Raw genomic sequence first — 55,359 nt, 5'->3', positions numbered from 1 at the left:
GTCGCCGCTCACCTTGATCGCCGGGTGCGGGTCCTGCCACTCCGCCGGCCCCTCCCAGGGCTTCACGACCGGGAACTCGTCGGTGATCTTCCCGGTCGCGGGGTCCAGGACGTGGATCGAGCCGTCGGTCGCGAGGATGTAGGCGAGGTCCTCCGGGCCGCGCGCCACGTCGCGGAAGGTGTACTCGACGCCCTCGGGCAGCGCGACCGGCTTGAACGTGCTCTTCTCGGTGTCGATGAGCGTGACCGTGTCGAGCAGGTAGCCCTCGGCGTCGGGGTCGGTGTTGTAGTCACCGACGACGATCGGGCTGGTCTCCGAGACGTAGGCGTTGCCCATCCGGCCGTACTCGTCGGGGGCCTGGAGCTTCTCGAACTCGCCGTCGCGGTAGAGCAGGGCGCCGTCCTCGCAGCCGAAGACCACCGCCTCGTCGGCCGCGGTGCCCTCACCGTGGATGCCGGGGCAGGTGTCGTTGGCGGCGACCTGCTCGAAGCTGCTTCCCTCGGGCGTCAGGGCGATCGCGCCCGAGCGGCTCTCCTCGGTGCCCACGGTGGTCAGCAGGGTGCCGTCCTCGAGCACGATCGAGACGCCGTGGTGGGCATCGGGAGCCGTCCAGGTGGTGGTCTCCGGAAGCTTGCCGGCGTCGTTCAGCGCGCCGGTCTCGAAGATGGTCGTCTCGCCGCTGCCGTCGGCGAAGAGGACCGTGTTGTCGCCGTGGTGGACGACGTGCCCGCCGGTGTCCGCCGGGAAGACGAGGTCGGTCAGCTCGGGGGTCCGGGTGTCGAGCACCTGGAAGCCCTCACTGGTGGTGACCGCGAGGTTGCGACCGTCGCCGAACGGGTTGAGGCGTACGAACTCCTCGGTCTCGAACTCCTCGACGACATCGAGGGACTCGGCATCCAGGACGGCGATCCCGTTGGTGTAGGTCACCGCGAGGCGGCCGCCCTCCTCGGCCTTCGGGGCGGTCGACTCGTCGCCTTCGGCGGTGGATCCGCACGCCGAGAGCGCCAGCGATACGCCGGCCACCGCCGTGACGGCCCGGAGGGCACGGTTCTGTGGGGTTGTCATGGTGTCCCTTTCAATCGGTGGGCCCTGGTGAGAGCCCGCTGGTGATGCGCTCGGTGTTGGCGCGCATCATGGTGAGATAGGTGTCGGCGCCCTGGCCCTTCTCGGTCAGGGACTCCGTGAACAGCTCGCTGACCTCGACGTCGACGCCCGCCTCGTCGGCGAGCACCTGGATGAGGCGGTCCGGCTGGGAGGACTCGGCGAAGATCGTCCGTACGCCGGCCTGCTCGATCGCCTCGGTCAGGTCGCGCAGGTCCGCGGCGCTGGGCGCGGCCAGGGTCGTCCCGCCCGGGATCACCGCACCGACGACGCGGAACCCGAACCGGTCGGCCAGGTAGCCGAAGACGTGGTGGTTGGTGACCAGGCTGCGGTGCGCCTGCGGGATGCTCGCGAAGGAGTCGGTCATCTCCCGGTCGAGGCTCTCGAGCTCGATCTTGTACGCCGCCGCAGCCCGCTCCACGGCCGGCTCGTCGATGCCGTCGATGTCCGTCACCGCCGCTTCGAGGCCGTCGACGACGTCGAGCATCCGCGCCGGGTCGGTCCAGAAGTGCGGGTCCGGGGCGCCTTCGGCCTCGCCGTCGGAGTAGTCGAGGACATCGATCTGCTCGCCGGCGACGTACGTCTCGACACCGGCGTCGGCCGCCCGGTCGAGGTGGCGCTGGAGGCCCTCCTCGAGCCCGAGCCCGTTGGAGACGATCAGGTCGGCCTCCCGCATCATCGCGGCCTCCCGGGCCGAGATCTCGAAGGAGTGCGGATCGGCGTTGGGCCGCATCAGGGTGGTGACCCGGGCGGCGTCGCCGACCGTGCTCGCGACGACGTCGCCGAGGATGTTGGTGGTCACCACGATGTGCGGGCGGTCGTCGTCGTCGGCCGTTCCGGCGCAGCCGGTGAGTGCCATCGCGACGGCCACGATCCCGATGAGGCGCCTCATCGGCCCGTCTCCGTGAAGAACGACGGAGCGGTGGGCGTCTCGAGCGTCCTCGCGATCCGCGCCTTGTCGGCGTAGTCGATCTCGTGGACGACCCCTTCGGCGGGCACGTTGAGGTAGGCCCGCTCCTGGTCCACGACCAGGTCGACTCCCCCGGCGGCGTCGCTCAGGTCGACGAGGGGCTCGGTCGTGGCGAGCTGCCTGCCGTCCCCGGCTGCGAAGACGCGTACCCGACCGGTGGTGTCGAGGGCGAGGACGTGCCCCTCCTCGTCGTCGGCGGCGACCACCTGACGCAGCGGTACACCCGCGTCGAGGTGGGTCCAGGTCCGCTCGCGGGTGTCGAGGAGCCAGATCCCGGTCGTCCCGGAGAGTGCCGCGACGGTCGGCCGGCTCTTGCGGCCCTCGAACGCGGTGGCTCGCGGGGCTTCCGTGCCCTTCGGGTAGGCGATCCGCTCGACCTCGGGCTCGCCGTCGGTCTCGGTGGCCAGCACCGCGCCGTCGGCGCAGCCGACGACCACGCCGACCTTGGTGGTGATGGTGCCGCTCGCCCGGGCACACGGGATCTCGTCGTCCACCGGGCTGCCGTCGGCGTCGTGGTAGCGGAGCCCGGTGACCTCGCCGCCCTCGGCGACCGTGACCAGAGCACCGTCGCCGATCGGGGCGACCAGCCCGGCGTGCGGCTCGGTCTCGATCCGGAACAGCTCGTGCACCTCACCGTCGGCGAGGGCCTCGTTGTCGAGCAGCACCGCCTCGCCGCTGCCCGCGAAGAACACCCCCGTCGCCCCGGCCGTCGACAGCGGTCCGGTCGCGACCGTCGCGGCGCCTGCCCCCTCGACCGTGCCGAGCAGCGTGGGCTCACCCCGGTAGTAGTGGAAGTGGTCGCCGTGGTCCCAGGTCCACATCCCGCTGTCGACGATCTCCACGCCGTCGGCGGTGGTCGCGAACAGGTAGCGGCCGTCAGAGTCGACCGCGCTCGGCTTGCCGATCCGCCCGACCTCGGCCGAGCTCCCCTCGAGGAGGTCGAGCTGGGCGACGGTGCCGGTGCCGTCGATCGTGGTCAGGTGCAGCTGCGGCTCGGCGACCTCCTGCGCGCCCTCGACGGCGCCGTGGTCCTTGCCGGAGCCGGGGTCGGCGTCCGCGTCATCAGCCGGGGCAGCGGTGCCGCATCCCGTGGCGACCAGCGTCAGCCCTGTGACGATGCCGGCGAGTGTCCTGCGGTGCATGAGGTCCTTTCGGAGGTGGGGGACGGACGTCGAAGGAGAGCGAGGGCGCTGCGGAGCAGCCCCGAGGCGACCGCGGTGAGGATGGCCGCACAGGCGATGGACGCTCCGGCGGCGGTGCCCGCGTACCAGGAAGCGGTGAGGCCGATGAAGACCGCGCCGGCGCCGAGCGCCGCGGCGCAGGCCATGGTCGTGGGGATCCGCGTGGTCCACCGACCCGCGGCCACCGCCGGCGCGAGGAGCAGCGCGATCACGAGCAGCGAGCCGACCGCCTGGTAGGAGGCGACCACGGCGAGGGTCACCAGGCCGACGAGCATCACCTGCGCCAGCTGCGGATGTAGGCCCAACGTACGGGCGATCCGGGGGTCGAAGGCCGAGGCGACGAACGCGCGATGGAAGCCGATCGCGACGGCCAGGGTGACTACCAGGGCGACCGCGAGGACGGCGAGGTCGTCGGGCCCGAGGGCGAGTACGTCGCCGAACAGCATCGCCGTCGCGTCCGTCGCGAAGCTGCGGGAGTGGGAGATGATGATGACGCCGAGCGAGAGCATCGCCACGAACAGCAGCCCGATGCTGGTGTCGTACGTCAGCCGGCCGCGGCGCTGGAGCGCTCCGATCGTCGCGCTCATCACGATCGCGCTCACCGCGCCGCCGACCATGACGGGGGCGCCGAGGACCGTCGCCAGGGCGACGCCGGGGAGCATCCCGTGCCCGATCGCCTCGCCGAGGAAGGCCATCCCGCGGATCACGACCCAGGTGCCGACGACCCCGCAGATGGCCGCCACCAGTACGCCGCCGGCCAGCGCCTGCAGCATGAAGTCGGTCCGGAACGGCTCGGTGATCGATGACACGGGGCGGGACTCTAGCGCTTAATGAGAATGGTTACCAATTGCTATAGTGGCGCACGTGCTCCCGCTCGCAACGACCGACTCCCCGCCCCTGTCCGCTCAGAGCCTCTGCTTCGGCTACGCCGGCGAGGACGTGATCCACGACGTCAGCGCATGGTTCTCGCCCGGCACGGTCACCGCCGTCGCCGGTCCGAACGGGTCAGGAAAGTCGACCTTCGTCGAGCTGCTCGCGGGCGTACGGAACCCTCGGCGCGGCTCGGTCAGCCGCCGCGGGCGGGTGGCTCTGGTCGTGCAGCGACCCTCGACACCGGACGCGCTCCCGGTGACCGTCCGTGACGTCGTCGCGATCGGCACCTGGGGCCGCAGGGCCCGGTGGGTCGACCGGCAGGGTGCGATCGCCGAGGCGATCGAGCGCGTGGGGCTGACCGGCCTCGAGCAGCGTACGTTCGGCGAGCTCTCCGGCGGACAGCGCCAGCGGGCGCTGCTGGCTCAGGGCATCGTCCAGCGCACAGAGATCCTGCTACTCGACGAGCCGGCCGCAGGGCTCGACGCCGCCAGCCGGCAGCGCACCCGCGAGATCCTCGCCGAGGAGGCCGCCCGCGGCGCCACGATCGCCTGCGTCACCCACGACGAGGAGAGCATCGCCGCCGCCGATCACGTGCTCCGGCTCGATGCCGGTCGCATCGTCGGCTGAGCCCGGAGCGACCCCGGCCCGGTTGAACGTGGCCACCCCGGCCACGATCAGGGCGAGGGCCGCAGCGAGGCCCGGGCCGATGGCCTCGCCGAAGATCGGGACCGCGAGGACGGCGGTCAGCACCGGGCTCACCGCACCCCCGACCGAGGCCGGGCCGCCACCCAGGGCCTTGACGGCGAAGGCGTAGCAGAGCGTCGACCCCAGGCCGGTCCCGATGCCCTGGAGAACGACGAGGAGCAGCACGTCGCCGAGCTCGGCAGTGCCCGCGAGCAGGTGCGACGGCATCGCGCCGGACGCCGCCAGGACGAGCACGGCCAGGCTCGAGACGGCGCAGACGGTCAGCACCATCTGCAGCAGCGTCAGGTTCGTACGCTGCAGCCCCATCGTGAACACCGCCCACGCGAACCCTCCGACGAGGAGCAGACCGACCCCACCCAGGGACGCTCCGCCGCCGACGAGGAACCCGCTCACCCCGACTCCGGCGGTGATGAGCCCCAGCGCGAGCACCCGCCGGGCCGGGATCGGGGTCCGGCCGCGCGCCATCGCGAGCAGGGTGACGAACAGCGGCACGGTGCCCGGGACCAGCATCCCGGTGAGTGCCGCACTGGTCAGCCGGGCCCCGAACGCGAAGACGAGGAAGTGCGGGAGGCCACCGACGAGCAGCAGCGCGAGGACGGCGGGCCGCTCGCGGCGTACGGCCGTGATCGTGCTCGGCAGCAGCGGAGCCAGCAGCACCACGGGCGTAGCGAACCGAAGGAAGGCCGCGTCGGCGACGGTGAGGCTGGAGCCACCGATGCCGCGCGTGCTCAGCGCGAACGACGACCAGAGCACGACCGTGGCCGCCAACGCCGACCAGCCCAGATACTTCCTCATGTCGCGCCACGATAGGGACAAGACGAGCGCACATGATTGCCGAATCTGCCGCGATCACAACACTCCGTGGCAGAATCTGCCACCATGCGCACGCTCGACGAGACCGACAAGCACATCCTCTGGGAGCTCCAGCAGAACGGCCGCCTGACCAATCAGGAGCTCGCCGACCGCGTCGGCCTCTCCCCCTCACCGTGCCTGCGCCGCGTACGCGCCCTGGAGGAGGCCGGCGTGATCAGCGGCTACCGTGCTGTCGTCGACCCGCACGCCGTCGGGATGAACATCACCGCCTTCGTACGCATCAAGATGGCCACCCACACCACCGAGGCGGTCGAGGCCGTCGAGGAGCACCTGCGCGCCATCCCCGACATCACCGAGGCGTACGTCCTGGCCGGCGACCACGACTACCTGCTGAAGATCGTGACGCCATCCTTCGAGACGTACGAGCAGTTCCTGCGCGACAACCTCCGCACCATGCCCGCCCTCGCCTCGATCGAGACCACGTTCGCGTTCGGCAACACCAAGGAGAGCGGCCCGCTCCCCCTCGGCTGACCCCTCGGGGTCAGGAACCGGCTTCGCGACAGGCTGGTGCGTCGTCGTAGAACCGCTCGAACGCGCGGGCGGCGGCGTCGATCTGGGCGGCCATGCCTCGCAGGCCCCCGCGCCCGACCGCGCGCAAGTTCTCGCTCTCGAACAATGCCCGGTCATAGGCGGGAAGCATCCCCACCAGCCGCTGCCGAGCATGTCCATCCGACCCCAGAGGTCGGACGAAGACCTCGACCAGGTCGTCCATCCAGTCCAGCTCGAACTCGACGAGGTGATGCGGCATCGTCAACCGGACCTCGGTGCGACCGACCCGGTCCACCTGCGCGTAGGTCGTCGGCGCGAAGCGGGACGCCACCGCCTCGGCGACCGCCTGGGACCGGCGCCTCAGAATGTCATTCCCAGTGCTCGACATCGCGCCTCCGCCCGAACGTGACCGATGGTCATATGACCACCGGTCACAGACTAGGGGCGCCGCCGCGGCGTGGTCAAGGGACCCGGACGAAGCACGCTACGATGCGAGCGTCCAGCCATGAGAGAGGACGGGTGGCGCCCTTGCCTACGCCGACCTGGGAGCGTCTCCCGGAGGCCAAACGCGATGCCGTGCGCCGTGCAGCGGAAGAGGAGTTCGGGGTCCGGGGCTACAACGCCGCCAGCCTCAACACGATCTGCCGCGAGGCCGGGATCTCCAAGGGCAGCCTGTTCCAGTACTTCCCCGACAAGTCCGACCTCTTCGTCCACCTGATCGCCCGCGCCAGCCACGACATCCGCGTGGCGATGGAGACGGCGAGCGCCGACTTCCCGTGGATGACCGACTACCTCGGCTCGGTCAAGATGCTCATGGACGCGTGGATCGACTACTTCTACGATCACCCACGCCACCGGCAGATGCTGGTCTCGGCCAACCTCGAGCACAACCCGAAGGCGCTCGCCGCCGTGCGCGAGGCCGTCTACGTCGACTACCTCGAGGTCATCGGCGGCATGGTCGACATCGGCATCGCCATCGGCGCCCTTCGTGAGGACACCGACCGCGACGCCCTCGTCGCCGCCATCATCATGCTGCTCCCGCACATCGCCCTCGGCCCTCACGTACGCGGCCTGGACCCGCTCCTCGGACTCGCCGGCTCCGACCGCGACCATGCCATGTCCGTCGGCCGCCGGCTGATCCAGGTGCTGATGGGCCAGTACGTCACCTGATCAGCGCGGAGGCAGCCGGATCGCGCCGTCGAGCCTGATGACCTCGCCGTTGAGATACGGGTTGTGGATCAGCTCCCAAGCGAGCGATGCGAACTCCTCTGGTGCGCCGAGCCGGCGCGGGAAGACGACGCCCTCGGCCAGCTTGGCCTTGAACGCCGCCGGGTCCGGGACCGTCTCGTAGATGGGGGTCTCGATCAGGCCGGGGGCGATGGTGTTGACCCGGACCCCGACGGCGGCGAGGTCCCGCGCCAGCGGGAGGGTCAGCCCGACGACGCCGCCCTTGGAGGCGCTGTACGCGACCTGGCCGATCTGACCGTCGAAGGCGGCCACCGAGGTGGTGTTGACGATGACGCCCTTGGCGCCGTCGGTGTCGGGTTCGTTGCGCGACATCGCCGTGGCCGCGAGCCGCACCACGTTGAACGTGCCGATCAGGTTGACCTCGACGACCTTGCGGAAGGAGCCGAGATCGTGGGCGGACTCGTACTTCCCGTCCTTGCCGACGGTGCGGGACAGGCTGGGGATCCCGGCACAGTTCACCGCCACCCGCAGGGGCCCCTGCGTCAGTGTCGCCTCGACGGCGTCGATCACCTGATCGGCATCGGCGACGTCGGCGCGGCGGAAGAGGCCGCCGATCTCGGCGGCGACCCGCTCCCCACGGTCGGCGTCGAGATCGAGCACCGTCACCGCCAGCCCTTCGGCGGCAAGCTTGCGGGCAACGGCCTCGCCGAGGCCGGAGCCACCGCCGGTCACGATCGCCGAGCTGTTGGTCAGTTCCACGTTCACTCCTACTTGGTCGTTGGTACTACTTGGTGAAGGCCCGGATCGCGCCGTCTGCCTCGGGTGAGGCGATGACCGCGACCTGGTTGGCGATCTCCGCCTCGAGCGCCTCGGCCAGCGTCTGCTGCCAGGCGTCCTCGAGCAGACGCTTCGTGCCGGCCAGCGCCACCGGAGAGGCGCTCGCCAGACGTACGGCCAACGCGGTCGTCGCCTCGCCGAGCTCCGCAGCCGGGACGACCCGGTTGATCAGGCCCCAGGCCTGTGCCTCGTCGGCGGCCACCTCGTCGCCGAGGAGGGCGAGCTCGAGGGCCCGGCGGTGCCCGACCAGCCGGGGCAGCAGCCAGCTGGCGCCGCTGTCGAGCGACAGCCCGCGCCGGATGAAGAGCTGCAGGAACCGGCTGCGGTCCGAGGCGATGACGAAGTCGCAGGCCAGGGCCAGGTTGGCGCCCGCCCCGGCGGCGACACCGTCGACCGAGGCGATCGTGGGGACCCCGAGCTCGCGCAGGGCCAGGATGCAGGCGTTCGACATCCGCATCCGCTCGGGGAGGAGCTCGGGATGACCCAGCAGGCCACCGACGTCGGACCCGGCGCAGAACGCGCCGCCGGCGCCGGTGACCACCACGACCCGGACCTCTCCCCCGCGAGCCGTGTCCAGCAGGTCACGCAGGGTCGACCACATCGGGTCGGTCATCGCGTTGAGCTTGTCGGGACGGTCGAGGGTGATGGTCAGGACGCCGTCGGTCAGGTCGTGGCGCACCCTCACGACGCGACCCCGAGGGTGCGTCCGATGATCTCCTTCATGATCTCGGTGGTGCCGCCGTAGATCGTCTGGATCCGGGTGTCGAGGTAGGCCCGGGCGATGGGGAACTCGCGCATGAACCCGTAGCCGCCGTGCAGCTGCAGGCACTGGTCGACGACCCGTTTCTGCAGCTCGGTGGCCCACCACTTGCCCTTCGCGGCGTCGACGCCGTCGATCTCACCGCGCAGGTGGCGCTCGACCAGGTCGTCGACGTACACCTGGGTGACGTCGACGGCCGTGCTGAGCTCGGCGAGCACGAACTTGGTGTTCTGGAACCCGGTCAGCGGCTGTCCGAACGCCTCCCGCTCGCGGCAGTAGTCCAGGGTCCAGTCGAGGGCGACGCGTGCCGCCGCGACGCCCGAGACCGCCAGCGAGAGCCGCTCCTGGGCGAGGTTGGCCATCAGCGTGCCGAATCCGGAGCCCGGCTCGCCCAGCAGGTTGGCGGCCGGGACGCGGGCGTCGCTGAACGACAGCTCGGCGGTGTCCTGGCTGCGCAGGCCGATCTTGTCGAGGTGGCGACCACGCTCGAAGCCCGGCGTGCCGTCCTCGACCGCCAGCAGGCTCAGGCCGCGGTGCGGCTCGGTGGGATCGGTGCGTACGACGGTCAGCACCAGGTCGCTGTTGAGGCCGTTGGTGATGAACGTCTTGGCGCCGTTGACGACGTAGTCATCGCCGTCACGGACCGCCGAGGTCCGGACCCCGGCCAGGTCCGAGCCCGCGCCGGGCTCGGTCATCGCGATCGCGCCCATGGTCTCGCCGGAGACGAACCCCGGCAGCCAGCGGCGCTTCTGCTCCTCGTCGGCGGCGCCGAGCAGGTAGGGCAGCACCACGTCGTTGTGCAGCGTGATGCACATGCCGGAGCCGATCACGTTGGCGCGCTGCAGCTCCTCGATGATCACGACGTGGAAGCGGAAGTCGTCGGCACCGAGACCGCCGTACGCCTCCGGCACCGCCATGCCCAGGAAACCCTGGTCGCCGGCGGCCCGGAACATCTCCTTGTCGACCCGGCCCGCCTCCTCCCAGCGGTCGTGGTGCGGCACGATCTCGGCGCGTACGAAGGCCCGGAAGCTCTGCCGGAAGTCATCGTGGGTCTCGTCGAACAGTCGGCGGCTCATCGTGCGGTCCACCCGCCGTCGACGGCCAGCACCTGGCCGGTGAGATAGCTGCTGCCGGCACCCGCCAGCAGCAGGAGTACGCCGTCGAGCTCGTCGCCGCGCCCGGTACGCCCCATCGGGGTGTTGCGCCGCAGCCACCGCCCTGCCGAGGCGTCGGCGAACATGTCCTCGGTCAGCTCGCTGGGGAAGAACCCCGGGGCGATCGCGTTGACCCGGACCCCGTCCCGGGCCCACTCGCAAGCGAGGTGGCGGGTGAGGGTCACGACCCCGCCCTTCGCCGCTCCGTACGCCGACTGGGTGAGCGGCGCCGAGCCGACCAGGCCGAGCACGGAGGCGATGTTGATGATCGAGCCGGCGCCACGAGGGCGCATCGAGGCGTACGCCTCCACGCTGAGGGCGAACAGCGCGGTGAGGTCGATGTCGAGCGTGCGCCGGAAGGAGTCGAGCGGCTGCTCGGCGGCGGGCAGGGCCTCGGCCCAGCCCGCGTTGTTGACCAGTACGTCGACCCCGCCGAGATCCTCGGCGCGGGCGATCAGCGCCGCCCGGTCGGCCTCGTCGGTGACGTCGCAGCGGAACGGGACCACCCGCTCCTGCTCGGCGGCGAGCTTCTCGAGGAGGTCCAGCCGGCGGGCGGCTGCGACGACCGTCGCACCCCGGGCGGCCAGGACCTCGGCGAAGCGCCGGCCCAGACCGCTGGACGCACCGGTGACGACGGCGACCTGGCCGGTCAGGTCGGTGAGGTCCGCCGATGGCGCCCGCAGCTCCTCGTTCGTCTCCTCGGTCGTCGCGGTCACGAGACCCGCTCGATGATGGTCGCGTTGGCCATGCCGCCGCCCTCGCACATCGTCTGCAGGCCGTAACGGCCGCCCGAACGCTCGAGCTCGTGGAGCAGGGTGACCATCAGCCGCGCCCCGGAGGCACCGAGCGGGTGCCCCAGGGAGATCCCGCCGCCGTTGACGTTGACCCGCTCCGGGTCGGCACCGGTCTCCCGCTGCCAGGCCAGGACGACCGGGGCGAAGGCCTCGTTGCACTCGAACAGGTCGATGTCGTCGACGGTGAGTCCGGCCCGCTTCAGCACGGCCTGGGTCGCCGGGATCGGCGCGGTGAGCATCTGCACGGGGTCGTCGCCGACCACCGACATGTGCCGGACCACGGCGCGCGGCCGCAGGCCCAGCTGCTCGGCCCGCTCCCGGCTCATCAGCAGCACGGCCGCGGCGCCGTCGACGATCTGCGACGCGTTGCCGGCGGTGACCCGGCCTTCGGGGATGAACGACGGCTTGAGGCCGGCCAGGGACTCGGCCGAGGTGGCGTCGCGGATCGGCTCGTCGACCGCGACGCTGCCGTCCTCGACGGTGACCGTGCCGGTCTCCTTGTCGCGACGCTTCACCCGGACCGGCGCGATCTCCCGCTCGAAGCGGCCCTCGTCACGGGCCGCGGCGGCGCGGCGGTGGCTGCGCAGGGCGTACGCGTCGAGCTCTTCACGGGTCAGGCCCCACCGCTCGGCGATCATCTCGACCGAGATCCCCTGAGGCACCAGCCCGGAGTAACCGAAGGCCGAGCGGTCGGCGTAGCGCTGCTGAGCCACGTCGCCGTAGACCTCCGTGATGTCCCCCGCCGGTGCGTTGGAGAACATCGGGACCGTCGACATGCACTCGATGCCACCGGCGACCACGACGTCGTTGACACCGGCCATGATCGACTGCGCGGCGAAGCTGATCGCCTGCTGCGAGGACCCGCACTGGCGGTCCATCGTGGTAGCGGGCACGCTGTCGGGCCAGCCCGCCGCGAGCACCGCGGTGCGGGCGACGTTGGTGCTCTGCGGCCCGACCTGGGTGACGCACCCGAACATCACGTCGTCGACGACGACCGGGTCGATGCCGGTGCGCTGCTGGAGCGCCTTGAGCGTCTCCGCGGCCAGCTCGGCCGGGTGCCAGCCCGACAGCGAGCCGAACCGCTTGCCGATGGGGGTGCGTACGGCCTCGACGATGACGGCCTCGGTCATGGGGTTGCTCCTTAGGTCTTGGGTACGTCGGTCAGCGGGTCGCGAAGCCGCGCTCGGCCAGCCAGGCGGTGATGGTCGTGACCGCCTCGCCCAGCGGTCCGCGCTGGTCCTTGCCGCCGTAGTAGTGGGTGGCGCCCTTCACCATGTGCAGTGCCTTGTCGGGGTGCCCGACCGCGTCGTAGAGCCGCTGGGTGTGGCTGGGCGTGCACGCGTCGTCGGCACTGTTGCCGATCACGAGCGTGGGGATCTGCAGGTCGGCGGCGCACTCGACCCCGTCGCCGTGGGCGTCGTCGTAGCTCCACTGCGACAGCCAGCTGCGCAGCGTGGTGAACCGGGCGAGACCGACGGGGCTGTTGTTCACGATCTCGGGGTCGCCGAGGTAGCAGACCCCGGGCTTGCGGTCGTTGGGGTCGACCGCCGGGTCGAGCCAGCGCGGGTCGGCCATGGTGCCGTGGACGACGAAGGCCCGCTCCTCACGCTCCCGGCCGGTCGCCCGCAGGTGCGCCAGCTGGGCCTTGACCCACGCGGTGATCCGCCGGTTGCGGGCGATCTGCGCCTCGCGGTAGCGGGCGAGGAACTCCTCGGTGTAGGGCGGCTGGTTGGGGTTGTCGGGGTTGTAGAGATCCAGCTCGGGATCGCGGATCTCGGGGTTGGTCTCGTCGAGGATGGAGGCGTCCAGCCACTCGGTCATGGTGCCGTGGCGGCTGACGTGGGCGGCGAGCAGCATCAGCGCGTCCGCGGGGATCAGGTCGAGCTGCGTGAGGTCCGGCCCGTCGCCCGACGGGCTCGAGGTGACCGTCGGCTTCTGCGCCTGCTGCTGGTAGTAGAGCGACAGCGAGCCGCCGCCGCTCCACCCGGCCAGGACGACCTTGGTGTAGCCGAGGCGCTCCTTGGCGTCGCGGATCGCGGCGCCGAGGTCCTGGACGACCTTCTCCATGAGCAGCGCGGAGTCGACGCCCCGGTATCGGCTGCCGCAGTAGATGACGTGGTGTCCGGCCTTGGCCAGCGCGTTCATCATCGGCAGGTACGCACCGCCGCCGATCGGGTGCATGAACATGATGACGGTGTCGGCCTCGACCCCGTGAGGACGCAGGTTGTAGCTCTCCAGCGCCACGATGTCGCCCTCGCCGCCGTAGGTGTCGCGGTAGGCCGAGGTGTCCTCGAAGACGACCAGGTAGGGCACCCGGTCGTAGGTGTGGGTCGCGAAGTCGGTGCTGCTCGTGGTGGTCACAGGGCTACCTCCGGGTCGGGCTGGATGGCGGCCGCCAGCACCTCGGGGCTCGGCGTGAGCCGGCGCCGGGTGTCGACGGCGATGATCTTCCACTCGACGCGGTCGAACTCGTCGAACCGGCGCCGGGCGCGTTCGCGGGCCTTCTCGGGGGCACCGTGGTGGACGCCCTGCGGCGCGTGCGAGATCAGGCCCGGCGGCATCTTCTGACCGAAGACGTTGCCGCCGTGGTAGAAGGCGATCTCGTCGAAGTCGACGTTGCGGTGATACCAGGGGAACCGCTCCGTGCCGGGCCGCGACTCCGCCCGACGGGGAAGGAAGTGCATCACGTAGACGCCGGTGGCCTGCAGGAACAGGTGGACCGTCGGCGGCAGGTGCATGCTCTCCGAGCTGAGCACGTCGTGATCCTCGATGTTGAAGGTGAAGGGGAAGTTGTCGCCCCGCCAGCCCTCCACGTCGCACGGGTCGTGCGGGTAGAACAGCGAGGTGGTCTCGCCCGAGTGGTAGAGGCGGACCTCGTACTCCTCGCGGCCGTCGTCCTCGACCGGCTCCGGTTCGGGGACCGTGATCAGGGCCGGGTCGAAGGGGAAGTGCCGGCCGAGCGCACCGGCCTCGGGAACCCGGAGCTCCTCGGTGGCCTCGATGACCAGGCGACATCCCGGCTCGCCGTCGGGCTCGATCCGGTAGGTCGTGGCCTTGGGGAGGTAGACGTAGTCCCCCGGCCGGTAGGACAGCGGACCGAACTCGGTCACGAACCGGCCGGTGCCCTCGTGCACGAAGTGCAGCTCATCGGAGTCGATGTTGCGTACGTAGAACGGGTGCGCCTCGGCCCGGCGGCTCAGCGAGATCCGGCAGTCCTGGTTGCTGAACATCAGCACCGGGGTGCCGGCGGGGTCGGTGAGATCGGTCGGCTCGAGGCCGGTCGTCATCAGGTCGACGCCGCCGAGCCTGCCCTCCGCGCGGAAGTCGGTCGGGTCGTGGCGGTGGTAGAGATGAGCGGTACGCCCGACGAACCCGGCCCGGCCGAGCTCGTCGTCCTTGAGGCCCTCGAGGTCGGCGTGCATGCGCCGGGGCGTGGTCCCCTTGCGGAGCTGGATGAAGGACTCCATCGGTTCAGTTGCTCCCGTTCTTGTCGGTTGCGGTCTGGGTGAGCCGCGCGTTGAGCGGCGTGGGGTCGACGTACTCCTCGATGCGCACGACGTGGTCGCCGTCGACGACGATGCGGAGCATGGCGGGCATGCGCAGCCCGGCCGCGCGGCCGGAGAGCTCGACGACGTGCTGCTGCACGACACCGTCCGGCAGCAGCTCGCGGCGGACTTCGGTGTAGCGCATCGGGCCGGCGACGTGATGGAGGTAGCCGAGCGTCCGCAGGCTCTCCTCGCGGGTCTGCGTCACGTCGTCGTAGTTGTGCCACACCCCCGCGTCGGGGCTGTAGATCTCGGTGAGCGACGTGGTGTCGCCCGCCTCGACGGCGGCGAAGAAGCGGTCGACGACGGCCTCGACGCTCACCTGCCGCTCACCCGGTCAGCGAACGGCAGCCGGAGGCCTCGGCGCGGCCAGTCCAGCTTGAGCAGCTTGCCGGTGCTGGAGGCCGTGACGTACGCGGTGCGCTGGCCGGGGCCGCCCCAGCAGATGTTGGTGATGCCGGGGTCGCCGTCGGTGTCGATGTCGAGGAACTCGACCAGGTCACCCTCGGGGCTCACCACCGAGATGCCGTGGGTGAGGAGCGAGGCCACGCACACGTTGCCGGCCGCGTCGATGCCGAGGGAGTCGAAGTTGGTGTAGTCGGAGGCGGTGTAGAGGAAGTTGCCGTTGCCGGACCCGCCGAGCGACTGGCCGCCCTTGATCTGGCCGGGGCCGGTCACGTCCCACCACCACACGCGGGCGGTGTAGGTCTCCGAGACGTAGAGGCGGCTGCCGTCGGGCGAGAGGCCGATCCCGTTCGGTCCCTCCATGCCGCCGGCGATCTGGGTGATCGCGGAGCCGTCGGGCAGGGCGTAGTAGAGCCGGCCACGGTCGGCGGTGACGCCGTCGCTCTTGCCGTAGTCGGTGAAGTAGAGGCCACCGTGCTCGTCGAAGACCAGGTCGTTGGGTCCGCGCAGCTGCTGGCCGTCGCACTCGGTGTAGATCGTCTCGACCGCACCCGTCTCGAGGTCGACGGCCTGAATGCTGCCGCCGGTGTAGTCGGCGGGGATGCCGCCGGCGAAGACGTAGCCGCCGACGGGGAACGCGTTCAGGCCACCGTTGTTGGCGATGTAGACGCGCCCGTCGGGGCCGATCGCGGCGCCGTTGGGGCCGCCGCCGACCTCGGCCACGACGGTCTTGGTCCCGTCCGGGCTGATCCGGGTGAGGTTGCCTGCGATGACCTCGACGACGAGGACGTCGCCGTTGGGGAGGGCGACCGGGCCCTCGGGGAACTGCAGTCCGGTCGCGACGACGGAGAACTTCATCTTCTTCCTGCGCTTTCGTGAGACGGGGTGGGCGTCGGCCGGGCGGGCGACGGCGGTGGTGCCGAGAGCGCCGAGGACCGCAGCGCCGGCGGCGCCGAGGAGCGATCGGCGGCGGGCGGTGAATCGGGAGGTCTCGCGCGGGGTCGGGCGGTTCGTCATCGCGCCGTCACCTCCGCACCGAGGGCGGTACGCAGGTCGTGCTTGCGGACCTTTCCGGTCGCCGTGCGTGGGAGCTCGTCGAGGAAGACGACCTGCTTGGGGCGCTTGTACGCGGCCAACCGGTCCCCGACCCGGGCGATGACCTCGTCGTCGGTGACCTCGGCCCCCGGGCGGCGTACGAGGACGGCGACGACCTGCTCGCCCCAGACCTCGTGCGGGAGACCGATCACGGCGGCCTCGGCGACGTCGGGGAGCTCGTGGAGGACGTTCTCGACCTCGGCGGAGTAGACGTTCTCGCCGCCCGAGATGATCATGTCCTTGGCCCGGTCGACGATCGAGAGGAAGCCCTCCTCGTCGCGGCGGGCGAGGTCACCGGTGTGGAACCAGTCGCCCGTGAAGGAAGCGGCGGTCGCCTCCGGGTTGCCGAGGTAGCCGACCGTCACCTGGTCCCCACGGACCCAGATCTCGCCGATCTCGCCGACCGGGCAGTCGTTGCCCGCGGCGTCGACGATGCGCAGGTCGACCAGCTGCATCGGCCGGCCGACGGCGTCGAGGAGGTTCTCCTCGCCGGCTGCCGCGCGCCGGTGGGCCTCGCGGTCCAGGGTGAGGATGTTGCCGGCCAGCTCGGTCATCCCCATGCCGGCGTACACGATCGGCCCGAAGCGATCGAGGGTGCGACGGAGCAGCTCGGCGGGGATCTTCGAGGCGCCGTAGCCCATCCACTCCAGGCTGGACAGGTCGTAGTCGTCGATGCGCGGGTGGGCCAGCAGGATCGCCATCATCGTCGGCGCGAAGCCGCCGCTGGTGATCCGGTGCTCCTGGACGACCTGCATCCAGGCCTCGGGCTCCCAGCCGGGCATCATCAGCACGGTGCCGCCGCGGAAGAGGTTGACCGGGGTCAGGTAGCCCGCGACGTGGCACAGCGGCATCGCGTTGAGGAACCGGGTCTCCCGGCTCGGCTCGTACTCCAGCACGGACTGCAGGATCGATGTCACCAGGTTGCGGTGGCTGAGCTGGGCGCCCTTCGGGAAGCCCGTGGTGCCGCTGGTGTACATCACCCAGGCGACGTCGTCCGCCGACACCACCCGCGTCGACGGCTCCGGTGAGGCCGCGGCCAGCAGGTCCTCGTACGCCGGCAGGTCATCGACGGGCTCACCGATCACGACCACGTGGCGCAGCGCCTTCAGCCCGGCCAGGTGCTCCCGGATCGCCGGCAGGTACTGCTCCTGGACCAGCAGCACGCTCGCCTCGGCGTTCTCCAGGATCCACGCCCACTCCTTCGGGTGCAGCCGGGTGTTGAGCGTCGTCAGCGCGGCGCCCGCGGCCGGGACGCCGTAGTAGGCCTCGACGTACGGGATGCTGTTGTCGGAGAGGATCGCGACCCGGTCGCCGGGCTCGGCGAGGTCGCCGATCGCGTTGGCCAGCCGGTGGGTCCGCTCGAGCAGCTCCGCATAGGTGCGGGAGTCGCCACCGGTGGTCAGCAGCAGGGCGGTGCGATCTGGATGATCACGGGCCGTGCGTCTCAGCAGGTCGTGGATGAGCATCGTTGCCTCCTCGGATCAGGGTTGGTCAGATGGGACGGGGAACGGGCCGGCAGAGCCGACTCCGGAGCGGACTCGAGTCCCGAGATGACCGCAGACCTCGGCGCCGGCGGCGGCGATGGCAGCGATGTCCAGGCCGGTCGTGAGGCCGCTCCGCTCGAGCAGCCAGGCCAGGTCTTCGGTGGCGACGTTCCCGGCGGCGCCGGGGGCGAACGGGCAGCCGCCGAGGCCGGCCGCGCTGGAGTCGAGGGTGCGTACGCCCTCGGCGACGGCGGCGAGCGCGTTGGCGAGCCCGGTCTTGCGGGTGTCGTGGAAATGGGCGCGCAGGGGGAGGTCGGTGAGGGCCCGGACGGCGGCGAAGCGGTCGTGCACCTCGGCGGGTACGCCGGCACCGATCGTGTCCGCGAGCGCGACCTCGGCCAGCGGGCCGACCCGCAGCACGTCGCGGACCACCGCGGCGACCTCGTCGGTGCTCACCTCGCCCTGGTAGGGGCAGCCGAACGCGACCGCGACGGTGACGGTGAGGGGCAAGCGGGCGGTGTCGGCGACCGCCGCGACGCCCTCGAGCGCGCGGACCGCCTCGGCGACGGTCACCCCCTGGTTGCGGCCGCCGAAGACGTCGGTGGCCGGGACGACGTAGTTGAGCTCGTCCACGCCGGCGTCGACCGCGCGCTCCGTGCCCCGCCGGTTCAGCACCAGCCCGGCATAGCTGACGCCGGGAACCCGGGTGATGCCCGCGAGCACCGCCTCGGCGTCGGCCATCTGCGGCACGCGATCGGGCCGTACGAAGCTGGTGACCTCGACGCGCCGGGCGCCGGCGGCGACCGTCTGCTCGACGAGGGCGATCTTGTGGCGGGTGTCGAGGGTGACGGCCTCGTTCTGCAGGCCGTCCCGGGGGCTCACCTCGACGATCTCGATCTCTGCGCTGGTCATGAGAGTCCGAACTCCCAGCTCTCGCCGCGGTCGTAGCGACCGAGGATCCGTCGGGAGACGGTGTGGATGTGGACCTCGTCGGGGCCGTCGTAGATCCGGCCGAGGCGGGCGTTGCGGTACATCCGGCTGATCGGGGTGTCGTCGGTCAGGCCGAGCGCGCCGTGCACCTGCAGGGCCCGGTCGACCACGTTGTGCAGCATCCGGGCACCGACGACCTTGATGACGCCGATCTCCTCGCGGGCCTGCTCGCCGCGGTCGATCTTCTCGGCGGCGCGCAGGGTCAGCAGCCGGGTCGCCTGGATCTCGGCGAAGGACTCGAAGACGTGCTCCTGCATCAGCTGCTTGCGGGCCAGCGGCTCGCCGAACGCGACCCGGCCGTTGAGGCGCTCGCACATCAGGTCGAAGGCCCGCTGCGCCTGGCCGAGCCAACGCATCACGTGGAAGATCCGCCCGGGGCCGAGCCGCTCCTGGGCGATCACGAACCCCTTGCCCCGCTCCCCGAGGAGGTTCCCGGCGGGGACCCGGACGTCGTCGTACGCCACCTCGTAGTGCCCCGCGTCCATCCCCAGCACCGGGGTCTCCCGCACCAGGCGGTAGCCGGGGGTGTCGGTCGGGACGATGATCATGCTGAAGGCCTGATGGGGGGCGGCCTCCGGCTCGGTGCGGCACATGACGGTCGTGTAGGCGGCCTGGGCGGCACCGGTGGTGAACCACTTGCGTCCGGAGACGACCCACTCGTCGCCGTCGAGCACCGCGGTGGTCTGCAGCTGGGTCGGGTCCGAGCTCGCGACCTCGGGCTCGGTCATCCCGAAGCTGGGGTTGATCTCGCCCCTGACCAGGGGAAGCAGGTAGGTCTCGCGCAGCGCTGGGTCCGCGTGCCGGTCCAGCATGATCGAGTCCTGCAGGGTCAGGGTGCCGAGAGCGACCTGGCCGAACTCGCTGCGGCCCTGCACCTCGTTGACGAACACGTAGTCGAGGAACGGCATCCCGCCGCCCCCGATCGAGGTGGGGTGACCGAGCGCCCACAGCCCCTGGCTCTTCGCCTCGGCCTGGAGCCCGGCCATCAGCGCGGCGGCACCGGGACCACCTGCGTAGAGCTGCTGCTCCACCGGCTCGACCCGCTCGGTGATGAACGTGCGGACCCGGTCGCGGACCGGTCGTACGTGGTCGGGGACCTCGAAGCTCATCAGCGCACCACTCCCGCGTCCGCCAGCTGCGACCACTCGGTGTCGTCGACGCCCGCAAGCTCGGCCAGCAGCTGTCGGCTGTGCTCGCCGATGCGCGGTCCGGAGGCACGTACGCCGCCCGGGGTGCGGGAGAACTTGGGGACCACGCCGGCCGCGGGCACCTCTCCCCCGGCCGCCGTCGCCAGCCGGAGGACCATGTCGCGAGCTCGGTAATGGGGGTCGGCCAGCATGTCGGGGGCCGTGTAGACCCGGCCGGCGGGAACACCGTGCTCCTCGAGGAGCGCGAGCAGCGCCTCGGCGTCGAGTCCGGTGGTCCAGGCGCCGATCAGATCGTCGAGCTCGACCATGTTCGCGCCGCGCGCGGCATGGCTGGCGTAGCGCTCGTCGGTCGCGAGCTCCACCTTGTCCATCGCCTTGCACAGCCGACCGAACACGGTGTCGGCGTTCGCGGCGATCAGCACCTCGCTGCCGTCGCGGGTCGGATAGGCGTTGGACGGCGCGACCCCAGGAAGGACCGAGCCGGTACGCCCTCGAGTGCGGCCGCCGACCTCGTGGTCGGCCATGGTCGACTCCATCAACGCGGCCACCGCCTCGTAGATGGCGACGTCGACCTCCTGGCCGCGGCCGCTGCGGGCCCGTTCGACCAGGGCGCCCATGGTGCCGATCACGGCGAACATCGCGGCCAGCGAGTCACCGAGGCTGATCCCGGCCCGCGACGGCGCACGGTCCGGCTCGCCGGTGGTGTGGCGGATGCCGCCCATCGCCTCGCCGATGCTGCCGAAGCCGGCGTCGGCCGCGCGGGGGCCGGTCTGGCCGAAGCCCGAGACGTGGACGACGACCAGCTTGGGGTTGACCTCGGCCAGGCTCTTGTAGTCGAGGCCCCAGCGCGCCAGCGTGCCCGGTCGGAAGTTCTCCAGCACGACGTCGACCTCGGCGGCGATCCGGCGGACCAGTGCGCGACCCTCGTCGGTGCGCAGGTCGATCGCCACGGATGCCTTGTTCCGCGCCAGGCTCGGCCACCACAGGCTCTCGCCCTCGTGGACGACCCCCCAGGTGCGCATCGGGTCGCCGCCGACGGGCGCCTCGACCTTCACCACCTCGGCGCCGTAGTCACCGAGAAGCTGTCCGGCGAAAGGGCCGGCGATGAAGCTGCCGAGCTCGAGGACACGAATCCCGGCGAGAGGGCCGGCACCGTGGCGTGCGTCACTTGTCATGACGACGATTGTGCACAATCACCGTCGCAAAAGCCAGATCTATCGAAGTTTTTGCTCTGATTGCATACTATTGACCCGAAAGCGAGGTAGCCATGACCACCACGACATCTCCCGCCGAGGACCTGCTCCCGGGCCTGCAGGCGGTCCTCGGGACGCGCTACGGCGCGCTTGACGACCTGGTGCCCGTTCGGCTGAGCAGCGGAGCGTCGCGTACGACGTGGCTGCTGCCGGGCGCGGGTACCAGACCGACGCTGTTCCTCCAGCAGGAGCGCCCCGGCGGTGTCCCGGGCCAGTCCGGGCAGGTGGCGGAGATCGCCGCCATCCGCGCGGCCCGGGCGGCGGGGGTCGCGGCCCCCGTCGTGGTCGCCAGCAGCATCGACGAGGGCGCACCGGCGGGCCTCGGCGAGTTCGTCCTGGTCGAGGGGCTCCCCGGCGGTTCGGACCCGGCACCGCTGCTCACCGAGGAGCGCTTCGCCGGCGCGCGCGAGCGGTTCGCGGCGCAGGTCGGCGAGCTGCTGGCCAGGTTGCACACCATCGGGGCCGAGCACCTGTCAGGAGTTCCCGCGACCGATCCGCTCGAGTTCTACCGCGACCTGCTGGACGAGCTCGGCGAGCCGCATCCCGCGCTGGAGGTGGCGCTCGCGTGGCTGATCGAGCACCGACCCGCACCGGTCACGCCCGTGCTCGTGCACGGCGACTTCCGGGTCGGCAACCTGATGTACGAAGAGACCGGGCTCTGCGGCGTGCTCGACTGGGAGATCACGCACGTCGGCGACCCGGCGGAGGACCTCGGCTGGCTGTGCGTACCGTCCTGGCGGTTCGGCGGGCCGGGCCGCGCGGGCGGGGTCGCGTCGGCGGCCGAGGTGCTCGCGTCCTATCGCGCGGCCGGCGGCCGATCCGAGGTGACCGCGGAGAGGGTCCGCTGGTGGGAGGTCTTCGGCACCTTCAAGTGGGCCGTCATCTGCATCATGCAGGCGGCCGCCCACCGCAACGGATCAGAGCGCTCCGTGGAGCTGGCGGTGCTGGGCCGCCGGACCGCCTCGGTCGAACGGGACCTCCTCGACCTGATCGGCGCCCCCGACCCGGCGCCCTTCGACGAGGAGATCCCGGAGGGCACCGCCGGACCCCACGACGCGCCCGACGCCGCCGGCCTGCTCGAGGCCGTCCGCGAGCACCTGGCCGAGGCCGTCCTTCCCGAGCTCACCGGCCGCACCGGCTACCTCACCCGGGTGTCGCTGCGTGCCCTGGCCATCACCGAGCGCGAGCTCCGGCTCGGCTCGCTGCTCGCCGCCCGTCACCGCGACCGCCTCGCCGCCGTCAGCAGCGCCGACGACGCCACCCTCGCGCGCGCCATCCGCACCGGCGAGCTGGGCTACGACCGGGCGCTGGAGCTGGTCGTCGGGCTCGTCGCCGACAAGCTTCGCGTCAGCGATCCACGACGCCTGTCGTCCGGCAACGTGGCATGGGATTGAAAGGCGTGGAGATGTGCGGACGGCATACACTCGCCCGATGAGCGTGGCAGGAGAGGCCCCCGGCAAGGTCAACGCGCTGCTCGCCTACGAGGGCATCCGCCGCAAGATCATGGAGGGCGAGTACCAGCCCGCTCAGCGGCTGATCGAACAGCGCATCGCCGTCGAGCTGGGGCTGTCGCGTACTCCCGTCCGCGAGGCCATGCGGAGGCTCGAGGCCGAGGGCCTGGTCCGCAGCGAACCCAACCGCGGCGCGATGGTTCGCTCGGTCACCGTCGACGAGATCCACGACATCTACGGCCTGCGCGCCCAGCTCGAGTCGTACGGCGCCGGGCTCGCCGCCCAGCGCGCGCAGGACTCCGATCTGGAGAAGATCGACGCCGGGATCGAGCGGTTCGGGTCGGCCATCGCGGTCATGCACACCGACGAGCTCGCCTCGGTCCGCGAGGTCCACGACGCCAACGAGCAGATCCACGCGGCGGTCGTGGCGAGCGCCCGGCACCGGCGGCTCGGAACCCTCCTGGCCCGCACGGTCGACGTACCCCTGATCTTCCAGTCCTTCCGCCGGTTCGACCACGATCAGGCGGCGCGCTCGGACCTGTTCCACCGGATGATCCGCGACGCGATCGCGCGGCGCGACGCCGACCGCGCCGCGAACCTGATGACCGAGCACATCCTCCAGGGCCGCGACGTGCTCCTCGAGAGCCTCGAGACCCGTGACGACGGCAGCGTCGACCTCTTCCGTACGTCGGGATCCGCCTGACCTGCGAAGAAGCTCAGTCAGTGGCGTCGAAGGATCCGTGGCGTCCGGCTCCGTCGGCGAACCGGGTCGCGCCGGCGACGGTGTCGGTGGTGACCGAGACGACCCCGTGGCGATACTCCGCGACCAGGGCATCCACCTCGCTGAGACCCTCCTGCTCCAGCACGGAGAGCCGGTCGTGCCGCATGCAGGTCTGTGGGAACGCCGCGAGCTGTCGCGCCAGTTCCTGCGCCGCCGCGAGGGCCTGACCGGCTGGGACGACCCGGTTGGCCAGTCCCATCCGCAGGGCCTCCTCGGCGCCGACGGGACGGCCGGTGAGGATCAGGTCCATGGCGTTGCTCGTGCCGATCAGCCGAGGCAGCCGGACGGTGCCGCCGTCGATGAGCGGTACGCCCCAGCGGCGGCAGAACACGCCGAAGACCGCGTCCTCCTCCATCACCCGCAGGTCGGCCCAGATCGCCAGCTCCAGGCCGCCGGCGACGGCATGACCGGCGACCGCGGCGATGACGGGCTTGCCCAACCGCATCCGGGTCGGACCCATCGGACCGTCGCCGTCGGGCTCGAACCGGTTGGGGTCCCCACCTGCGACCGCCTTCAGGTCGGCCCCGGCGCAGAAGGTGCCGCCCTCACCGTGCAGCACCGCCACGGCGGCGTCGGGATCGGCGTCGAACTCCTCGAACGCGGCCACCAGGGCCTCCGCCGTCGCCCGATCGACGGCGTTGCGTACATCCGGCCGGTTGATCCCGATCGTCGTGACCGGGCCGTCCTTGGTGACGTCGACGGTCATGCCGGAAGCGCGCGCTCGAGGATCGCGGCGACGTCGCCGCGTGGCGACAGCGTGCCGAAGGCGCCTCCCCAGTCCCGGCCGAGGCGCGAGGAGCAGAACGCATCGGCGACCGGAGCCGGCGCGTGCCGGAGGAGCTGCGAGCCCTGGAAGACCAGCGCCAGCTGCTCCACGATCCGCCGGGCCCGGAACTCGAGGTCGTCGAAGGAGGTGAACTCCTTCTTCAGCCGGTCCAGCGCGGCGTCGTACCTGGCGTCGGCGCCGGTGGCGAGCTCCGCCTCCGCCAGGAACGCGTCCAGGGTGTGCGGCTCCTTCGCCAGCGCTCGCAGCGCGTCGAGCGCGGCCACGTTGCCCGATCCCTCCCAGATCGAGAGGAGCGGCATCTCGCGGTAGATGCGGGCGACGTCGAAGTCCTCGATGTAGCCGTTGCCGCCCAGGCACTCCAGGGCCTCGTTGACCATGAACGGCGCCCGCTTGCAGACGTAGTACTTGGTGACCGCGAGCGCGATCCGGCGCAGCGCGGCCTCGGACTCGTCCCCGCGGATCGCCCGATCGTTGGCGCCAGCCAGGCGCAGCATCGCCGTCGTCGCCGCCTCGGACTCGACCTGCAGGTCGGCGAGCACGTTGCGCATCGCCGGCTGCTCGATCAGCGGCTTGCCGAAGGCCGAGCGATGCCGGGCGTGGTGTGCCGCCATGGTCAGCGCGGTGCGCATGCCGGACGAGGAGCCGATCACGCAGTCGAGGCGGGTCATGTTGACCATCTCGACAATGGTGCGGACCCCGCGGCCCTCCTCGCCGACGAGCCAGCCGGTGGCCGCGTCGTACTCGATCTCGGAGGAGGCGTTCGACCTGTTGCCGAGCTTGTCCTTGAGCCGCATGAAGCGCATCGCGTTGCGCTCGCCACCGGGCAGCACGCGCGGCACGAGGAAGCAGGAGACGCCTTCTGGGGTCTGGGCCAGGGTGAGGAACAGGTCGCTCATCGGGGCGCTGGTGAACCACTTGTGGCCGCGCAGGACGTAGCTGCCGTCGGGCTGCTCGGTCGCCGTGGTCGTGTTGGCGCGTACGTCGGAGCCGCCCTGCTTCTCGGTCATCGACATCCCGGCGATCAGACCGCGCTTGGTCTCGGGGTCGCGCAGTCCGAAGTCGTACTCCCGGTTGGTCAGCAGCGGCTCGAACCGGGCGGCGAGCTCCGGGTTGGTCCGCAGCGCGGGGACGACCGCGTAGGTCATCGAGATCGGGCAGCCGTGGCCTGCGTCGACATTCCAGGCGTAGAACTTCGCGGCGCGCGCGACGTGGGCGCCGGGACGGTCGTCGGCCCAGGGAGCGGCATGGAGACCGTGCTCCACCGCGACGCCCATCAGCTGGTGGTACGCCGGGACGTACTCGACCTCGTCGACCCGATGACCGTAGCGATCATGGGTGTGCAGACGCGGGGGCACCCGCTCGGCGAGGCGGCCCCACTCCTGCGCCTCCGCCGTGCCGGCGAGACGGCCCAGCTCATCGATCTCCGGGAGCGCCCACGCGGCGCCCTCCCGCTCGAGGCCCTCCCGCAGGACCGGGTCGCCGGCCGTGTTGTGCCCCACCAACGGCGGGGCCTGGTTGGTGACCACATGGGTGGAGTGGGCGTCGTGCGTGCTGGTCATGATCAAGATGTTACATAATCTCTAACAGCCGTGTCTATGAACGTTGCATGAGAGGATGCCCAGGTGGTTACCGTGCGCGATGAACTGGCTCCGCTCTCCGCCCGCTCCACCATCCTGAGCCTGATGCTCGGCGCGCATCCGAACCCGCTGACCCCCGCCGACCTCGCCCGCGCCGGCCAGTTCTTCGGCATCGCGCCGGCGACCGTGCGGGTGGCGGCCACTCGCGCGGTCAATGACGGAGATCTGGTCCGGAGCGGGGCCGGCTACCGGCTCGGTGAGCGCCTCGTCCAGCGTCAGGCTCATCAGGACGAGGCGGTGCACACGGCGGACAAGCCGTGGGACGGCTCCTGGGAGATGGCCATCGTGGTCACCACCGGTCGGCCGGGCCCCGAACGCGCCATCCTGCGCGATGCCCTGAAGGCGCACCGGCTCGCCGAGCTTCGTGAAGGGGTCTGGACCCGGCCGGCCAACCTTCAGCGTCCGCGCTTCTCCGATCCGGTCCTGCAGGCCTTCACGGCTGTGCCGGACCAGGATCCGCGCGACCTCGCCGCCTCGCTGTGGGATCTCGGCGGCTGGGCACGGGAGGCCGACCGGCTGCTCGAGCGGCTGGCCTCGACACCGCAGCCCGCGCTCCGGCTCGCGACCGCCGCCGCGATCGTCCGGCACCTCAGCGACGACCCGCTCCTCCCCATCGAGCTCCGCCCTGCGGACTGGCCCGCCTCCGACCTGCGCGAGACCTACAGCGCCTACCAGCGCGAGCTGAGCGAGCTCGCCGCGCTGCCCCGCTGAGACCGGGTGTCGGCCGACCTCAGAGCATGCCAGTCAGGACCCCTCCGTCGGCGCGTAGGGCGGCGCCGTTGGTGGCCGAAGAGAGCGGGCTGGCCAGGTAGGTGGCGAGGTGGGCGATCTCGTCGGGCTCGATGAAGCGCTCCAGCAACGAGGTCGTGTTGCCCGCCGCGATGGCACCCTTGAGCTGGTCGGCAGGCATCCCCTGGACCTGGGAGATCTGCGCGACGGCTTCCGCAACGCCGTCGGAGTACGTCGGTCCGCCCAGGATCGTGTTGACGGTGACGCCGGTGCCCCGGGTGAGCTTCGCCAGGCCGTTGCCCAGAGCGAGCATGCCGGCCTTGGTCACCCCATAGTGGGTCATGTCGGCGGGAACGTTCACGCCGGACTCGCTGCTGACGAAGATGATCCGGCCCCATCCCCTGTCCAGCATCGCGGGCAGCGCGTGCCGCGACAGCCGGACGCCGCTCATCAGGTTGATGTCGAGATACCGCTGCCAGTCCTCGTCGGAGATCTGCTCGAAGGCACTCACCTCGAAGACACCGACGTTGTTCACCAGGATGTCGACCTCGCCGAGCGACTCCAGGAGCGCGCGCACCTGGCCGGGGTCGGCGAAGTCGGCCGGGATCCCGGTGACGTCCGCCGTCGGCACTGCGGCCCGAAGCCGATCGACGGCCGCGTCGACACGCTCCGGGGAGCGCCCGTTGACGACGACGCCCGCGCCCTCATCGGCCAGGGATCGTGCGATCGCGTAGCCGATGCCTTGCGTCGACCCGCTCACGAAAGCCCTCGTCCCGGTCAGTCCCAGGTCCATGATTCCTACCTCTCCGTCGCCGCTTCCGGCATTCAATTCACTTGCTCAGGCAAGTCAACGGTAGGTCGAATGACTTGCCTGAGCAAGTTAACGAAGCAGCGCGGGCACACTGTTCTCGCGTACGCTGCGTCCATGCCCGACGCCAGCGGACCAACCGCCACTCCCCCTGAGCTCACCGGCGACGACCTCGAGACCTGGGCCGCCCTGGCGACGGTGCTGGAGTGGCTGCCCCCGGCCCTCGACGGCCAGCTCCAGCGCGACGCTGAGCTGACCCACTTCGAGTACGGCGTCCTGTACGCCCTGGCCAAGGCACGCGAACGCACCCTCCGGATGAGCGTGCTGGCCGGCTACGCGAACAGCACGCTCTCGCGGCTCTCGCGCGCAGCGGTGCGGATGGAGTCCAGAGGGTGGCTGCGCCGCACCCCCGACCCCGCCGATGGGCGCTACACGCTGGCCATCCTCACCGACCCCGGGCACGAGAAGGTCCGGCAGGCGACCCCCGGTCACGTGGAGGTCGTCCACCGACTCGTCCTCGACCGCCTGACGAAGGCCCAGGCCCGGCAGCTGCGCGAGATCAGCCACCGGATCATGCGTGCCATCCGCGACGAGGACGGCTGGGCGCCGACGTCACGGGCCGAGGGCTCCGACTGAGTCTCGGGTGCTCCGGACCGCGACATCAAGCGGGAGCGTCGAACTCGATGTGCATGGCAAGCGCGCGAGATCAGTCGCACCACGGGCGGCGCGACCAGTCGGGCTCACGCTCCTCGAGGTCTGTCTGGCCTGGCTGGAGGTCTACGACATCGACGTCCTGGAAGACCCGTGAACCGGGTCGAGAGGTGATTCCGGCATCGGACCGCCGCGCAGGGGGAGCTGGGTTGCGGCGCGCTGCTCGTTGTCACGCAACCGCCCCTCGTAGTGGCTGAAGAACACCTTGGCGACCAGGTCGCGGCGGCTGCGTACGCCTGTCTTCTCGAACACGTGCTTGAGGTGCTGCTGGACCGTGTGCGGCGAGATGACCAGCGCCTGGGCGATCTCGACCGTCGACAGTCCCTTCAGGACGAGCTGGGTGAGCTCCTTCTCGCGGTCCGTCATGCCGTACGCAGACATCAGGAGTGTTGCAATCCGCGCGGGATGAGCGGGCTCGACGATGACCGCCACCTGTGGGTCCGGTCGCGTCGCGAGAACGGCGCCGTGCAGCACGATCCAGGTGCCCGACTCGCTGAGGACGCGCGAGGTCGCCACCTCACCCGACTCTCCCGGCGAGTCGACCGAGCGCAGCGCTCGCGCCGCGACAGCGGCCACCGCGACCGGCACGGCCCCCGGCGCGGGACGAGGGAGATCCGCGAGCCATCGCGCGACACCTTCGGTGGCCGACTCGATGCCGAGCGCCGAGTTCAGCACGACCAGGCCAGGAGCCCCGGAGGAGTCGGGGTCGGAGGCCTCACCCAGCAGGAGCGCGTTGCGCGCCGCCTCCGCCAGGCTGGGCGCGATCGCCTTGAGGAACGCCTTGTCGGCGGCGCCGAACATCGGCCGGTCAGGCTCGCGGTAGAGAGCCAGCGAACCCCAGACGACGCCGGCGCGGGTCCGCAACGAGGCGATGATCTCCTGGTCGCCGCCTAGCTCCATGTTCGCCTTCCACCGGGGCGTCGCCGACGGGTCGCCGTCGGTGATCTCGTAGAGCGTCGAGACGCCTTGGTCCGACTTGGCGACGTCGCTGAGCTTGTGCACCCCGTCGGCGCGGTACTCGTTGTCGAGGAAGTCGGCCGGGAGCACCGGCAGCAGCTCGTCGAAGTGGCTGGTGATCAGCAGCGACGCGGGATCGAGCGTGTAGAAGCACGGCGCCCAGTAGTGCGGGATCGCGTCGGCGATCGGCTCGCGACACTCCCGCCACAGCGTGACCAGATCGAGCCCCTGCCTGCTCAGGCGCTCGATCCTGTCCTGCGACCGCTGACGGGTGCGCTGGTCCACCTGATCGAAACTACTCCCCGCGCGGGGTCACCTGAATGCCAGATTGCTGGTATATCCCGTCGCCACATCGGTGCCTAGCGTCGACAGCATGGACATTCACAAGCTCTCGCACGACGTGAGCCAGCTGGCCGACTGTGCGCTGGTTCCCGGGCTGGGATATCTGCCCGTGAACGCGTTCGTGCTGCATGCTCAGGAGCCGGTCGTGATCGACACCGGGCTCAGCACTCCCGACAAGCACTTTCTGGACGACCTCGCCGCGGTCATCGACCCCGCCGAGGTGCGGTGGGTCTGGATCACCCACCCCGACCGCGACCACACCGGAGGGGTCCGGGCGTTGCTCGACGCGGTTCCGAACGCGCGCCTGATCACCACCTTCGGCGGCGTCGGAATCCTCGGCTGCGAGTGGGAGGTCCCGCTCGAGCGGGTCTACCTGCTCAACCCGGGCCAGGCGCTCGAGGTGGGCGACCGGACCATCCGAGCCTTCCGCCCGCCCCTGTTCGACAGCCCGGTCACGACCGGATTCGTCGACGAGAGCACCGGCGCGATCTTCACCTCCGACTGCTTCGGCTCACCGGTACCGACCGCCGAGCTGGCCACGTGCGCGGACGTACGCGAGGTCGGGGACGTACGCGAGGGGCAGCTGCTCTGGGCGACGATGGACAGTCCGTGGGTGGCCAACGTCGACGAGGCTCGCTATCGCCGGACGATCGAGCCGCTTCGATCGCCCGAACCGTCCGCCATCTTCAGCACCCACCTACCTCCCGTGCTGGCGCAGACGGACACCATGTTCGACACCATCAGCCAGGCGCCCCAGGCACCGTCGTTCGCCATGCCCGACCAGCGGGCTCTCGAGGAGCTCCTCGCGACCTTTGCCCCGGTGGTGCCGTCATGAAGCTCGCGATGTTCGGGGGCAGCGGGTTCGTCGGTGGCCCGGCGCTCGCCTTGGCTGCCGAGCGCGGACACGACGTCCGAGCGCTGATGAGGTCCTCGAACCGGGACACTCCCGCGGGCGTCGACGTCGTGACGGGCGACGTCCTCGACCCCGAGGCGGCTGCCCGAACGGTGGCCGGCTGCGAAGCCGTCGTCTCGACCCTCGGCGGGTGGGGTGACAACGATTCGATCGACCTCGGCGCCCGTCACGTGCTTGCTGCCATGCGCGAGGAGGGGATCACGCGGATCGTCTTCATGGAGGGCTTCAACATCCCCTTCCCCGGAGACCCACGCAACGCCGGCGCGATCCTCATCGACACGGTCGTACGTCTGCGCAGCCCCGGCCACGTTCGGAGCCAGCGGCGCCTGGGACTCATGCTGCAGGCGTGCGTCGACCTCGACTGGACGATGGTGCGAACCCCGATCGTCCGTGCCGGGGACAGGACCGGTCGGACCGAGGTCGGAACGCTCAGGATGGGTCCACGAGACCACGTGACGACCGGCGATCTGGCCGAAGCGCTGCTGGACGCCGTGCAGGACGGTCGGCACCTGCGCGCTGCCCCCATGCTCCGCTCGGTGTGACCGTGGGCTTTCACGGGGCGAGCGGGAATCACGCGTTCTGTACGACCACGGTCTCCATGTCGGCGGGGTAGGTTGCAGGCGTGTCATCTGCCGGGCGCACCTCAACGTCAGACAAGGAGTCGGAATGGAACTGATGGAAGTCACCGAACGGGCACGGCTGCGTCGCGAGGACGCCGCGGCTCGCCTGCGCGCCCTCGCCGACGCGCTCGCCAGCAACAACGAGGTCGAGTTCGAAAAAGAAGGACTGCGCTTCAAGGTGCGCGTCCCCGACGAGGTCGACTTCAAGCTGGAGGTCGAGATCGGGGACGACGAGCGCGAGGTCGAGATCGAACTGAAGTGGTGACCGGAGGCTCGACGCGGACTACTGCAGCGCCGCGGTCAGCCTCATGACGTTGTCCAGGTACGCCGCGCCGCGCGACCGTGTCAGCCAGTCCTCGAGGAGCAGCTCCTTGGAGATCGACCGATAGTTGTCCTCGACCTTGCGCATCTCGGCGACGACCTCGGGTCCGAGAAGCATCAACGAGACCTCGTAGTTCAGCACGAACGAACGCATGTCCATATTGCTCGATCCCAGGACCGCGACATCGTCATCGACGCTGAAGAATTTCGAGTGCAGGATCGCGGGCGCCGGATACAGATAGATCCGCACCCCCGCGCGCAGCAGCGCCTCGTAGTAGGAGCACTGGGCGTGGTAGACCATGAACTGATCTCCGGCCTCGCTCACGAACAGCTCGACCTCGACTCCCCGCTGCGCGGCCGTGGTGATGGCGTACAGCAGCGACTCGTCCGGCACGAAGTAGGGGCTGGTGATCGAGAGCCGGCGTTGCGCCGAGTACAGCAAGAGCGTGAATGCGCGCAGGTTGTTCTCCGTCGAGAAGCCCGGCCCGCTCGGGATCACCTGGCCCTCGATGTCGCCGGCCGGGGTCGGTACCGTGCCGAGCTCGTCGGTCAGCTTGATCTCCGTCTCGCTGTACCAGTCGGTGCAGAAGAGCAGGTTGAGAGCGCTGACCGCCGGTCCTTCGACGCGGGCCACCAGCTCCGTCCACTCACGGCCCAGCTTGTGGTTCGCGGGCTTGTTGTAGCCGGGCTCGATCAGGTTCTGCGAGCCGGTGAAGGCCACCATCCCGTCGATCACCAGGATCTTGCGGTGGTTGCGCAGGTCCGGGCGGCGCTTGAACGGTGCGATCGGCAGCATCGGGTGCCACTCGATGCCGGATGCGTCCAGCCGGGCAGTGAACTCCTTGTACCCCGGGATGCCCTTGGATCCGAGGTGGTCGAAGAGCAGACGTACCTTCACCCCGCGATCGACGGCCCGCGCCAGCGCCTCGTAGAAGGGGCCGGTCACGTTGTCCCACGCGGTGATGTAGAACTCGACGTGCACCCAGGCGGAGGCCTTGTCGACCTCGGCGGTCATCGCCGCGATGGACTCGGCATAGACCGGGAAGAGGTCGATCTTGTTGCCGGGCGTCACCGGCTGCGCTCCCAGGTTGCGGCTCAGCGTCGCCACCGAACGTACGTACGCCGGTCCGGGGAAGTCTCTCTCGAGTGTGGGCACGTGCGCCGCTCGCTCCGCCACGAGCGCGTTGACCTCGGCCTGCTGTTCGTTACGACGGCGCCCGAGCTTGGTTCGCCCCAGGACGAGGAAGATCACCCACCCGAAGAGCGGCACGACCAGGATCAGGAGCAGCCAGGCCATGCCGCTGGACGGCCGCCGGTTCTTGGGCACCACGCCCAACGCGACGATCTTCAACGCGAGGTCGATCAGGTAGAGGGAAGCGACGATCCATGGGGCCATGGTCGGAAGTCTGGTGCTCGCCCGGCCACGCGTCCTCACCCAAGATGCGTGAAGACCGACGCCGCGGCCGAACCAGGGCGGGGGCTCAGCAGGTTTCCTGGACGTCGGTGATGAGAGTCCGTACGTCGCTGCCAAAAGTGGAAAGCGCGGTCGCCGCGGCACTCAGAGTGGCGGCGGAAGCACTCTCCTTGGCCGCGTCGAGGCTCGCCGCGAGCGCGTCGTAGCTGGCTTGGACGGCGTCGATCTGGCTGGAGAACTCTGTCTTCGCGTCGGACTCGACGTCGGACAGGTCCGCCCCGATGGCCTCGAGTCCGCTCTCCAGGTCGGCCAACGCGCCCGAGGACGTCACGTCGATGTCCCGCACCTCGTCGACCGATGTCTGGAGGTCGTCGACGGAGCTGCACACGGCAGGTTGGTCTTCCCCGCACCCGGTCAGCGGTGTGGCCAACGCCAGCGTCAGGACAACGGCGGGGATGAGCTTCATGGAACCCATCCTTCGCGGGGACGGGTCCACTTTCGTCACACAGAAGACGTGAACATCGTCGACCGGAGCCTCGGGCTCCCCGGCGAGCGCGCTTCACCAGATCTACATGATGCGGACCGAACCGTGGTGGGGGTGAATGAGGCGTACGGACGGCGAATCGAAGGGTCGCGGTCGAACTCAGAGCGAGCCGGAAGGACGGGCCGGAGTGCACTACGCCGATCGACTCCACCGCTTGGCCATCAACCAGACGGAGTGGTCCGAAGACCCCGTCTACGCGGCCGACGAAGCGTGGCGCGAACCCACGCTGGATGCCCGAACCCTGGCCCTGGTCCGGCTGGCCGCGCTGGTCGCGGTCGGGGGTGAGGTCCCCTCCTACGGTTCGGCTGCGGATGCGGCCGTCGATGCCGGCGCGAGCGCTGCTGAGGTCGTCGACGTGCTGATCGGCGTCCTTCCCGTCATCGGTACGGCACGCGTGGTCGCAGCCGCTCCCCGGCTGGCGATGGCACTCGGATACGACACCGACGCGCTCGAGCAGGAACACCCGGCCGGGACAGGAGATCCTCATGAAGCACGCCTCCACCACCGCGCCTAGCGAGCTTCGGCCCCGATCGTTCGCCTGGACATTGTTGCTGGGTGCCGCCGCGCTGACGCTCGCGCTGGCCGGCGTGAGATCCGTCGCGGACATCGTCGGGCCGGTCCTCATGGCCGTGGTCATCACGATCACGTTGCACCCGATCCGCCTGTGGCTGGAACGAGGACGGCTTCCCGGGTGGGCGATCTCGACGCTGATGCTGGCCGCTGCAGTCCTGCTGCTCTCGGTCTTCGCGGTGGCCCTGATGGTCTCGGTCGGGCAGCTGGCCGCTCTGGTCCCCACGTACGCCGACCAGATCGCCGAAGGTGTCGCGAACGTGGGGAACACCTTGCGGGACGCGGGGGTCGAGCAGGCGCAGATCAACGCGGTGGTGAACGCGTTCGACCCGGGTCAGATCATCGACGTGGCCATGTCGGTGCTCGCCGGCACCCTCGGCGTGGCCACCGATCTGTTCTTCCTGATCACGGTGCTGCTGTTCGTGGCCTTCGACACGGACTCCACGCGCCGCAGCCTGAAGACGTTGGGTGACCGGTTCCCCGACCCGGTCGCCGCGCTGGACAACTTCGCCCACGGCACCCGCAACTACATGGGTGTCTCGGCGGGCTTCGGGCTGATCGTCGCGGTCATCGACGGGGTCGCCCTGTACCTGCTGGACGTCCCCGGAGCCTTCGTGTGGGCGGTGCTTGCCTTCGTCACCAACTTCATCCCGAACATCGGCTTCGTCATCGGCGTCATCCCGCCAGCCCTCATCGCCCTGCTCGACGGCGGCGTCGGCCTGATGGTGACCGTCATCGTCGTCTACTGCGTCATCAACTTCGTGATCCAATCCATCATCCAGCCTCGGGTGGTGGGCGACTCGGTCGGTCTGTCGGCGACGTTGACGTTCCTCTCGCTGGTGTTCTGGACCTGGGTGATCGGACCGGTCGGCGCGCTGCTCGCCGTCCCGTGCACGCTGCTCACCAAAGCCCTCCTGGTCGAGGCCGACCCGCGCGGCAGGTGGGCCCTGCCTCTGATCTCAGGGAAGCCGGACACCGAACCGGGGCCGGAGCGGGCCGCCCCTGCCGAGCTTCAGCCTGAGGGAACGCCCGAATGAGATCGGCATGGACTCGAACGACGGGACTCCGTCCCCGGAGAGCCAGACCGGCCCGGCCGCCGATCCTGTCCGGGCCCGCGTCGACGCCGTCCTAGGACGTCTGCCGGCCGGGTTGCAACGGCGGCTGGGATGGCTGCTCGACAGGCAGCTGGGACGGATGCTCCTGCGGGCAGTCGCAGGGCTCAGCCGGATCGAGGTGTTCGACCGGTCGATGACCATCGCGGCCCAGTTCTTCACCTCCGTACTCCCGGTGCTCATCCTGCTCGCCACCCTGGGTTCGAACGGCGACAGGTTCGCCGACGAGATCGAGATGCCGGAGCAGACCCGGCAGGTACTGGAGGGAGCCGTCGACACCGGCGGTGCAGCGTTCGGCATCGTCGGCGCCGTCTTCGTGCTCGTCTCGGCGACGAGCCTGTCTCGCGCGCTGGCCCGCGCCTTCGCTGCGATCTGGGCAGTGCCGCGCCCACCGACCAGGCTGAGCTATGCCTGGCGGTGGCTGGCCGTCGTCCTGGTCTTCGCGCTCTCCCTGGTCCTCGTCCGAGCTGCCGGTGAGCCCCTCGGCGCCCTCCCGCCTCGGGAGCTGTGGCCACGGGTGGTCTCGTTCACCTGGGACGTCGCGGTCGCAGTGTTCATCCCCTGGGCGCTGCTCGCCGGCGCCGTTCGCGCCCGGATGCTGATGCCGGGTGCGCTGCTGTTCGCTCTCCTGATGATCACGGTCCGCCCCGCCACCCAGGCATGGCTCCCCGGGGCGCTCGAGGCAAGCGCCGACCGGTACGGATCCATCGGTGTCGCCTTCACCTACCTGACCTGGCTCTACGTTGCCGCCTTCTGCTTCCTCACGACCGCGCTCGTGGGCCAGGTGGTCACGACCGATCCCGGGTTGCTCGGTCGACGCTTACGGGGCGACTGACGACACGGCTGGTCGAGGGCACCCTCAGCCCCGCTGAGCCACGACCCGCCCTTCATCGACCGCACGACGCAGCGCTGCGTAGTCCCGCTCGTTCTGGTCGGCGTAGGCCTCCGCGAACGTCGAGACCGCCCGATCGAACCGATCACCGGAGCCGAGGTAGCTCGCGATGGCGACCGGGTCACCGGAGCGTGCGTGGGCCCTGGCCAGCGTCCACCCACACATCCGGGCGTACCCGGTCATGGCAGTGGGATTCATCGCCTCCACGATCGCCGAACCCTTGCCGTCCCACAGCTGCCGGACGAAGAAGTCTCGCTCGACGCCGTCGAGCCCGCTCGCCCTCACCCAGCCGAGCATCACATCGCTCGCGGACTGCATCAGTCGCTGCCCCTCGACGACCCGCTGACCGTGGCTGGTGTACGCGCTCTTGCCGAGGAAGGGTTCCAGGACGGATGCCGTGGCCTCCTTGGCCTGGAGGAACAGCGGGTCCCGGTCGTCGTTGCCGATCAGCAGCACGATCCAGGCGCGGGTGCCGACGCTGCCGACCCCGACCACCTTGCGTGCGGCGTCGGTGAAGCGAAACCCCTCGAGGAGGTGCCGATGGTCCCCCTGCAGGGTCCCGCGGTAGATGTGCAGGATGGCATGGAGCGTGTCTTCGAGCTCATGGAACTCGTTGTCGGGCATCAGCTCCTGGATCCTTGCGATCATCGGAGGATCGTGGATCAGGCGCGGACGTCCGTCCACGATCTCCACGAGCTTCGAGAAGGCCTTCAAGCTGTTCTTCGCCTGGGCCTTGGCCACGTTCTTGCGGAAGCGCTTGAGCTGTTTGCTCTCGACCTGCGAGCTCACCAGAGCGTCCAGCTCGTCCATATCCAAGCGGGCGTACCACACGTCGAGCTTGCGCATCCGCGCCAGCTCCCGCATCGCCTCTCGGTAGGACGATGCGGCAGCCATGGTGACGGCCCTGCGCGCGGCATCGTCGAACTCACGGTCACGCCCGGCGACCGCAAAGCTCGCCACCATGCGCTTCACGTCCCACTCGAAGGGGCCCGGCAACGTCTCGTCGAAGTCGTTGAGGCCGAAGACCAGGCGCCGGTCCGGTGCGGCGAACGACCCGAAGTTCGACAGGTGCGCGTCGCCGCACAGCTGGACCGTCAGGTCCGTATGCGGCGCACCCGCCAGATCTGCCGCCATCAGGTAGGCGGAACCACGGAAGAACGTGAACGGGTCCACCAGCATCCGGCCGTAGCGGAGCGGCACGAGCTCTTGCACCCGACTGCTCCCCTGCTCCTCGAGGAGGGCGACAGGGTCGGCCCGGTCGGGCGCCGGTCGCCACTCGCCGTGCACCGAACGCGGGACCTCCGCTCGCGCCCGTCGGCCCACCGAAGCCCGCTCCGCCAGGGTGAGGTGGTGGGGCCGAGGTGCCTGGGTCTCGATCGAGCTCATCGCTCCATATGACCTCACCCGCCCGCCATCGGCATCACGCAGCCTGTGTGACGCGTCGCGGCGCTGCCTCATTGAGCGACGCGTACGACTCCGCGCCCGCGGTCAGCCGGACCCGCGCACGCAGCACGTGCAGCGTTGCCTCCCCCGGAGACTCGTGCTCCGCGAGCAGCCGGCCGTCAGCGAGCGCGATCAGCGTCTGGCGGCTGGTGGATCAGACGGCGATGACCCTGCGCGCAGCCGCGGCTTTCACGCTACCTCGGTTGTGGACCCCTGCGCCGCCACACCGTCCAGGGGGCGTGCGGTCAGCGCTGATCCGACGATGGGTCCGCATCGGGCTCATCACTCGGGTGCAGCGCACCCCCTTCGCCTTCCCAGCGATTCTCCTGCTTGTCCTCAGCAGCCGTGCGTTTCCGGTGCGGCCAGCGCAAGATGTCTCGCACCCGATCCTGGATTCTTCCCATCGACACTCGTCCCATCGATGACATTCGTCGGCAGATTCTTCCGGACAGCACCCCGCAGTGGGATTGTCACCACTTTAGACGGAAGTGCGGCCGCTAGCCCCTGCCTTCGGCGATCCAGCAAGGTTCCAGGCGTCGGTCTCAACCGTTCACGCGGTCAGTAGTACCAGGGGTAGGGCGACCAGTCGGGCTCGCGCTTCTCCAGGAACTGGTCGCGGCCCTCCTGTGCCTCGTCGGTCATGTAGGCCAGGCGGGTGGTCTCACCGGCGAACATCTGCTGGCCGACGAGGCCGTCGTCGAGGAGGTTGAAGGCGTACTTCAGCATCCGCTGGGCCGTAGGCGACTTGCCGTTGATCTTGCGGCCCCACTCGAGCGCGACATCCTCGAGCTCGGCGTGCGGGACGGCGCGGTTGACGGTGCCCATGCGTACGCCGTCCTCGGCCGAGTACTCCTCGGCGAGGAAGAAGATCTCGCGGGCAAACTTCTGGCCGACCTGGCGGGCGAGGTAGGCGGAGCCGTAGCCGCCGTCGAAGCTCCCGACGTCGGCGTCGGTCTGCTTGAAACGCCCGTGCTCGGCGCTCGCGAGCGTCAGGTCGCAGACCACGTGGAGGGAGTGGCCGCCACCGGCGGTCCAGCCCGGGACGACACAGATGACGACCTTCGGCATGAAGCGGATCAGTCGCTGGCACTCCAGGATGTGCAACCGGGCGAGTTTGGCCTTGTCGATCGGGGTCGGCTCCTCCGCGCCGGTCCGGCCGGCGGCGTACGCCTCGGTCTCCTCGTACTGGTAACCGGCCTTGCCGCGGATGCGCTGGTCACCGCCGGTGCAGAAGGAGTGCTTGCCGTTCTTGACCGAGGGGCCGTTGCCGGTGAGCAGGACGCAACCGACGTCGGCTGAGGTCCGGGCGTGCTCCAGCACACGGAGGAGCTCGTCGACGGTGTGCGGGCGGAAGGCGTTGAGGACGTCGGGGCGGTCGAAGGCGATGCGTACGGTGCCGTGCTCCTTGGCCCGGTGGTAGGTCAGGTCGGTCAGATCCTCGAAGCCCTTCACCTCGTCCCAGCGGCTCGGGTCGAACGTGTCGGAGACTCCCTCGATGGCGCTCATGGGCCTGAGGTTATCCGCCCCGGTGGCCGCAGGCTTGACCTTGCCCCCCGGGGCAAGGTCTACCGTCGTACGCGTGCAGATCAAGGAGCTCGCGGATCAAGCCGGCGTGACGGTGAAGGCGGTGCGCTATTACGAGTCGCGCGGCCTGCTCGCGCCGCGACGGGCGGGCAACGGATATCGCGACTACGCCGAGGTGGATGTGCAGGTCGTACGGGAGATCCGCGCCCTGCTGTCGCTCGGCCTCACCGCCGAGGAGACGCTGCCGTTCGTCGACTGCCTGCGCGCCGGCAACGACCGTGCCGACGTGTGCCCCGCCTCGCTCGACGCCTATCGGCAGCGCATCGCCGAGATCGACCGGCGAGTCACCGAGCTGACCGCCCTGCGCGGCGAGCTCGCCGGGCTGCTGCACGAAGCCGAGTCCTATCGACCGAACCCAGAAGGAGACAAGCGATGAGTCAGACCGCCGTGATCGAGGACATCACCGATGCCCGGTTCGTCGAAAACGTGCTCATGTCCGAGACGCCCGTGCTCGTGGAGATCTGGGCCGAATGGTGCCCGCCCTGCCGGCAGCTCGCACCGATCCTCGAGAAGATCGCCGCCGAGCGGGCCGGGACCCTGCGGGTGGTGAAGCTCAACCAGGACGAGAACCCGGCCACCTCCGCCGACTACCGGGTCATGGCGGTGCCGACGATGCTCCTCTTCCGGGGTGGGAGGCCCGTGCTCCAGGTGGTCGGCGCGCGGCCGAAATCGCATCTCGACCGCGAGATCGACAAGGCCCTCGCCTGATTCGGCCGGCTCGGAATACTCGGAATAGTCGTCGCCTCGTGGTGTTGTAGTGGGCATGACCGAACTGCAAGGTGAATACGTCCCGAGCACGGCCGGCTGGGTGCGCGAGCAGGTTGCCGCGTTCGAAGCCTCCAACGGCGCCGAAGGCAACGTCCTCGAGCGCGACGGCAAGCCGATCATCCTGATCACCAACCGCGGCGCGAAGACCGGCGCGATCCGCAAGACCCCGCTGATGCGGGTCGAGCGCGACGGCCGTTACCTCGCGGTCGCTTCGCTGGGCGGCAGCGACAAGAACCCCGCCTGGGTGGCCAACTTCCGGGCGTACCCGGATGTCGCCCTGCAGGACGGCGACACCAAGAAGGCGTACGTCGTCCGCGAGCTGTCCGGGTCCGAGCGCGACGAGTGGTGGGACTACGCCGTGAAGACCTGGCCGACGTACGGCGAATACCAGCCCAACACGTCCCGGATCTTCCCGCTCTTCCTGCTGGAGCCGGCCGACAAATAGGTCACCAATTGACCGGTGTGTAACCGGGACAGTGCCACGACTGTCGGTTCACGACGCTAGGGTCTATGGCCATGCCGTTCCTGCTACGCGTCGAGCTGCCCGATGTCCCGGGTTCACTCGGTCGCCTCGCCTCTGCCATCGGTGAAGCCGGTGGCGACATCGAGGCGATCGAGATCGTCGAGAAGAACAAGGTCGACGGGAGAGCTGTCGACGATGTGCTCCTCGAGACCCAACCGGGAACGATGCCGGACTCCATCGTGTCGGCGTGCAACGAGCTCGACGGCGTGCACGTCGTCTGGATCTCCCGCTACGCCGCCGGCGGCAACCTCTTCCTCGACCTCGAGGCCGTCGAGGACCTCACCGAGAACGCCCTCGAGGCGCTCGACCGGCTCGTGGACGTGCTTCCGCTGACCTTCCGTGCCGACTGGGCCATCCGCGTCCACCGCGTCAAGGGCATCAGCCGAGCCACCGACGGCTCGCCCGAGAACGTCCCCTTCATCGAGCTCGACCGCCCCGAGCGGATCGAGGTCGACGGCGAGGACGAGAACATGTTCGCCGGCGCCCGCATCGACGGCAACGAGATCGTGATCATCGGCCGCCGGGGCGGCCCCGACTTCCTCGACTCCGAGCTGGCCCGCCTCGGCCATCTCGCCTCCCTCGCCACCTCGATCGCCCGCTCCTGACGCAGCTCAGTGGCCGAGCCGCTGGCGGAGGCCGGAGGCGCGCTGGGCGCGATGGGTGATCGCGGCGGTGACGGCGTCGGGGGTGCCGACGATGCGTACCCGCTCCTGGGCTCGGGTGACCGCGGTGTAGAAGAGCTCGCGGGTGAGCAGCGGCGAGTCGTCGGGCGGGAGCAGGACGGTGACGGACCTGGCCTGGCTGCCCTGGGACTTGTGGACGGTCATCGCGTGCAGGGTCTCGATGTCGCCGAGGCGTGAGGGCGCGTACGTCGCACCACCCGCGATCGCGACGCGGAGGTCGCCGGCGGCATCCTGATAGGTGACGCCCGTATCGCCGTTGAAGAGACCCAGGCCGTAGTCGTTGGCGGTGACGAGGACCGGTCGGCCCGGATACCACTCATGACCCCAGCCGATGCCGAGCGGCTCACCCGTGGTCTCGGCGAGGCCGCGCTCGATCTGCCGGTTCCAGTGGGCGATGCCCCAGGGGCCGTCGCGGTGGGCGCAGAGGAGGCGCGACTCGTCGAGCATCCGTACGCAGCGCTCCGCATCTCCCGCGAGCGCAGCCTCGTGAAGAGCTGCGGCGTGAGCGACCAGGCCACGCTCGACGCGCGCCATCGCGGGCTCGTCGGCGGGGTCGATGAGCTCGACAGCGTCGTCGTCCGACTTCAGCACGTCGAGCGCCGCGTCGGCGTCGCCGACTCGCAGCGCCTCGGCGAGGGCGCCGATCGCACCGCCGAAGCGATGGGTGGTGCGGAGGGCGGCGACGGCGTCGGGTGAGCGCACGGCGAGCCCGGCGACGAGGTCGGAGAGCACCGCCCCGGCCTCGACGCTCGCGAGCTGGTCGGGGTCGCCGACCAGGATCAGCCGCGCTTCCGGGCGCACCGCCTCGAGGAGCCGGGCCATCATCGTCAAGGACACCATGCTCGTCTCGTCGACGACGATCACGTCATGCGGAAGCCGGTTGGTGCGGTGGTGCTTGAACCGGGTCGAGGAGCCGGGCCGCCAGCCGAGCAGCCGGTGCAGGGTCGACGCGGTCAGACCGTCGAGCCGGGAACGGTCGGCGGCGGTGAACTGCGGCGCCCGTTGCGCTCCCTCCACCGCCTCCTGCAGCCGCGCGGCCGCTTTGCCGGTCGGTGCGGTCAGCGCGACCCGCAGCGGGACCGAGGACTGCTCGGCGAGCAGCGCCAGCAGTCCGGCCACGGTCGTCGTCTTACCGGTCCCGGGTCCGCCGGTGAGCACCGTCGTCGACTGTCGGGCGGCGGCGAGCGCGGCGGCCCGCTGCTCGGCGTAGCCCTCGCCCGGGAAGAGCCGGGCCGCGGTCGCCTCCAGCAGGGCTTCATCGGCCACGGGTCGCGGTGAGGCCAGGCGGGCGAGCAGGTCGTCGCGTACCTGGCCCTCCTCGCGGTGGTAGCGGTCCAGGTAGAGCAGGCCGTCCGCGACCTGCACCAGGGACTGCGCGGCGAGCGGGCTGTCGGCGACCGCCTCCAGCCAGCCGGCCTCGCTGGGCCAGGGCAGTGTCTCCTCGGCCTGCCGCAGCGCGGCCAGGTCGACGCACACCGACCCGTGCCGGACCGCGCGGACCGCCAGCGCCACCGCCAGCCGCACCTCGTCGCGCTCTTCTCCGGCGAGCGCGGCGGCGCGGGTCGCGACATGTACGTCGGCCGCGGTCAGTACGCCCTCGCGGTTGAACGACGCGAGCAGGCCGGTCGCTGACCTGGCCAGGCGCGCGTCGAAGGGGTCCTCGGACTCCCAGCGCTCGATCATGAGGCCACTCCATCCGGAAGAGTTCCGTCCAGCAGGTCGGACAGCGCCACCGCCAGGGACGCGGGTGGCCGCCAGGTGAAGACGCCGGTCGGGATGCCGTCGACGACAGGGGTGTCCGGGCCGAGCATGCCGCGCACGTAGAGATAGAGCACGCCGCCGAGATGGGTCTCGGGGTCGTATCCGGGCAGGCGCCAGCGCAGGAAGCGGTGCACCACCGCGGAGTAGAGCAGCGCCTGCAGCGGGTAGTGGGAGTGCAGCATGGCCTCGGCGAGCTTCGGCTGGGTGTAGTCCATGGCCTCGACGCCCAGGAAGTTGGTCTTGTAGTCCACGACGACGAACCGGCCGCTGGGCAGCCGCAGCACCACGTCCACCGAGCCGGTCAGGTAGCCCCGCAGCGACTGGTCACCCAGCGGCGGATCCTCGAGCCGGTCGGCGTACGTCACCATCGGGTCGCCCGCCGGAAGATGCTCCCGCAGCAGCGGGGCGAGATCACGCAGGCGTACGTCGGGCCCGCCGGCGTTGTCGCCACCGGCCAGCGGGATCTCGAAGTCGAGCTCGCGCAACCGGTCGCGCAGCGGGATCTCGGCCAGCGTCAGGTCGTCGGCCAGCGGCCCGAGCGAGGTCAGGTTGAGCGGCAGGATCGCGGTCGCCAGGTCCTCGGCGGAGGCCGGCACCGGCCACCAGCGGAGCTGCTCGCGGGTCCTCGTGAGCAGCTCTTCGCCCAGGTCAGGGGCCTGCGGGTCGGTGTGCTCCAGGACCGCGTGGACCAACGACCCGAAGCCGGCGCCCTTGGGCAGCTCGGCCATCGGCGAGAGCTGCGCCTCCTCCACGGGGGTCTCGACGAGATCGACGTCCTCGGCGATGGGCTCGTCGTCCGTGCCCTCGACCTCCGGCTCCGAGGTCGCCGCGACGCCCTCGTCGACCCGGATGAGCCCCGAGTAGGACGTACGCCGCCACTCCGCGTCCACCTCGCGGGTGAACCGCCTCGCGGCGAGCCTGCCGGGCGGCGCTTCTCGCACCGGTTGCGCTGCAGTCACCGGCACCGCTTCCTCGGCTGTCGGACCGCCGTGGCGCGCGACGTTGCTCAGCAGACTCGCCGCGTCCTCGTCACTCGGCACAGCGACGTTGTCAGGAACCGCCGCTTGGCCAGGACCGCGCCCGAACAGCAGCCGGTGCAGGCCGCCGGTGGCGGTGTTGGCGGTCGGCGCCCACCACGCGACGACCTGGGACTGCGCCCGGGTCAGCGCGACGTACAGATCTCGAAGCTCCTCCCCCAGCTCCTCGGCCTGGTGGCGCGCCAGATGCTGTGCCCACTGCGCACCGGTCCGGGTGACATCGATCGTCCGCTGTCCCTCGGCGTCGTGGAACCGGGCGACCTCGGGGTCGCGCACGAAGAAGTCGTAGGCGAAGGGCAGGTAGACGATCGGGTACTGCAGGCCCTTCGACCCGTGCACCGTCACGATCTGCACCGCCGCGGCGTCCGAGTCGAGCCGCCGCGGCCGCTCGGCTGCGGCAGAACGCCGCCGCTCGTCGCGGAACCAGGCCAACAGCGCCGGCAGCCCGAGCGAGTCGCGCACGGAGATGTCGTGGAGCAGCTGCCCCAGATGACGTACGTCGGTGAGCAGTCGGTCCCCGTCGGTGCGCTGCAGGACGCGCGCGGTGAGCCCGCGCTCCTCCGCCGCCTCGATCAGGGCGGCGACACCGCGGCCACGCAGCAGCAGCGCCCAGCCGCGTAGCGTGTCGGCGATGCGCGAGGTCAGCGCCTCGCCGCCCGCGTCGAGCTCGGTCGCGGTGTAGCCGAAGAACACGCTCAGGCCGGCGGCCCGCACGAGCGGCGTCCGGTGGGGCGAGTCGAGCGCCTGCAGCAGCGCGAGCCAGTCCTCGCCGGCGGGCGTCAGGAAGACGTCGCCGCCACCGGCCATCACCGCCGGGATGCCGTGCTCCTGCAGCACGCGCTGGACCAGCAGCCCGTGGGAGCGGATCGCGACGATGACCGCGACGTCCCCTGCCTGGACCGGTCGATCGCACCACGTGGCGCCCGAGCCGAGCAGCGCTGCGATGTCACCGGCGAGGTCACGGGCGATGTGCGTGCGCGCGTCGCCGGCGGTGATCATCTTGCCGCGGGTGAGCTTGAAGCCGCCGCGGCCGACCCGGCGGATCCGGAACGGCGACGGATGCGGAACACCCGCCAGCCGGGAGCCGCCGTGATGCGCCTTCACGTCGTGGACGACGATCTCCGGGGAGCCCAGGGCCGCGCCTCGCAGGACCACCTGGAGCCGCTCGACCAGCGGCTCGTCGCTGCGCCAGTTGGTGTCGAGCGTCGCCTGCGTCTCGGCCGCCCGGGCGGCCGTCAGGTAGGTGAAGACGTCACCGCCGCGGAAGGCGTAGATCGCCTGCTTCGGGTCACCGATGAGCACGAGGGTGGCGTGGCCCTCGAAGGCGCGCGACAGCACCTGCCACTGCACCGGGTCGGTGTCCTGGAACTCGTCGACCAGCACGATCCGCCAGCGCTGTCGCATCCGCGCCCGTGCGGGCGCCGACGTGTCCTCCAGCGCGACCGCGAGCCGGGAGAGCAGGTCGTCGTAGGAGAGCACGCCGCGCATCTGCTTGCGCCGGTCGACCTCGTCCCGGACCGCCTCGGCGAACCGCGCCCGCGCGCCTGCGACCGGATCCTCAGCCGGTGCCGGGGCCAGCACCGACTGCGGGTCCTCGACTGCGGTGCGCGCCAGCCCCAGCGCGTCGTCGCGGTCGAACGGCGGTCGCTCCCGGGCCTCGCCGAACCACTTCAGGTAGAGGTCGTCGACGACCTCCACGACCAGCTCGTCGAGCGACTCGACCAGCTCGGCGCCGGCATCGGTGTCACCAGCCACGCCCAGCGACCGCAGCACGAGCTGGCAGAACTGGTGGGTGGTCGCGATCGTCGCCCCGTCGAAGGAGGCGAGCGCGTCACGCACGCGCTCGTGGCGCAGCCGGATCTCATCGTCGGACACGTCCAGCAGCAGCTCGAGGTGGGCGTCGAGCGGGGTCGGCCGCTGCCCGGCGACGGCGGCCGCGAAGGCTCGCTCGGCCTCGACCAGGTGGGAGCGCACCCGGTCGCGCAGCTCCTGGGAGGCGGCACGACCGAAGGTGATCGCCAGGATCTCGTCGAGAGTCGCCTCACCCTCGACGACGTAACGGGTGACCAGCGCGCCGATCGTGAAGGTCTTCCCGGTGCCTGCCGAGGCCTCGATCAGCGTCGTCCCGGTCGGGAGAGGACCGGTCAGGTCGAATCCGTCCATGCTCACCAGCTCCCCTGCTCGGCCGTGAGCAACGGCGACCAGACCCGCATCGCGAGCGCCCCGAAGCGGGACGTCTCCCCGTCGAACTCGTCGCCGGCCTCAGGCGCGTCACCCAGACCAGGGATCCCGGCCCCCTTGCCCCAAGCCCGCACCTGCTCCACATCGGACTCCTCGCCCTCGAACCGCCCGTCCTTCCACTCCCAGCCGGCCTTGTAGAGCGCGTCGTCGACGCCGGCCTGGGTCCGTCGCTGGCGCGCGTAGGCGAGCGAGGTCTTCAGCGGCAGCGGCAGCGGTGCGGCGAGCCCGCGGTCGCGCAACCGCACCAGGTCACGGAGCACATCGACGGCGGTGTGGTCGAGCGGCCCGAGCTGGGAGAGCCCGAACGGCGTACGCGACCGGGAGTTGCCCGGACGGCCCAGCGTCCAGGCGCTCCAGGCGCGGTCCTCGTCGGAGGCGGCCAGCGCGACCAGCTGCACCCACGACTCGATCCGCTGCTTGGCGCCCAGCCGGGAGTACGTCACCGGAGCGAGTCGGTCGCCGTAGACCTGTGGGACGGTGCCGGTCAGGCGCCGACCGTCGCCGAGATCGACCTCGACGTCGACGGCCCGCGCCTGCCCGGTGGAGATGCCCGCCTGCCGCACCCGCAGCGCCTCCGCCGCGATCGGCTTCGCCTTGGTGATCACGTCGGTGAGGATGCGCCAGCCGAGCCACTTCGGAGGGAGTACGCCGCGTCGCCACTCCTGCTGGGTCGCCTGCTCCTCCGACATCCCGGCGAGCAGGTCGTGGAGCAGCCGGTCGCCCACCGACCACTGCCCCAGGCCATCGAGCTCGACCGGCAGGCCGTCGGAGAGCGGGTCGTCATCACGCGGCAGCGCCAGGTCCAGCCGGTCGCGGAAGAATGCGCGCACCGGCGCGCGGTAGAAGGCCAGCAGCTCCTCGAGCGTCAGGTCTCCGGCGGCGGCCGGCGCCAGCGGGGCGGGCAGGAACTCCGGCGGTTCGACGCGGTCCGACACCGCGGCAAGGGCACCAGCCTCGGCGGCCCTGTCGAAGGAGAAGGAGTGTCCGGCCACCAGCGCCCCGGGCGTCAGGTTGCGCGGGTCGAACGGCTGCAGCGGGTGTCTGGTCGTCACGACCTCCTTGACCGGCCTCCCGTCGGCGGAGACAGCGGTCGCGTCCAACGCGTCCAGCAGCTCGCCGAGCGGCACCGCGGGCGGCCGCGGCTGGCCCGAGTACTCGTTGGCGCCCGTGTAGGTGACCACGAGCGTCTCGGTCGCCGCCAGCAGCGCGTCGAGGAAGAGCTGCCGGTCCTCGCTGCGCAGGTCGCGCTCGCCGGTCTGCGGGTCGCGGGCCAGCAGGTCGTCGCCGTCGGTGATCCCGACCCTGGGGAACACCCCGTCGTCCATGCCGAGCAGGCAGACCACACGATGGGGCACCGAGCGCATCGGCACCAGCGTGGACACCGTCAGCGTGCCGGTGCGGAAGTTGGCACGCGTCGCCCGCCCGGCCAACCGCGCGCCCAGGAGCGCGCGCACGTCCGGGAGTCGCAGCTCGTCGACCTCATGCCCCGCTGCGGCGTCCCGCACCCGGGACAGCTCCCTGGTCACCTGGCCCGACTGCCACTCGTCGTTGGTCGAGACCGACGTCAGCGCGGCGACACCGTCCTCGATCACCTCGAGCCAGTGCTTCAGCGGATGCACGCCAGCCAGCTCGTCGGTCACCCGTTCCAGCCGATCGACGAGCTCGGCGAACTTCCCCGCCAGCTCGACGCTGCCGCTCCCCACGTCGTCCAACGGCAACGTGGTGTCCAGCCAGGTCGCCGAGTCCTCGGACATGGCCACCCCGGTGAGGATCCGGTCCATCCCGAAGCGCCAGGTGTTGGCGACGTACGTCTCCAGCCCGAAGGGCTCGCGGTGCTCCGCGTCGAAGCCCCACCTGATCCCGGCGTCCTTGGCCCAGTCCTCGAGCTGCTCGAGGGCATCGTCATTGAGCCCGAACCGGCGCCGCACCGGATCGAGATGAGCAAGATCGAGTACGTCGCTCACACCCGCCCGCCCACCGGCCAGGTCGAGCAGTCTGGTGGCCACGTCCAGGAGCGGGTTCGTACGCGTCAGCGACCGGTCCGCCAGCTTCACCCGCAGGCGGTGAGCCGGGTGTCCGGTCTCTCCGGTCATCTCCCCCAGCCCGAACCCGGCCTCGATCAGCGGCGCGAAGGTCTCGATGTCGGGGCACATCACCAGGACGTCTCGCGGCTCCAGCGTCGGGTCCTCCTCGAGCAGCCCCAGCAGCACCTCGCGCAGCACCTCCACCTGCCGCGCCTCGCCGTGGCACGCATGCACCTGGATCGAGCGGTCCTCCGGCTCGAGCACCCGGCTCGGCGCCTCACCGACCGTGTTGCCTCGGATGTCCCCCTGCAGCCACCCGAGCAACGACTCGCCGCCGGTCGAGCCGCGAGCGCCAGCGAGCGTGTCGAGACCAACACAGTCGTCAACTGCGGCCAGTTCCGCGAGCCCTCGCTGCAGCTCCCGGGTATCGCGCCCCAGCGTCGCCAGCAACGGATGCCCGACCGCATCGTGCGAACGGTCCGCCGTCCGCGCGACCGTCCCGTCCAGCCCAGCGAGCGACGCCCACAGTTCCTCGGAGGGATGCGGCAGCCACAGGTGCACCTCCCGGTGCTCCCCCAGCGCCGCGACCAGCTCGACGTCGGTCGCCGACAGGCGGGTGTGGCCGAACAACGAGACCCGCTCGGGCAGCGCGAACTCCCCCGGCGCCTCCTTCAACCGCGCGACCGTTGCCGCCTGCCGCTCCACCGGCGTCGGCCCGCCGACCAGCCCGGCGACGGCCCGCCACAGCGGCGGCTGCCAGCTGAGGTCGTCGGCGATCTCTGCGCCCAGCCCGTCGGTGTCCCGCCCCGCACTCCAGTCCGCGACCACCGCCGGCCGCTGGTCCGCGTACGCAGCGAACAGTCGCGCCAACCTCCTTGCCAGCGCCAGCCGCCTTCCCCGCCGACGTACGCCTTCCTCCGTCGCATCCCCGTGCCCCAGATGCAGCGCGAGCGGCCTCGCCCAGGATTCGTCCAGCGATGCGTCGATCGCCGCCAGCACCGGCCAGGTCAGTGACTCCGGCGCCCAGGGGTCCTCATCCCCCGTCCCCGCGACCTCGGCGAACAGCGACCAAGGCGTCCTGAAGTCCACCCCCGCGCAGATCCCGTCGGACCGCCCATCCGCTGCCCCGAGCCGATGCGAGAGCCGCTGTGACAACCACCGCTCCACCCCCCGCGCCGGCACCACCACGACCTCCGTCGCGAACGGGTCCCCCAACGGCACCGACAGCTGCTCGCCGAGCGAGTCGGCGAGCAGATCGGTCCGCGGTGCGCGGTGCAGATGTACGACCACAGACCGCAACCTATCGGGACGCACCGACACAGGTGCGGACCCGTCAGGTCACCAATACTTGACGCACGGCCTGAACGTCGGTGACCACGAGTCCGACGACGAGGCGCTCGGGTAGATCACCATCGAGACCACCGCCGACTGGCACAACTTGATCCGCCGCTCGTCCCCCCGGAGGTTCCTGGTGAACGCCGCAGGGTTATGAGTGATGGACCCCTTGTTCGCGTAGCGGATGGTCGTGTCCGAGTTCTTCTGGTCGTACGCCGAGCTTCGGCCATAGGTCGCCGAGCGGTGCGCCCTCTCCTCGCGGCCGCACGTCGGACTGGCACCGACGCTCACACCCCAGGGGAGCCCCACCGAGACAGAAAGATTGCCGTTGCAGGAGTAGTCGCTCCATCGCTGGGTCACGCTGAGCTTGGCGATGCTCCGTCTGGGCTTCTTGGTCGTACACGGCCCGGCGTAGGTGTAGACACGCACGCGCGGCTTGGTCACCTTTCGGTTGACGTACACCACCATCGTCGAGATCCCGTAGTTCGCCGCGACCTTCCGCTGGAACAGCATCGTGCCCGACAGCGTCACGCGGACGCATCGATTCGCGATCGTCTTGGACTGGCTCGTGGTGAAGCTTCGGGAGTACGTCGTCGCGGCCTCAGCCGACTGTGCTCCGATCATCGGGGCCGCGACCGCCACGAGCGCGAGGATCAGTCCCGCCGCGAAGGTCACCACCCGCCGACGCCGGTTCGTCTCCAAGATCGCGTCGGATGAACTCTCGGACATGGGCGGGTCCTTCGGTCGAAGATGGCTTCACATCGGCCGGCGACCGGTGCTCAGCAACGGTATGAACCCTCGGACTCATCCCGGACCCGTACCTTTCCCGTAGTTCCGAGGACACAGATGCTCCATGCCGTCACCGGAACTTGCAGCACTCGACCCAGAGGTCCCTTCGTCTCTGCTGGGTGCCTCGATCAGCCCACGAACTTGAACGTCGGCATGACCTCGTCGATCAGGCCATCGATCTGCTCTTGCGTGGCGAAGGCGTTGGTGAATGTCCACTCCACCGCTACCTGGCTGCCTTTGATAAGGACCCCGAAGTTCTCGAAGGTGTTGGTGTCGTTCGTCTCACGAATGTGAAAGAAGGTGTATCCGCCGTACTTGACGTCGGGGAGACGCTTTGCGCCCGGTCCAGCCGCGTTGAGCCGAGCGCCCGCAAGTTCCTCGGTATTTCGGGCGAGCGAGGCGGTGTCTGCGTCAAGCACGGCTCCCCCGGGGGAACTTCCATCGTCCCCCGGGGCGTCGATCAACCAGTAGGGGTCGTCGAAGCGCACGTTCCAATCAGCGGGAGCACTCAACTGCGCCCCATTTTGGTCAGCCGTCTGCAAGCCGCCAGGTGACTCGCTCGGTGCGTCTGATGTCGTAGATGCGGACGGGCTCGGCGGCTCGGACGGATCGTCGGTGCCGCCACAAGAAGAAAGCGCAGCGGTTGCAGCAACTGACAAGGCGAGTGCGGTGAGCCGACGAGCCATGCGGCCTGTCCGAGATGCAGTCATGCCCGAGAGCGTAGTGGCTGCGTACGAGTGACGATTGAGCGTGACCATCTTCGACGGTCGTGTCTAGACTTTGCCTACCGCGCGAACTGACTCGGAGGCCAACATGGCAGGTGCACGCTCAACTGGAGTCAACGAGACTCTCGTCAACACGATCAAGGATGTGCTCACCGACGCGAAGGTCGAGATCGACAAGGTTCACGTCGACAAGCCGGGTTCCAAGGCCCTCGGGGGCAGTGCGTCGGCATCGACGCTTGAGGCATTGATGAACCTAGCGACCGATCGCATCAACTCCGCGATGTCAGAGACGTCCGATGCCCTGATCAAGTTCGTAGATGGTCTCGACGATGCCGTTCGCGCGGTGAAGAATGCAGACGAGGAAGCCGAGGCAGCGTTCAACAACAAGATGACCGCGGCCATCGATCTCATCAATCAGCCCTTCTTCGAAAACCTGGTGACGGATGATCGTCCGAACATGCCGGGCGTCCAGTTGCCCTTCTTTCCGCTGTCGCCCGAGGCTCTCCAAGAGATCGCGTCTCGCTCCGAGTTCGGCCAGGACAAGGAGGACTGACCTATGTCTGCAGTCAAGGGCACGATGATGCTCATGTTGGAGCAGTACATCGCCAGTGCGGCCCCCGAGGAGGTTGAGAGCCGCCTAGCGGAGTGGCGACGCGCGCGCACCGCCATGAATGAGGCCGCTTCGAGCCTGGATCTGGCCGGAAAGAGAGTTGGCGATGCCTTCGAGGAGACGTCCCTAACGACTGACGCCGCCAAGACGGCGTTCAAGGAGACTTCGAGTGGTCTAACTAGGAAGGTCGCTCAACTCGATGCAGCGATAGAGGCACTGAGCAAAGCGCGAGCGACCACAAAGCAGGCGCAGGAGACCCACAAGCAGCTTGAGGCCTCTCTCCCCGCAACCCACGGCCCAGCCCCCTCCCCCTCTGACCCGAAGTACGCGCAGTCCGGCACCGGGGTCGATGCAGCGCAAGCGACCCAGAATCAGAAGGCGCTCCAAGCAGACCGCGCTGCCCACGCCGCCCGAGAACAGGCAATCGCCAACGCCGAGGCAGCAGCGGCTCAGCAGATCCGTGAGGTCGACGACAGCAACTACACCGCCGAACCCCCCGTGCGTGCGATCACTGACGAACCCGACACCGACTCCGGCAAGGCTCCAGCGGCACCTGCGTCGCCCGGCTCCTACAGCGCCATCGCCGCGTCCAAGGCCCGGATGGAGAAGTACAACTCCGGGACGCTCTACCCCGACGGCTGGGGTCACGAGCTGATCGCTCAGGAGAAGGCGAACATCGCGGGCTACGAGGCAGAGAACAAGCCCGAGTGGAACGGCACGCAGTGGATCAACGCCGACGGCACACCCGCGCCCTCGACGTCGTACGCGATGGTCGAGACTGCTGACGGCCTCGCACCGATGGCCGGCGGAAGCGGCGGCATGGCCGCACTGGCGATCGCTGGTGGCGGGGCTCTGCTCAGTGCTGGCGTGGCGAAGGCGCTTGCCAACAGGTTCGCGTCCGGGGCGTCTGCGAAGGCAGCGACAGCCAGCGCCACGTCGAGGTCTGCGGCCGCCAGGGGCGGCGCTGCCGGTGCCCGCGCGGGTGCCGGGGCCGGCGCTGGTGCACGCGGGGCCGGCGCACGTGGCGCCGGCGCAGGAGCGGGTGCGCGTGGCGCCGGTGGGCGTGGCGGCCGAGGCGGGCCGACGGGAGCGGGCAGCCGTGGCGGACGCGGTGGAGCCGGCGGGGCCGGCGGCCGCGGCGGCAAGAAGGACGAGAAGCGGAACGGCCAGGACCAGGACTGGCAGGCCGACTACAGCGACGACTGGACCGAGACGGCGAGCGACGTCCTGGATCCCAACGCGGCCCGCGGCTGGACTCCGAACCCTCCCCAGGGTGACGACACCGACAAGAACGGCCGCAAGCCCTCGTAGGAACAGCGCTCCCTGAATCGCCGGCCTTCCACGGCCCACAGCCGTGGAAGAGGCCGGCGATTCACATTGCCCGGGTGGCAGCGGCCTCAGCCTGGTTGGATGGTCGCGATGACCACGCTGAGGATGGATCGGCTCTCGATCGAGGGCGCCGAGGACCCGATCGATGGGCCGCTGCCGTTGCTGCACGGGGTGCCCCGGCCGGGGTTCGAACCCGGCGCCGCGCCTTATCCGGACATGGCGGCCAACCTCGAGTACGGCCGGCCGAGCACGCTGCTGCCGTACACGGCTCAGGACTCCTACACCCGCCGACGCAAGATGCGTGATCTGCCGTGCCTGGTGCTGGAGAACGAGCTGCTCTCTGCCACCTTCCTGCCCGGCTACGGTGGGCGGCTGTGGTCGCTGGTGCACCGGCCGTCGGGCCGCGAGCTGCTGCACCGCAACCCCATCCTGCAGCCCGCGAACCTGGCGCTGCGAGACGCCTGGCTGGCCGGCGGGGTCGAGTGGAACCTCGGGGCCACCGGGCACTGGCCCCTCACCTGCTCCCCGCTGCACGCCGTGAGCCTGACCGCGCCGGACGGCGCGCCGGTCCTGCGGATGTACGAGCTGGAGCGGATGCGGCGGGTCGTGGTCACGATCGACGCCTGGTTGCCCGCCGGATCCCCGGTGCTGCTGGTGCACGTCTCGCTCCACAACCCGGCACCGAACCCGACGCCCGTCTACTGGTGGACGAACATCGCGGTGCCCCAGGGCCCGGACGTACGTGTCATCGCGCCGGCCGAGCAGGCCTTCCATTTCGACTACGGGGAGCAGCTGAGGCTGATCGACTTCCCGCAGACGGCTGGCGGTGACCAGAGCTATCCGGCGAGGTTCCCGCAGGCGGCCGACTTCTTCATGGACGTCCGGGGCGACGAGCGCCGCTGGATCGCCGCGCTCGACGGCGACGGCCGCGGGCTCGTCCAAACATCCACCGACCGACTCGTCGGCCGCAAGCTCTTCCAGTGGGGCACCGGTGCGGGCGGGGAGCGGTGGCAGGAATGGCTGTCCGGGCCGGACGCTGCCTACATCGAGATCCAGGCCGGCCTGGCACGTACGCAGCTCGAGCACCTCGCGCTGCCCGGCGGCGAGACCTGGGAGTGGGCCGAGGCGTTCGGCCTGCTCGAGGTCGACCCCGAGCGGGTGCACGGCTCGTGGGAATCGGCTCGGGCGGCGGTGAACGAGGCGGTCGAGATACTCGTCCCGCGGGCCGAGCTGGAAGACGCGCTCGGCGAGGCAGGACGCTTCGCACCGCCCGCGGACCTGCTCGCCCGCGGGTCCGGGTGGGGCGCGCTCGAGGTCGCGGCCGGCGCTGTGCCGGCAGACCCGCTGCGTCCGTTCGGGGCCTGCGGCGAAGATCAGCAGCCCTGGCTCGATCTGCTGCAGCGCGGCCGGCTGCCGGTCAGCGACCCACCCGCGGCTCCGGTCCTCGGTGCGCACTGGCGCGAGCTGCTGGAGACCTCGGCCGACGACTGGCATGCGTGGTACCACCTCGGCCTGCTCCTGCTGGCCGACGACGACCACCGCGGAGCGCGCGAGGTCCTGGAGCGGTCGGTCGCCGACCATCCCAACGCCTGGGCCCTGCGCGCCCTCGCGCACCTCGCCGAACCGGCGGCCCCGCCTGCTGCGGACCTCCTGCTCGAGGCCCACCGCCTCCGTCCCGACCTGCGCGAGCTCACCATCGAGCTGCTCCAGGCGCTGATCGCCGCCGATCGACCCGCCGAGGCGCTCGAGGTGATCGCCACTCTCACCGACGCGGACCGAGACCACGGTCGGATCCGACTGTGCACCGCGCAAGCGGCGCTCGCCGTGGGCGACCTCGACCGGGTCCGTCAGCTTCTCGACGCGGGCATCACGGTCGACAACCTCCGCGAGGGCGAGACCGCTCTGGACACGCTCTGGCTCGCCGTCCGTCCCGGCGAGCCGGTGCCGCCTGCGTACGACTTCCGGATGTCCTCCGACTGAGGGCCGTCAGGCGACCTTGTTCATCTCACCCGTGTGCTCGATGTCCTCGTCAAGCTGGCGGCGAGCAGCGGGGTGGCCGTGGAAGCGGTGGTAGGAGTAGCCCAGGATGGCGAGGGCGATGACGCACGACCCCAACAGCGTGACACCGGTCCAGTCGCCGCCCAGAAGCCAGAAGGACGCCTCGAGGGGCCACCAGTGGGGCGCCGGCGGGTTGATCAGGAAGACGACGCCGACGGCACCGATGGAGAGCGCCCCCAGCGTCGAGGCCACGATGCGCGGCCAGGTCTCGACGCCCTCGGCGACACCGCGCATGGCGCGGAGGCGGACCGGCTCGACATAGCGGCGAGCCCAGGCGTACTGGCGGGAGAGCACGGCCAGCCCCCCGAAGAGCATCAGCAGCCCAGGCCCCGGCAACACCATCGCGGCGATACCGGCGACCACGAGCAGCCACCCAACGGTCTCGTAGGCGAGCCGCTTCGCTGCGGCTCCTGCGAGGGACTTCATGCCAATAGCCTGCCATTCGGGGACAACCCCGAGAACAACTAGGGGAATTTTACGCCTCATGCGGCCAGGTCGTACTTGACACCCTCAGGGCTCGGGAAGGTCAACCAGAGCACCGCGAGGACGATGTCACCGATCACTGGTACGACCAGGATCAGCTGCCACCACCCGGAGCGGTTGATGTCGTGGAGCCGCCTCGCACCGAGCGCGATGGTCGGCAGGAACGCCACCAGCCCGTAGATACCGACCACGAGGCTCACCACCTCGTTTCGCGCCAGCACGAGGACGATGAGCATCAGAAGGTTCACGAGCATCGGCCAGAGCAGCTCAGTGCGGCTGGCGCGACCCGAGAATGTCGCGTACTTCTTCCAGAACCGCGCGTACGCCTCGGTGATCGAGGCCGCACGAAGCGGCTGGCTCAAGGGGATCGTCACGGGCAGGAACCTTAGGTGGCGGAGATCGGCTACGTAAATGTCTGGCCGGGCATCTGTTCCAGATACGAACAAAGTTCATCTTCCCGTAGGAAACGGACACAGACCGAAACAACAAGGGCGGCGTACGGAAAGAATTCCGTACGCCGCCCCCGGCTGTG

The 55,359-nt window shown here is 70.3% G+C and carries 53 protein-coding genes and 1 pseudogene (1 of these 54 only partly in view); 20 read left to right on the top strand and 34 right to left on the bottom strand.

Features of this window, described 5'->3' with window-relative positions:
- The 4 genes in view from aztD to aztB are tightly spaced (at most 10 nt apart) and all read right to left on the bottom strand, a layout consistent with a single transcriptional unit that may run on beyond the window.
- Positions 1-1,065 carry the 5' portion of a zinc metallochaperone AztD gene (gene aztD, locus ACFU7D_RS00700; RefSeq protein WP_378861969.1) on the bottom strand. It extends 117 nt beyond the left edge of the window, so the window shows 1,065 of its 1,182 coding nt (coding positions 1-1,065); the start codon lies at positions 1,063-1,065; its stop codon lies off the left edge, out of view.
- Positions 1,066-1,075: 10 nt separating this feature from the next.
- Positions 1,076-1,993 (bottom strand): zinc ABC transporter substrate-binding protein AztC, encoded by a 918-nt coding sequence (aztC, locus tag ACFU7D_RS00695; RefSeq protein ID WP_378861966.1) that lies wholly within the window; start codon positions 1,991-1,993, stop codon positions 1,076-1,078.
- Positions 1,990-3,213: an ABC transporter gene (locus tag ACFU7D_RS00690; RefSeq protein WP_378861963.1), complete on the bottom strand. Its 1,224-nt coding sequence runs from the start codon at positions 3,211-3,213 to the stop codon at positions 1,990-1,992. Before ACFU7D_RS00690 ends, aztC begins: the two co-directional genes overlap by 4 nt.
- The gene (aztB, locus tag ACFU7D_RS00685; protein WP_378861960.1) at positions 3,174-4,061 is read right to left on the bottom strand and encodes a zinc ABC transporter permease AztB; all 888 of its coding nucleotides are present in this window, start codon (positions 4,059-4,061) and stop codon (positions 3,174-3,176) included. The genes ACFU7D_RS00690 and aztB overlap by 40 nt, the downstream gene beginning before the upstream one ends.
- 46 nt (positions 4,062-4,107) lie before the next feature.
- Here aztB and ACFU7D_RS00680 point away from each other — a divergent pair.
- Positions 4,108-4,668 (top strand): annotated as a pseudogene (locus ACFU7D_RS00680) (ATP-binding cassette domain-containing protein); the annotation flags it as partial.
- On the opposite strand, the gene ACFU7D_RS00675 reads toward ACFU7D_RS00680, so the two are convergent.
- The gene (locus ACFU7D_RS00675; RefSeq protein ID WP_378861957.1) at positions 4,579-5,625 is read right to left on the bottom strand and encodes an EamA family transporter; all 1,047 of its coding nucleotides are present in this window, start codon (positions 5,623-5,625) and stop codon (positions 4,579-4,581) included. The pseudogene ACFU7D_RS00680 and the gene ACFU7D_RS00675 overlap by 90 nt on opposite strands.
- An 84-nt stretch (positions 5,626-5,709) precedes the next feature.
- Here ACFU7D_RS00675 and ACFU7D_RS00670 point away from each other — a divergent pair, with 84 nt between their 5' ends.
- A complete protein-coding gene (locus tag ACFU7D_RS00670) occupies positions 5,710-6,174 on the top strand; it encodes an Lrp/AsnC family transcriptional regulator (RefSeq protein WP_378861954.1) in 465 nt (154 codons plus the stop codon).
- Positions 6,175-6,184: 10 nt separating this feature from the next.
- Here the strand turns inward: ACFU7D_RS00670 and ACFU7D_RS00665 are convergent, their stop codons facing one another.
- On the bottom strand, positions 6,185-6,580 hold the full coding sequence (locus ACFU7D_RS00665; protein ID WP_378725229.1) for a hypothetical protein: 396 nt from the start codon (positions 6,578-6,580) through the stop codon (positions 6,185-6,187).
- A 131-nt stretch (positions 6,581-6,711) separates the two neighbouring features.
- On the opposite strand from ACFU7D_RS00665, the gene ACFU7D_RS00660 reads away from it, so the two are divergent.
- The gene (locus ACFU7D_RS00660) at positions 6,712-7,362 is read left to right on the top strand and encodes a TetR/AcrR family transcriptional regulator (protein WP_378861951.1); all 651 of its coding nucleotides are present in this window, start codon (positions 6,712-6,714) and stop codon (positions 7,360-7,362) included.
- Here the strand turns inward: ACFU7D_RS00660 and ACFU7D_RS00655 are convergent, their stop codons facing one another.
- The 13 genes from ACFU7D_RS00655 to ACFU7D_RS00595 are packed head-to-tail and all read right to left on the bottom strand — an operon-like array spanning position 7,363 to position 20,767.
- Positions 7,363-8,139, bottom strand: a complete 777-nt coding sequence (locus tag ACFU7D_RS00655) for an SDR family NAD(P)-dependent oxidoreductase (RefSeq protein ID WP_378725233.1) — start codon at positions 8,137-8,139, stop codon at positions 7,363-7,365. It abuts the gene before it with no gap.
- Between the two features lie 25 nt (positions 8,140-8,164).
- The gene (locus tag ACFU7D_RS00650; RefSeq protein ID WP_378861948.1) at positions 8,165-8,902 is read right to left on the bottom strand and encodes an enoyl-CoA hydratase/isomerase family protein; all 738 of its coding nucleotides are present in this window, start codon (positions 8,900-8,902) and stop codon (positions 8,165-8,167) included.
- A complete protein-coding gene (locus ACFU7D_RS00645) occupies positions 8,899-10,053 on the bottom strand; it encodes an acyl-CoA dehydrogenase family protein (protein WP_378861945.1) in 1,155 nt (384 codons plus the stop codon). Before ACFU7D_RS00645 ends, ACFU7D_RS00650 begins: the two co-directional genes overlap by 4 nt.
- Positions 10,050-10,847: an SDR family NAD(P)-dependent oxidoreductase gene (locus ACFU7D_RS00640; RefSeq protein WP_378725239.1), complete on the bottom strand. Its 798-nt coding sequence runs from the start codon at positions 10,845-10,847 to the stop codon at positions 10,050-10,052. The genes ACFU7D_RS00645 and ACFU7D_RS00640 overlap by 4 nt, the downstream gene beginning before the upstream one ends.
- On the bottom strand, positions 10,844-12,055 hold the full coding sequence (locus tag ACFU7D_RS00635; RefSeq protein WP_378861941.1) for a thiolase family protein: 1,212 nt from the start codon (positions 12,053-12,055) through the stop codon (positions 10,844-10,846). Before ACFU7D_RS00635 ends, ACFU7D_RS00640 begins: the two co-directional genes overlap by 4 nt.
- A 31-nt stretch (positions 12,056-12,086) precedes the next feature.
- Complete coding sequence (locus tag ACFU7D_RS00630) at positions 12,087-13,286, bottom strand: hypothetical protein (protein WP_378861938.1); 1,200 nt, start codon at positions 13,284-13,286, stop codon at positions 12,087-12,089.
- A complete protein-coding gene (locus ACFU7D_RS00625) occupies positions 13,283-14,392 on the bottom strand; it encodes a homogentisate 1,2-dioxygenase (RefSeq protein WP_378861936.1) in 1,110 nt (369 codons plus the stop codon). The genes ACFU7D_RS00630 and ACFU7D_RS00625 overlap by 4 nt, the downstream gene beginning before the upstream one ends.
- Before the next feature lie 4 nt (positions 14,393-14,396).
- The gene (locus ACFU7D_RS00620; protein ID WP_378861933.1) at positions 14,397-14,792 is read right to left on the bottom strand and encodes a nuclear transport factor 2 family protein; all 396 of its coding nucleotides are present in this window, start codon (positions 14,790-14,792) and stop codon (positions 14,397-14,399) included.
- Positions 14,789-15,892 carry an SMP-30/gluconolactonase/LRE family protein gene (locus tag ACFU7D_RS00615; protein WP_378861930.1) on the bottom strand — a complete coding sequence of 368 codons (1,104 nt, stop codon included), beginning with the start codon at positions 15,890-15,892 and terminating at the stop codon, positions 14,789-14,791. Before ACFU7D_RS00615 ends, ACFU7D_RS00620 begins: the two co-directional genes overlap by 4 nt.
- Complete coding sequence (locus ACFU7D_RS00610) at positions 15,889-17,436, bottom strand: long-chain fatty acid--CoA ligase (RefSeq protein ID WP_378861927.1); 1,548 nt, start codon at positions 17,434-17,436, stop codon at positions 15,889-15,891. The genes ACFU7D_RS00615 and ACFU7D_RS00610 overlap by 4 nt, the downstream gene beginning before the upstream one ends.
- Positions 17,437-17,451: 15 nt before the next feature.
- Entirely contained in the window at positions 17,452-18,366 is a 915-nt protein-coding gene (locus ACFU7D_RS00605) for a hydroxymethylglutaryl-CoA lyase (protein WP_378861924.1), read from the bottom strand.
- Positions 18,363-19,553, bottom strand: coding sequence for an acyl-CoA dehydrogenase family protein (locus tag ACFU7D_RS00600; RefSeq protein ID WP_378861921.1), 1,191 nt, complete (start codon positions 19,551-19,553; stop codon positions 18,363-18,365). The genes ACFU7D_RS00605 and ACFU7D_RS00600 overlap by 4 nt, the downstream gene beginning before the upstream one ends.
- On the bottom strand, positions 19,553-20,767 hold the full coding sequence (locus ACFU7D_RS00595) for a CaiB/BaiF CoA transferase family protein (RefSeq protein ID WP_378861918.1): 1,215 nt from the start codon (positions 20,765-20,767) through the stop codon (positions 19,553-19,555). Before ACFU7D_RS00595 ends, ACFU7D_RS00600 begins: the two co-directional genes overlap by 1 nt.
- Positions 20,768-20,859: 92 nt before the next feature.
- Between ACFU7D_RS00595 and ACFU7D_RS00590 the strand changes: the two genes are divergently transcribed.
- On the top strand, positions 20,860-22,239 hold the full coding sequence (locus tag ACFU7D_RS00590) for a phosphotransferase family protein (protein WP_378861915.1): 1,380 nt from the start codon (positions 20,860-20,862) through the stop codon (positions 22,237-22,239).
- Positions 22,240-22,276: 37 nt separating this feature from the next.
- Positions 22,277-22,999 (top strand): GntR family transcriptional regulator, encoded by a 723-nt coding sequence (locus ACFU7D_RS00585; protein ID WP_378725256.1) that lies wholly within the window; start codon positions 22,277-22,279, stop codon positions 22,997-22,999.
- 13 nt (positions 23,000-23,012) lie between these two features.
- Here ACFU7D_RS00585 and ACFU7D_RS00580 read toward each other — a convergent pair whose 3' ends face one another.
- Together ACFU7D_RS00580 and ACFU7D_RS00575 are read right to left on the bottom strand one after the other, a co-directional pair.
- On the bottom strand, positions 23,013-23,783 hold the full coding sequence (locus ACFU7D_RS00580; protein ID WP_378861912.1) for a crotonase/enoyl-CoA hydratase family protein: 771 nt from the start codon (positions 23,781-23,783) through the stop codon (positions 23,013-23,015).
- Positions 23,780-25,423 carry an acyl-CoA dehydrogenase family protein gene (locus ACFU7D_RS00575; protein ID WP_378861908.1) on the bottom strand — a complete coding sequence of 548 codons (1,644 nt, stop codon included), beginning with the start codon at positions 25,421-25,423 and terminating at the stop codon, positions 23,780-23,782. The genes ACFU7D_RS00580 and ACFU7D_RS00575 overlap by 4 nt, the downstream gene beginning before the upstream one ends.
- A gap of 72 nt (positions 25,424-25,495) precedes the next feature.
- Here ACFU7D_RS00575 and ACFU7D_RS00570 point away from each other — a divergent pair, with 72 nt between their 5' ends.
- On the top strand, positions 25,496-26,212 hold the full coding sequence (locus ACFU7D_RS00570) for a PaaX domain-containing protein, C- domain protein (RefSeq protein ID WP_378861905.1): 717 nt from the start codon (positions 25,496-25,498) through the stop codon (positions 26,210-26,212).
- A gap of 19 nt (positions 26,213-26,231) precedes the next feature.
- Here ACFU7D_RS00570 and ACFU7D_RS00565 read toward each other — a convergent pair whose 3' ends face one another.
- Positions 26,232-27,023 carry an SDR family NAD(P)-dependent oxidoreductase gene (locus ACFU7D_RS00565; RefSeq protein WP_378861902.1) on the bottom strand — a complete coding sequence of 264 codons (792 nt, stop codon included), beginning with the start codon at positions 27,021-27,023 and terminating at the stop codon, positions 26,232-26,234.
- Between the two features lie 132 nt (positions 27,024-27,155).
- Between ACFU7D_RS00565 and ACFU7D_RS00560 the strand changes: the two genes are divergently transcribed.
- Entirely contained in the window at positions 27,156-27,674 is a 519-nt protein-coding gene (locus tag ACFU7D_RS00560; protein WP_378861899.1) for a MarR family winged helix-turn-helix transcriptional regulator, read from the top strand.
- A gap of 141 nt (positions 27,675-27,815) precedes the next feature.
- Here ACFU7D_RS00560 and ACFU7D_RS00555 read toward each other — a convergent pair whose 3' ends face one another.
- Positions 27,816-28,991 (bottom strand): LuxR C-terminal-related transcriptional regulator, encoded by a 1,176-nt coding sequence (locus ACFU7D_RS00555; RefSeq protein WP_378861896.1) that lies wholly within the window; start codon positions 28,989-28,991, stop codon positions 27,816-27,818.
- An 88-nt stretch (positions 28,992-29,079) separates the two neighbouring features.
- Here ACFU7D_RS00555 and ACFU7D_RS00550 point away from each other — a divergent pair, with 88 nt between their 5' ends.
- The 3 genes from ACFU7D_RS00550 to ACFU7D_RS00540 all read left to right on the top strand — a co-directional run bounded on the left by ACFU7D_RS00550 (position 29,080) and on the right by ACFU7D_RS00540 (position 30,846).
- Positions 29,080-29,883, top strand: coding sequence for an MBL fold metallo-hydrolase (locus ACFU7D_RS00550; protein WP_378861893.1), 804 nt, complete (start codon positions 29,080-29,082; stop codon positions 29,881-29,883).
- A complete protein-coding gene (locus tag ACFU7D_RS00545) occupies positions 29,880-30,503 on the top strand; it encodes an NAD(P)-dependent oxidoreductase (RefSeq protein ID WP_378861890.1) in 624 nt (207 codons plus the stop codon). Before ACFU7D_RS00550 ends, ACFU7D_RS00545 begins: the two co-directional genes overlap by 4 nt.
- 124 nt (positions 30,504-30,627) lie before the next feature.
- Entirely contained in the window at positions 30,628-30,846 is a 219-nt protein-coding gene (locus ACFU7D_RS00540) for an amphi-Trp domain-containing protein (RefSeq protein WP_378861887.1), read from the top strand.
- A gap of 18 nt (positions 30,847-30,864) precedes the next feature.
- On the opposite strand, the gene cls is transcribed toward ACFU7D_RS00540, so the two are convergent.
- Both cls and ACFU7D_RS00530 read right to left on the bottom strand, forming a co-directional pair.
- Positions 30,865-32,298 (bottom strand): cardiolipin synthase, encoded by a 1,434-nt coding sequence (gene cls / locus ACFU7D_RS00535; protein ID WP_378861884.1) that lies wholly within the window; start codon positions 32,296-32,298, stop codon positions 30,865-30,867.
- 85 nt (positions 32,299-32,383) lie between these two features.
- Positions 32,384-32,782, bottom strand: a complete 399-nt coding sequence (locus ACFU7D_RS00530; RefSeq protein WP_378861881.1) for a hypothetical protein — start codon at positions 32,780-32,782, stop codon at positions 32,384-32,386.
- A 232-nt stretch (positions 32,783-33,014) separates the two neighbouring features.
- Between ACFU7D_RS00530 and ACFU7D_RS00525 the strand changes: the two genes are divergently transcribed.
- From ACFU7D_RS00525 to ACFU7D_RS00515, 3 genes are read left to right on the top strand one after another with little or no spacing between them, the layout of a single operon-like run.
- Positions 33,015-33,374 carry a carboxymuconolactone decarboxylase family protein gene (locus ACFU7D_RS00525; RefSeq protein WP_378861878.1) on the top strand — a complete coding sequence of 120 codons (360 nt, stop codon included), beginning with the start codon at positions 33,015-33,017 and terminating at the stop codon, positions 33,372-33,374.
- On the top strand, positions 33,346-34,467 hold the full coding sequence (locus ACFU7D_RS00520; RefSeq protein ID WP_378861875.1) for an AI-2E family transporter: 1,122 nt from the start codon (positions 33,346-33,348) through the stop codon (positions 34,465-34,467). Before ACFU7D_RS00525 ends, ACFU7D_RS00520 begins: the two co-directional genes overlap by 29 nt.
- A gap of 7 nt (positions 34,468-34,474) precedes the next feature.
- The gene (locus tag ACFU7D_RS00515; RefSeq protein WP_378861872.1) at positions 34,475-35,377 is read left to right on the top strand and encodes a YhjD/YihY/BrkB family envelope integrity protein; all 903 of its coding nucleotides are present in this window, start codon (positions 34,475-34,477) and stop codon (positions 35,375-35,377) included.
- Positions 35,378-35,401: 24 nt separating this feature from the next.
- Here the strand turns inward: ACFU7D_RS00515 and ACFU7D_RS00510 are convergent, their stop codons facing one another.
- Together ACFU7D_RS00510 and ACFU7D_RS00505 are read right to left on the bottom strand one after the other, a co-directional pair.
- Complete coding sequence (locus ACFU7D_RS00510; RefSeq protein ID WP_378861869.1) at positions 35,402-36,820, bottom strand: DUF2252 domain-containing protein; 1,419 nt, start codon at positions 36,818-36,820, stop codon at positions 35,402-35,404.
- 615 nt (positions 36,821-37,435) lie between these two features.
- A complete protein-coding gene (locus ACFU7D_RS00505) occupies positions 37,436-38,383 on the bottom strand; it encodes a 1,4-dihydroxy-2-naphthoyl-CoA synthase (protein WP_378861866.1) in 948 nt (315 codons plus the stop codon).
- 73 nt (positions 38,384-38,456) lie between these two features.
- Between ACFU7D_RS00505 and ACFU7D_RS00500 the strand changes: the two genes are divergently transcribed.
- From ACFU7D_RS00500 to ACFU7D_RS00485, 4 genes are all read left to right on the top strand, one after another.
- Positions 38,457-38,837: a MerR family transcriptional regulator gene (locus tag ACFU7D_RS00500; RefSeq protein WP_378861863.1), complete on the top strand. Its 381-nt coding sequence runs from the start codon at positions 38,457-38,459 to the stop codon at positions 38,835-38,837.
- The gene (gene trxA, locus ACFU7D_RS00495; RefSeq protein WP_378861860.1) at positions 38,834-39,169 is read left to right on the top strand and encodes a thioredoxin; all 336 of its coding nucleotides are present in this window, start codon (positions 38,834-38,836) and stop codon (positions 39,167-39,169) included. Before ACFU7D_RS00500 ends, trxA begins: the two co-directional genes overlap by 4 nt.
- 55 nt (positions 39,170-39,224) lie before the next feature.
- Positions 39,225-39,674 (top strand): nitroreductase family deazaflavin-dependent oxidoreductase, encoded by a 450-nt coding sequence (locus tag ACFU7D_RS00490; protein WP_378725292.1) that lies wholly within the window; start codon positions 39,225-39,227, stop codon positions 39,672-39,674.
- Between the two features lie 80 nt (positions 39,675-39,754).
- A complete protein-coding gene (locus ACFU7D_RS00485) occupies positions 39,755-40,357 on the top strand; it encodes an ACT domain-containing protein (RefSeq protein ID WP_378725369.1) in 603 nt (200 codons plus the stop codon).
- A gap of 6 nt (positions 40,358-40,363) precedes the next feature.
- Here the strand turns inward: ACFU7D_RS00485 and recD are convergent, their stop codons facing one another.
- The 5 genes from recD to ACFU7D_RS00460 form a co-directional block, all read right to left on the bottom strand.
- A complete protein-coding gene (recD, locus tag ACFU7D_RS00480; protein ID WP_378861857.1) occupies positions 40,364-42,118 on the bottom strand; it encodes an exodeoxyribonuclease V subunit alpha in 1,755 nt (584 codons plus the stop codon).
- Positions 42,115-45,396, bottom strand: a complete 3,282-nt coding sequence (locus ACFU7D_RS00475) for a UvrD-helicase domain-containing protein (protein ID WP_378862076.1) — start codon at positions 45,394-45,396, stop codon at positions 42,115-42,117. The genes recD and ACFU7D_RS00475 overlap by 4 nt, the downstream gene beginning before the upstream one ends.
- A 2-nt stretch (positions 45,397-45,398) precedes the next feature.
- Positions 45,399-48,788 carry an exodeoxyribonuclease V subunit gamma gene (recC, locus tag ACFU7D_RS00470; RefSeq protein ID WP_378861854.1) on the bottom strand — a complete coding sequence of 1,130 codons (3,390 nt, stop codon included), beginning with the start codon at positions 48,786-48,788 and terminating at the stop codon, positions 45,399-45,401.
- A gap of 48 nt (positions 48,789-48,836) precedes the next feature.
- Entirely contained in the window at positions 48,837-49,562 is a 726-nt protein-coding gene (locus ACFU7D_RS00465) for a hypothetical protein (RefSeq protein ID WP_378861851.1), read from the bottom strand.
- Positions 49,563-49,750: 188 nt separating this feature from the next.
- The gene (locus tag ACFU7D_RS00460; RefSeq protein ID WP_378861849.1) at positions 49,751-50,332 is read right to left on the bottom strand and encodes a hypothetical protein; all 582 of its coding nucleotides are present in this window, start codon (positions 50,330-50,332) and stop codon (positions 49,751-49,753) included.
- Positions 50,333-50,435: 103 nt separating this feature from the next.
- On the opposite strand from ACFU7D_RS00460, the gene ACFU7D_RS00455 reads away from it, so the two are divergent.
- The 3 genes from ACFU7D_RS00455 (at position 50,436) to ACFU7D_RS00445 (ending at position 54,266) form a co-directional block, all read left to right on the top strand.
- On the top strand, positions 50,436-50,900 hold the full coding sequence (locus tag ACFU7D_RS00455) for a hypothetical protein (protein WP_378861846.1): 465 nt from the start codon (positions 50,436-50,438) through the stop codon (positions 50,898-50,900).
- Positions 50,901-50,903: 3 nt separating this feature from the next.
- The gene (locus ACFU7D_RS00450; protein WP_378861843.1) at positions 50,904-52,268 is read left to right on the top strand and encodes a hypothetical protein; all 1,365 of its coding nucleotides are present in this window, start codon (positions 50,904-50,906) and stop codon (positions 52,266-52,268) included.
- Between the two features lie 108 nt (positions 52,269-52,376).
- Positions 52,377-54,266, top strand: coding sequence for a DUF5107 domain-containing protein (locus tag ACFU7D_RS00445; protein WP_378861840.1), 1,890 nt, complete (start codon positions 52,377-52,379; stop codon positions 54,264-54,266).
- A gap of 6 nt (positions 54,267-54,272) precedes the next feature.
- Here ACFU7D_RS00445 and ACFU7D_RS00440 read toward each other — a convergent pair whose 3' ends face one another.
- On the bottom strand, positions 54,273-54,770 hold the full coding sequence (locus tag ACFU7D_RS00440) for a PGPGW domain-containing protein (RefSeq protein ID WP_378725306.1): 498 nt from the start codon (positions 54,768-54,770) through the stop codon (positions 54,273-54,275).
- Between the two features lie 56 nt (positions 54,771-54,826).
- Positions 54,827-55,201 carry a DUF805 domain-containing protein gene (locus ACFU7D_RS00435; RefSeq protein ID WP_378725308.1) on the bottom strand — a complete coding sequence of 125 codons (375 nt, stop codon included), beginning with the start codon at positions 55,199-55,201 and terminating at the stop codon, positions 54,827-54,829.
- Between the last annotated feature and the right edge of the window lie 158 nt (positions 55,202-55,359).

The sequence above is a fragment of the Nocardioides sp. NPDC057577 genome, from assembly GCF_042801335.1.
In the GTDB taxonomy this organism is placed as follows: domain Bacteria; phylum Actinomycetota; class Actinomycetes; order Propionibacteriales; family Nocardioidaceae; genus Nocardioides.
This window is presented reverse-complemented; position numbering and strand designations above follow the sequence as displayed.

Coding starts and splice junctions, on each gene's coding strand:
- ACFU7D_RS00515 (WP_378861872.1), top strand. CDS start 34,475: ATGGACTCGAACGACGGGACTCCGTCCCCGGAGAGCCAGACCGGCCCG.
- ACFU7D_RS00605 (WP_378861924.1), bottom strand. CDS start 18,366: ATGACCAGCGCAGAGATCGAGATCGTCGAGGTGAGCCCCCGGGACGGC.
- ACFU7D_RS00690 (WP_378861963.1), bottom strand. CDS start 3,213: ATGCACCGCAGGACACTCGCCGGCATCGTCACAGGGCTGACGCTGGTC.
- ACFU7D_RS00580 (WP_378861912.1), bottom strand. CDS start 23,783: ATGACCGTCGACGTCACCAAGGACGGCCCGGTCACGACGATCGGGATC.
- ACFU7D_RS00585 (WP_378725256.1), top strand. CDS start 22,277: ATGAGCGTGGCAGGAGAGGCCCCCGGCAAGGTCAACGCGCTGCTCGCC.
- ACFU7D_RS00490 (WP_378725292.1), top strand. CDS start 39,225: ATGACCGAACTGCAAGGTGAATACGTCCCGAGCACGGCCGGCTGGGTG.
- ACFU7D_RS00465 (WP_378861851.1), bottom strand. CDS start 49,562: ATGTCCGAGAGTTCATCCGACGCGATCTTGGAGACGAACCGGCGTCGG.
- ACFU7D_RS00595 (WP_378861918.1), bottom strand. CDS start 20,767: ATGACAAGTGACGCACGCCACGGTGCCGGCCCTCTCGCCGGGATTCGT.
- ACFU7D_RS00475 (WP_378862076.1), bottom strand. CDS start 45,396: ATGGACGGATTCGACCTGACCGGTCCTCTCCCGACCGGGACGACGCTG.
- ACFU7D_RS00450 (WP_378861843.1), top strand. CDS start 50,904: ATGTCTGCAGTCAAGGGCACGATGATGCTCATGTTGGAGCAGTACATC.
- ACFU7D_RS00440 (WP_378725306.1), bottom strand. CDS start 54,770: ATGAAGTCCCTCGCAGGAGCCGCAGCGAAGCGGCTCGCCTACGAGACC.
- aztC (WP_378861966.1), bottom strand. CDS start 1,993: ATGAGGCGCCTCATCGGGATCGTGGCCGTCGCGATGGCACTCACCGGC.
- ACFU7D_RS00565 (WP_378861902.1), bottom strand. CDS start 27,023: ATGGACCTGGGACTGACCGGGACGAGGGCTTTCGTGAGCGGGTCGACG.
- ACFU7D_RS00670 (WP_378861954.1), top strand. CDS start 5,710: ATGCGCACGCTCGACGAGACCGACAAGCACATCCTCTGGGAGCTCCAG.
- ACFU7D_RS00455 (WP_378861846.1), top strand. CDS start 50,436: ATGGCAGGTGCACGCTCAACTGGAGTCAACGAGACTCTCGTCAACACG.
- ACFU7D_RS00540 (WP_378861887.1), top strand. CDS start 30,628: ATGGAACTGATGGAAGTCACCGAACGGGCACGGCTGCGTCGCGAGGAC.
- ACFU7D_RS00610 (WP_378861927.1), bottom strand. CDS start 17,436: ATGCTCATCCACGACCTGCTGAGACGCACGGCCCGTGATCATCCAGAT.
- ACFU7D_RS00665 (WP_378725229.1), bottom strand. CDS start 6,580: ATGTCGAGCACTGGGAATGACATTCTGAGGCGCCGGTCCCAGGCGGTC.
- cls (WP_378861884.1), bottom strand. CDS start 32,298: ATGGCCCCATGGATCGTCGCTTCCCTCTACCTGATCGACCTCGCGTTG.
- ACFU7D_RS00530 (WP_378861881.1), bottom strand. CDS start 32,782: ATGAAGCTCATCCCCGCCGTTGTCCTGACGCTGGCGTTGGCCACACCG.
- recD (WP_378861857.1), bottom strand. CDS start 42,118: ATGATCGAGCGCTGGGAGTCCGAGGACCCCTTCGACGCGCGCCTGGCC.
- ACFU7D_RS00615 (WP_378861930.1), bottom strand. CDS start 15,892: ATGACGAACCGCCCGACCCCGCGCGAGACCTCCCGATTCACCGCCCGC.
- trxA (WP_378861860.1), top strand. CDS start 38,834: ATGAGTCAGACCGCCGTGATCGAGGACATCACCGATGCCCGGTTCGTC.
- ACFU7D_RS00590 (WP_378861915.1), top strand. CDS start 20,860: ATGACCACCACGACATCTCCCGCCGAGGACCTGCTCCCGGGCCTGCAG.
- ACFU7D_RS00445 (WP_378861840.1), top strand. CDS start 52,377: ATGACCACGCTGAGGATGGATCGGCTCTCGATCGAGGGCGCCGAGGAC.
- ACFU7D_RS00505 (WP_378861866.1), bottom strand. CDS start 38,383: ATGAGCGCCATCGAGGGAGTCTCCGACACGTTCGACCCGAGCCGCTGG.
- ACFU7D_RS00645 (WP_378861945.1), bottom strand. CDS start 10,053: ATGAGCCGCCGACTGTTCGACGAGACCCACGATGACTTCCGGCAGAGC.
- ACFU7D_RS00575 (WP_378861908.1), bottom strand. CDS start 25,423: ATGACCAGCACGCACGACGCCCACTCCACCCATGTGGTCACCAACCAG.
- ACFU7D_RS00545 (WP_378861890.1), top strand. CDS start 29,880: ATGAAGCTCGCGATGTTCGGGGGCAGCGGGTTCGTCGGTGGCCCGGCG.
- ACFU7D_RS00550 (WP_378861893.1), top strand. CDS start 29,080: ATGGACATTCACAAGCTCTCGCACGACGTGAGCCAGCTGGCCGACTGT.
- ACFU7D_RS00600 (WP_378861921.1), bottom strand. CDS start 19,553: ATGAGCTTCGAGGTCCCCGACCACGTACGACCGGTCCGCGACCGGGTC.
- ACFU7D_RS00460 (WP_378861849.1), bottom strand. CDS start 50,332: ATGACTGCATCTCGGACAGGCCGCATGGCTCGTCGGCTCACCGCACTC.
- ACFU7D_RS00635 (WP_378861941.1), bottom strand. CDS start 12,055: ATGACCGAGGCCGTCATCGTCGAGGCCGTACGCACCCCCATCGGCAAG.
- ACFU7D_RS00560 (WP_378861899.1), top strand. CDS start 27,156: ATGCCCGACGCCAGCGGACCAACCGCCACTCCCCCTGAGCTCACCGGC.
- ACFU7D_RS00675 (WP_378861957.1), bottom strand. CDS start 5,625: ATGAGGAAGTATCTGGGCTGGTCGGCGTTGGCGGCCACGGTCGTGCTC.
- ACFU7D_RS00520 (WP_378861875.1), top strand. CDS start 33,346: ATGAAGCACGCCTCCACCACCGCGCCTAGCGAGCTTCGGCCCCGATCG.
- ACFU7D_RS00510 (WP_378861869.1), bottom strand. CDS start 36,820: ATGAGCTCGATCGAGACCCAGGCACCTCGGCCCCACCACCTCACCCTG.
- ACFU7D_RS00625 (WP_378861936.1), bottom strand. CDS start 14,392: ATGGAGTCCTTCATCCAGCTCCGCAAGGGGACCACGCCCCGGCGCATG.